The following is a 57,671-nucleotide window of genomic DNA, read 5'->3' on the forward strand; positions in this document are numbered from 1 at the left end:
CGATACGCTCGTTCGTCGCACTCGACCGGCGGGGGGTCGGGGCGGGGCGAGGCGGAAAGCGGGGCCCTCGCTCGCGGTATCAGGCGGGCCCGCGCCGACTCGATACGCTCGCTCCTCGCACTCGACCGGCGGCCGGGCGGGCGGGGCCGAGGGCGGAGGCCCTCGCTCGCGTGGGCGCGCGACAGCGCGTCGCGGGGTCGGGACACACCCGCGACGCGCGTCGCATCGGCCGCCTCGCAGGCAGCCGGGTCAGGTCACCCGCAGGTCGCGGGCGCGGAGGCGATCTCCTGGGTCGTGGCGACGGGGACGCCGTCGACCTGGGCGGCCGCGGTGATCGTGACGGTCCCGGCCGGGATCGCGGCGACACGCGTCGTGAACGACGTCGACGTGCTCTTGCCCGCAGCGAGCGACGGGAAGGTCTTCGAGCCGTGCGCACCCGTCGCGGTGACCGAGAGGGCGATGTCGTCGTCGTTGCTCACCGTGAGGACCTGCACGACCTTGCCGGCCACGCAGCGAGCGCTCACGGCGGCCGAGACATCGAGCACCGGTGCGTCGCCGAGGAGCACCTCGACGGCGCCCGAGGCGGATGCCGCCAGGACGTCGAACCCGTCGAACGTGGCCGAGAGCGACACCGGCACGCCCGCGGCCTCGGTCGCGGGCACGATCGCCTCGGCGATGTAGCCGCCATCGCGCTCCTCGACCGCGGCCTCGACCTCGATGTCGCCCAGCTGGAAGCGCACCGCACCGGCGACCGCACCGCTGTCGGCGGCCGTCACTCGGGCGGTCAGCACGTCTCCGGCGCGAACGGTCTGTCCGGCCGACGCCCCCTCGATCGCCGTGGTCGTGGTGATCCTGGTGAGCGCGGCGCCCTTGGCCGCCTCCCACTGGTTCAGCGTCACGGGCAGCACACTGCCGTGCCTCGATTTCGGGAGTGCTCCGGTGACCGTCTGCCACTGCGGCGCGGCGAGCGATTCCGTGAACAGGGGCAGGTACCCCGCACCGGTGAAGTCGTCGACGAACAGGTAGAACCCGCCGTCGGCATCCGCGGGCACAGAGGTGTCGCCCTCGTTCGCCCGGAAGATCGTCGGGCCCTCGGTCGTGCGGGTCGTGCCCCGGGCGGTCTTCGAGATGCAGCTGGCGTCGGTGGCCCACTCGTAGGCTCCGGGCACGGTGAGCGCTCGCAGATCGGTGGAGGACTCCTGCAGGATGTCGGTGCAGCCGGTCACCTCCTTGGTGAACCGGTAGAACGTGCCGTCATCCTCGATCACCGTGGAGTCGATGCGATCGCCCGCGTCCTGCCAGACCTTCGCGTCGGAGAACGACGTGAAATCGCGCGTGGTGGCGTACATGACCTTGGAGTAGGTCGAGTTCGGAGTGCCCGCCTTGTCGTACGGGCGCGTGCCGTCGAGATAGACCCGCGACGACCAGTAGACGACGAACTCACCGGCCTCGGCATCCCAGTACGCCTCGGGCGCCCACGTCATCGACGCGTTCGGGCCCGAGACCTTCACGTGGCGTTGCGCGCTCCAGGTGCGCAGGTCGGTCGACTCCCAGATCTCCAGGTAGGCGCTGCCGGCGTCCAAGGCGCGGTCCCAGCTGCTGTTGCGGCCGATCGACAGGTCGGTCGCGATGAGGAAGAACCGATCCCCTTCGGGTGCCCGCAGGATGAACGGGTCGCGCAGGCCCATCTCGCCCATCGTCGAGGTGACCAGGGGTGCGCCGCCGCCGAGCACGTCCCAGCTCATGGCGCTGTTGCCCTGGGATGCTGCGAGGTGGATGTTCTCGCCCGCCACGGTGTCGGCCGTGAAGTACGCGAAGAGGTATCGGCTGTCGACGCTCTCCCGCGGCGCCGCGGCGACCGTGACGTCGAACTCCCGCGTGAGCGCCGCGGCGCCCTCGCCGATGGTCGCCGTCAGTGTGATTTCGGCGTCGGGCTCTCCCCACGCCGGACGGGTGACGACACCGGCCGCCGCCGCGCCGACGGGTGTGTCGGAGATGACCGCATCGTCGGAGGACGACCAGGTCACGGGCGAACCTGCGGCGCCGCGGCCGGGAAGAGTGACGTTGCCGCGCGCGACGTCGGGAAGCTGGATCGCGTCTCGATCGGATGCGATGTCGGCGGTCGCGAGGGCGGGCACGGTGACGGTGAACGTCCGCGGTGACGCAGCCGCCTGACCGCGCGTCACAGCCGAGGCCGTGAGTGTGACGACCGCGGCGGGCTCGCCCGGCAGCGGTCGGGTCACGACGCCGGCCGGCGAGATCACGCCCGGCTCTGACGAGGACCACGAGATGCCGTGGAGCGTGACGAGCTGCACATCGTCTGCGACCGCGGATGTGTCGCCCAGGTCGAGAGAGGCGAGCTTCGCCGCCGAGACGGCGGCGAGTTCTGTCGCGTGCGCGGCGCCGTCTGCGTCCGACAGTCCCACGACCTCAGCGCTCGAGAGAGCGCGGTCGTAGACGCGGAACGCGCCGACCGAGCCCTTGAACAGAGCGTCGGGCCAGGGCGCGCGCCCGATGGTGTTGAGCGTCTGGGTGATGTCCGCCGGCGCCAGCGTGGTCTTCACCACACCCGCCCGCTGACCGTCGGTGTAGAAGGTCAGCGTGTCGGCGTCGGCGTCGATCACCGCGGTGAGGCTGTGCCAGCGGTTGGCCGTGACGCCGTAGCCCGTGCCGTTCTTCTCCCCCGCCGCCGAGCCGGTCGTGATCGCCGACCGTGGTCCGCGCACGTTGGCGAACCAGTACTGCTGGGTCGCGTCGTTGCCGATGTTCCACAGGAAGTGGTTCGTGGTCAGCATCGTCGGGTCGGCCTTGACGTCGATCGACACGGTCGCCGAGCCCGCCCCCGCGAGGATGTCATCGGGAAGCTCGACCCAATTGCCCGTCGAGGTCTTGGCCCCACCCGTGAACTGCAGGGTCCCCGCCTCGGCACGCTGCGTCGCGACGTAGTTGCGCACCGTCGCATCGAACGGGTCGCCGGCCTCGGCCGACCCGTCGGCGGTGTTGCGCACCGCGTCTCCGGACGTCTCGTCGAACAGGTACCGGGCCACGAGACCCTCGTCCAACGGGTCGGCGGCCGTCGCCGCCGAAAGCGCCGCGCCGGGCACGATCACCCCGGCCAGCCCCACTGCGGCCGCGGCGGCGAGCGCCACCCCGCGCCGGGCGGCACCTCGCGCCGGCCGAGGAGCCGTGGCATTGCGTCTCTTGCGTTCCATCTCAACTTCTCTCGTAGGGATCGGCCGTGCGCACACGGTTCAGAGGCGGGCGGGGCCGGACGGCGCGATGCACCGCCCAGCCCCGGCGTCTCAGCCGCAGTTCGCGGTCGGGTACACGGCTTCGGCCGTGACCGTCACCGGCGCTCCTCCGATGTGCGCAGTAGCGGTGAGCGTCATGACGCCACTCGGGATCGAGGCCTCGCGCGTCGTGAACGACGTCGACGAGCTCTTGCCCGCGGCGATCGACGCGAACGCCTTCGAGCCGTACGGCCCACTCACCGAGACCGCCACCGGGATGCCTTCCGCGTTCGTCACCGACAGCACCTGGAGTACCTTCCCCGCCACGCATCGGGCGGTGACGGACCCGGTGACATCCAGCGCGGGCGCGGTGACGGTCACCGTGGTGGAGACCGTGCGATTCGCCGGAGCGAGCCACTCGGCATCCGTCATGTCGAGAACAGGACTGTCGTCCTGGCGGAAGTACACCATCCGGATGCCCGCATCGCGGGTGCCGTTCTGCGTGGCTTTCGCGTGGAAGACGTTCAGCAGGTTGCCGTCGTCGTCGTACGTGTACGAGTTGTGACCGGGACCCCAGTTGTCGGCGAACGGCCCCTCATAACTCCAGACGGGATAGCTGCGGGTGTTCCATGCGGATGCCTCGAGCAGATCGGCACCGGACGCCGCGGTGGTGAGACCCACCGCATAGGTCCAGTCGATGTTCGAGCCCGAGAACGTGATCATCACCTTGCCGTCGCGCTGGATGACGAACGGCCCCTCGGCGACTGCGGATGTGTTGTCCGACCATCCGGCGTCGGGGTAGACGATCGTCGATCGTCGGCTCGACAACTGCCAGGCGCCGGTCGCCGACGGGGTGACCTCGGCGATCTTCAGTACTGCCGGTCCGGTGGACGGCGAGATGACCCGCTCCGACCAGACCACGTAGTCGGTGCCGTTGTCCTCGAAGTGCGTCATGTCCAAGGTGATGCCCGTGCCGTAGGTCGTCAACGGCTGCCCGTCGGCGTCGACGACGCGCTGCGGTGCCGCCCAGTCGGCGCGCACGAGCGGATTGCCGCCCGGCGTGAGTCGCATCGAGTAGGACTGCACCCCCGTCCACGAGTTGGCGCTGTTCGCGTTGGCCGCGAACAGGATGTACAGGTCGCCGTCGACGACGTGCAGTTCAGGCGCCCACAGCTGCGAGTTCACCGAGGTGCCCGAGAGTCCGTATCCGAGGATGCGGTTGTCGGGAGCGCTCGCGAGGCCCGCGATGGTGTCGGCCTGTCGGATGAAGAACTCGTCCTGGCCGTTGTCATCGGTCGAGATGAACAGCCACGTCTTGTCGCCGTTCGGCAAGGTGTACCGCAGGACGTGCGGATCGGCGCGGTTCGCGATCAGCGGGAAGATGGTGTCGGAGCGCTGAAGCGTGCCGTTCACGGTGTACTCGCCCGGCGTCGAGGTGTCGACGGCCGAGGCGTCCCAGTTCACCCGGAACTCATGTGTGCCGCCGTCGGAGTAGTCCGCCGTCACCTTCTCGGGCAGTTCCAGCGTTCCGCCCGCGGGGATCGTCACGTCCTCCGGGGCCTGCAGGCCCGTGTTGCGAACTCGCCCGAGCAACTGGTCGGCAGAGCTCGCCTCGGCCGCGGTGAGCGGGATGATCGATGCCGTCTCGGCGTACGTCACGTTGATGCCGCCGGTGCGTCCCGTGGGCTGCTGGCCGGTCTTGACCGCCTCCACCGAGCCGAAGTCGACGGTGGTCCCGGTCAGCGACGAGCCCGCGGCGGCGGTCCACGCGACGCGATACGCGCTCACGCGGGAATCCCACTCCGCCGAGACCGCACCGGTCGCGCCCTGGCCCGGGAGCGCGAGGAAGGCGACCTCGGTCCAGTCCGCCAGATCGGGTGACGTGAAGACGAGCGCGCCGGCCGCGTCAGCCGCGCCCGTGTCGTTCGTGCGGCGCGCGATGAGGCCGAAGCCCTGGTCGTCGGCGAGCCGGAACAGGTAGGGCTGAGCGAGGTAGCGCTTCGTGCCGTTGTTCGTCTCCGTCATGTCGCTGACGGTCGGGAAGACCACGCCTGCGCCCGAGTTCAACGCCGTGTAGGTCGTGCCGTCGGCGCTCAGCGCGAGGTGGCCCGAGCGGGTGACCTCGGGGTCGTCGCCGCCGCGGGTGTTCTTCGATGTGGTGTAGGCCGCCAGGCGCGAGGCGCCGTTCTCGGCGATGCGCACGTCGATCTGCGTCGTGGCGGCATCCGTGCCGGTGCCCACGACGGCTTGCAGCTTCGCCTCGCCCAGCCCCGTGGCCGGTGCCGTGGCGATGGCTCCGCCGGCGACCGAACCCGCACCGGAGACGTGCGACCAGATCACCGGCAGGCCGAGCGCGGTGGCCGGCAGGACATACCCCTTCTCGAGCACGGAGGGCAGCAGCAGCGTCTCAGCGGCGCGTGCCGACTGCTCGGCGGCCGTCGGTGCCTTCAGCACCGTGACCGGGAAGCTCTTGGTCGCGGTCTGTCCGCGCACCGTTGCGGTCGCCGTCAAGGTGACGCCCGTGTCGGCGGCCGGCCGGGTGACCTGACCGTTCGCGGCCACGATCCCCGAGGGGGAAGAGGTCCATGCGATCCCGCCGGTCGTGGGCAGCACCAGGTCGGACTCGACCTGCGCGAGGTCCTGCGCGTTCGCGGCGGCGAGGTCGATCGCATTCGCGGTCTCGGCGGCCGATGCCGTGGCATCCGTCGCCGATGCGGTCGCGATGTCTGCTGCGGACAGCGCCTCGTTGTACACGCGGAACGCCGAGACGCCGCCCTGGTAGCGCGAGTCGCCCGCATAGGCGCTCCTGCCGATGAAGTTCATCGTGTGGGTCGTGAGGTCGCTCAGATTGACCGTCGAATCGGTCTTCTGGGCGACCTGCACGCCATCGATGTACAGCCGCAGCGTCGAGGTCGTGCCGCCGGTGTTCTTGGCGATCGTGGCTGCCACCGACTGCCATCTTCCTTCGGCCAGCCTGGTCGCCGAAGTGACCGACTGCTCGCCCGACCAGTTCCCCTTCGAGATCGCCACGCGCGGCGCGACCGGCTGGACGAAGAACTGGCCCGTCACCGCGTCGCCCGACCCGCCGATGTTCCAGAGGAACTTCGATCCCGTCAGCGCGGTGGGGCTGGTCTCGATGACGATCGTCGCCGCACTCTGCCCGGAGAGCAGGTTGTCCGGCAGCTGGACGTGGTTCGCGCCGTTGAACTGCATGTAGCCGCCGCGCCATGCCGCACCCCCGACGACGGTGCCGTCGCGACCCGCGCCCGAGATGTCGTGCAGCACGGTGCCACTCGTCTCGGAGAAGTCGTACGACGCCAGGAGCGATGCCGGCTCGGCGGCGGTGGCCGCCACCGGGCCGGTCATGCCGACGGTGCTGGCCACCAGGGCGATCCCCAGTGCGCCGGTGAGCAGCTTCGCCCTCCGTCGCTTGCGCGCGTCCTGCGAAATCCGCATGCCCGCGTTCTCTCCTCGATTCACTGCGACTTCCTTCTTGATCCTCGACGAGACGGGAGGCGTCTCACGTTGCATGGGAATGATCAGCCGCAGGTCGCGGCCGGGTATGCGGCATCCGTCTCGATCGTGACGGGTTGTCCGCCGACGATCGCGGATGCCGTCACCGACACCGTGCCGGCCGGGATGGCCGCCAGACGCGTGCTGAACGTCGTGGACGAGCTCTTGCCCGCCGCGACGGACGCGAACGTCTTCGAGCCGTACGCGCCGGTCGCCGTCGCCGTGACCGGCGCGTCCTCGGCGTTCGTCACGGTCAGCGTCTGCACGACCTTGCCCGCGACGCATCGCATGCCGGCGACCGCCGTCACATCCAGCTCCGGCTCGGGCTCGCCTTCGACCGTCACGGTCACGGTCACCGAGCGGTTGGCCGGCGCGACCTCCTCGTCGGCTTCCATGTCGAAGACCGGGAGGCCGTCGGCCGCCCAGTGCACGCGACGCACGAACGTGTCGCGACCGGACTTGCCGTTGTCGTCGGTGCGGGCGTGGAAGACGTACAGCAGGTTGTCGTCCTCGTCGTGCGACCACATGCCGTGACCCGTTCCCAGCTGCCACTCGCCGTTGAACAGGCCCGACTTCTGGATCGGGTAGTTCAGCCTCGTCCACGAGGCGGGGTCGGTGAGATCCACGCCGTGACCCGCGGGTGCCGTCACCAGCCCCGTCGTGTAGGTGTCGCCCACCGTCGAGCCCGAGTAGATGAGGTTGAGCACCCCGTCGTGGGCGTACACGTTGGGGCCTTCGGCGATGGTGTTGTCCCACGCGTACTCGGGTGCGAGGATCCGCACCGGCGCCGAGGTGAGACGGGTGGGGTCGGCGGGGTCCATCTTCGCGATGAAGATCGAGCCGAGCATCTGCCACGAGTAGTACGACTGGCCCGAGTCGGTGAAGTACGTCATGTCGAGCGAGATGCTCTGCACCGGGTTCAGGATCGACCCGTCGGCGCGCACGACCTTCTGCGCCTTGGTCCAGTTCGCCGGAACCGCCGGGTCGAGGTCGTTGCCCTGGGCGTCCTGCTTCAGCTGGATGATGCTCGCGCGCCCCGTCCACATGTCGGGCCGTGCGTTCGAGCCGTTGTAGCAGGGCATGAACAGGATCGACAGACGGTCGGCGATGACGTGGAATTCCGGAGCCCAGAAGCATCCCGTCATGGCGGCGCCGTCGGCATCCGTGTCGCCTGCGCGCAGCAGGTCGACCTCGACGTTGTCGCCGCGCTCGATCGCGTCGTCCGAGAGGTCCTCGATGCGATCGGCCACGCGCAGCGGCATGTGCGCGCCGTTCGCCGGGTCGATCGGGTTGAGGTTGAGGTCCTCCGTCGCGATCATCAGGAACTTCTCCTGGCCGTTCCAGTCGAAGCGGAAGATCGACGGATCGGCGCGCTCGTCGGCGAACGGCGTCGGGTACTCGGCCTGCGCGATGCTGCCCGTCACCTCGTAGGTGCCGGGGGTGGCCGTGTCGACGGCGTCGACGGATTCCTGGTCCCACGTGATCGCGCGGCTGGACGACGAACCGTCGTCGTAGGCGAGTTCGGCACGGGCGGGCAGCGCCGCGGTGTCGAGCTCGTCGCCGGTGGCGACCGTCACGCCGTCGAGGGCGGCGACATCGGTGTTGACGACTCGGCCGAAGCGCACCTCGAGCTTCTCGGCGACGTCGCCCGCGATGGGCAGCGCGTTGCCGGTCGCGTAGTTCGGGATGCCGGAGCCGAGGTCTCCCGCGGTGGTCCCGACGGTGCCGCGCAACACGGGGCCCCGCGTGGCGACATCGGTGAGGTCGTCGAAGGTCGTGTACATCGCGGCGCCGGCGTCGGAGGTCCACGTGACGACGTAGCGATCGGACGCGGTGTCGAAGACCACCGCCGGGCCGTTCACGCCGCTCGTGACGCCGACGTCGACGAGTCCGACCTCGTCGAAGCTGCGCAGGTCCGCGCTCCGCGCGAAGAGCAGTCGAGAGGACTGGGTGCCGTCGGTTGCCCCGCCGCGCGCCGTGCGGGTCGCGACGACGCCGAAGCCGCCGTCGGCGAGGTAGAACGCGTGGGGATCGCGCAGGCTCCGGATGATGCCCTCGGTCGTGCCGCTGGCCGGGGGTGCGGTCGAGGTGCGGGCGAACCAGATGCCGTAGTTCTCGTTGAGCGGGGTCCAGGCGTCGCCGTCCTCGATCGCGAGGTGCATGCTGAGGGCGACGTCGGCGTTGTTCGCCTCGCCGACGGTCGTGGGCGTGCGGCTGTAGGCCAGCAGGCGCGAGGTCGATGCGGCCGGCAGCACGCGGACGGCGAAGACGCGAGAAGCGGATGCCCCGCTCGCCGTGTCGGTGACAGCCACGGTGATCTCGGCATCGGCCTGCTCGTCGGATTCCGACACGATCGTGTCTGCGACCTCGACATCGCCCGCAACCGCGGTCACCTCGACGGTCGTGCCTTCGGGAGCCGCGGGAAGGGCCGTGCCGGATTCGACGACGGAGGGGATCACGAAACGGCCGGCGAGACGCTCGGCGCGCGCCGCTGCGGTCTCGGTGGAAGGCAGCACGGTGACAGTGATCGTGGTGCTCGCCGAGATGCCCCGCACGGACGCGGTCGCGGTGAGCTCCACCTCGGCTGCGGCCTCGCCGGCGAGGGGCGGATTCACGGTGCCGTCCGCCGCGACGACGGACGGATCGGCCGAGCTCCACGTCACCCGGCCGTTCGCGGTGGGCAGATCGAGGTCGGTGCTCGTCTCGCGATCCGCGAGCGCGAGGGCGTCGAGGATGGCCTGCGCCTGGGCCTGCAGCTCGGTCGCGTGCACCTGCGCGTCGGCCGACGAGACCTCTGCCACTTCGCCTGCCGACAGCGCGCGGTCGTACACGCGGAACGTCGAGAGCGCGCCTTGGAAGAGCGGATCGGGCCACGGCGCGCGGCCGATCGTGTTGAGCGACTGGTCGACGACATCCGCCGGGGTCGCGCCGACGGCGCCGTGAGCGACGCGGACGCCGTCGATGTAGAGCGACGCGGTGCCCGCGCCGCCGTCGACGACCGAGGCCACGTTCACCCACTGGTTGGCGGTGACACCGCACGAGGACGACTGCACGAGCTGCTCGACGCCGCCCGTCTTGAGCCCGACGAGCGGCGAGCGCCCCGAACCGCAGTTGAGCGATGCGAAGAAGTATTCGGTCGCCGACGACTCGTTGCCGATGTTCCACAGGAAGTGGAAGCCGGCGAGCGTGGCCGCGGAGGCCTTGACCTCGGCGACGACGGTGGCCGACTCCTGTCCGGCGACGATCGCGTCGGGAAGCTCGACCCAGTTGCCGGTGGAGGTCTTGGCGCCGCCCCGCATCGTGAGCGAGGATCCGGTCCAGTCGGACGCCTGCACATTGCGTACCGTCGCTGCGCCCAGCACGGCATCCGGGGCGGTGTTCGGCACGGATGAACCCGAGGCGAGATCGAACACGTACTCGGCGATGAGCCCGTCGTCCGGCACATCTGCGGCGGCGCTGGTCACCCCCAGCCCGAGCACCATCGCGCCGACCGCGGCGAGCGCGGTCATGGTCTTCCGACTGCGGGAGGACACTGTCATTCCACTCTCCATCAAGTGAGGCCGGCCATCGTCGGAGCGGCTGTTATCGCTCACGTTAGCGGTAACCAAACGGATTTCGCCACTGTTCGTGACGGAAACCACCAACCGCGACAATTCCCGCCCGGAAATCCGCATCTAGGAATGTGAGCGCTAACGCGGTAATCTGACCGACGGCGCCCGCGAACAATCGCAGGCGACAGGCCGCGATGGAGAGGTTTGAGATGGCGATGAAGTCATGGCGGAGGGTCGGTGTTGCCGGTGCTGCGATCGCAGCGCTGGCAGTCGGCGTTCTGGCACCCCCGGCTGCACACGCAGATCCGGTTCCCGACGACCCGAATGTCGTCCTTCACTACGACTTCAGCACCCCGGGGGCGGTGACGGATGTCTCGGGCCACGGCAACAACGGCACGATCCTCGGAACCGGTGCCACCGTCGCGAACGGCGTGCTGACCCTGCCCGGAGGGGCGTCCAACAGCGGTGCCGGCTACGTGCGCCTGCCCGCAGGAATCTTCGACGGCAAGGACACGCTCACCATCTCGACGTGGCTGAAGAACGAGAACGTCGCAGGCAACTACGCCGCGATGTTCTTCGGGTCGGGCACCGGGACCTATCCCGCGCAGTACTGGCTCCTCAACCCGCGCAACCCGTCCGGCCGCTTCAAGACGGTCGTCACCAACGGCAACGTCCCCACGGCGCCGTGGGGCACCGAGTACGGCATCTCCCCCACGACGGCGTCGCAGGGCATCAACGGCCCCACCACCACGACCGACTGGGCGATGTTCACCACCGTCATCACGCCGACCTCGATCTCGGGGTTCTACAACGGCGCCTTCGTCGGCACCGTCCCCACGAGCCGCACCGTGACGCAGTTCGGAACCGGACTCGTCGGATACATCGGCCGCTCGACCTACGCCGACATCTTCTACAAGGGCGGCGTCGACGACGTGCTCGTCTCGACGTCGGCGTACACGCCGGCCCAGGTGGCTGAGCTCTACCACCTGAGCGATCGGACGACCGCCGATCAGACCCAGGCCGCCCTCGCCGCGGATGCCGACGCCGTCGATCTTCCCGCCGAGACCATCAGCGACCTCGTCCTGCCCGCCTCGGGCGCGAACCAGTCCCGCATCACGTGGGAGTCGTCCGCACCCGGTGTCATCGGCGCCGACGGCACCGTGACGCGCCCCGCGGAGGGTCAGGACGACGCCGTGGTCACGCTCACGGCCACCTTCACCCTCGGTGGAGCATCGATCACGCGCCCGTACGAGGTCACCGTCGCCGCGGTCGATCCGCAGCGCGACCTCGAACGCACCGCCGACACGTTCGACCTCGGCATCGAGGTCGTCACCGACGACATCGTGCTGACGGACGCCGTCGACGACATCGCCGTCTCGTGGGCCTCGTCCCACCCCGGCGTCGTGGCCGCCGACGGATCGGTCACGCGGCCCGCGGCCGACACCGAGGTCGAGCTCACCGCGACGTTCAGCCGCTCCGGGATCACCGCCGCGCGCTCGTACGCCGTGACCGTCCGGGCACAGAACGCCGGCCAGGCCGTCGCCTACGTGCGCACCGGCGACACCGCCAAGACCGAGGTGCTCCACCTCGCCGCCGCCGCGACGGGCGACTCGCTCGTCGCACTCAACAACAACAAGGGCGTGCTGTACCCGCAGTACGGCACCGGCACGTCGCGCTTCGCGAACCCGACCTTGTTCCGCAGCCCCGACGGCTCGTACGGACTGGTGGCGAGCGACAACGCATCCAACGGACGGATCTTCGTCTACCGCTCCACCGACCTCGTGACCTTCACCGACCAGAAGTGGGTGCAGACCAACACGGAGGGCATCACCGTGTCGCGGGCGGACGTGACGTACGACAACGGCATCCGCGCCTACCGGGTCGTGCTGCGCACGCCGGCCGGGGCCGCGTACGAGGTCACGACCGCGGACTTCGCCACGTTCACCGCTCCGGTGTCGATCACGGCCCCCTCGGTCTCCGCGCCGAGCGGGCTGCCGACGGGCGCGATCGAGGCATCCGCCCTCCCCGTGACGGCCGCGGAACTCGCGTTCCTGCAGAAGTCGCTCGGCCGGATCGTGAACACCACGGTCGACGCCGGAGACGACGTCGAGGTCGAGGCGGGCGGCGAGCTCGCCCTGCCCGAGAAGGTCGACCTGGGCTACTCGGACGGATCGAGCAAGCAGCTCGGCGTGGACTGGGACACCAGCACCGTCGACCTCGAGACCCCGGGCGAGTACACCGTGACCGGCACGGTCAACCAGCCGGTGTACGGCGACAGCAAGGGCATTCTCGTGCCCGAGCGGGCGGACCCGTGGGTCTTCCGCGACGACGAGCGCACCGGCGAGGCGGAGTACTACCTGACCGGTTCGTACCCGACGACGCAGACCAACGCCGGCGTGGGCTACGACCGCATCGTGCTGCGTCGCGCCGACTCGATCAACGGGCTGTCGACAGCGCAGGAGCAGGTGCTCATGTGGTCGCGCAATGCGGCCTCGCCCGACACCTCGAACGGCTCGAAGATCGCCACCGGCGCCTACCGGTACTTCTGGGCTCCGGAGCTGCACAAGATCGACGGTGACTGGTACATCTTCTTCACCTCGAGCCGCAGCACCGACGTGTGGAACATCCGCCCCGCGATCATGCGCGCACCCGGCGACAGCGACCCGATGGTCGCCTCGAACTGGGAGGAGCTCGGCTACATCAAGGCCGCGCCCGGCGACACCGCCGCCTTCGCGAACTTCTCGCTCGACATGACGCACTTCGAGGCGAACGGCAAGGACTACCTCGTGTGGGCCGAGAAGCCGGGCACCTCCGACCTGCGCATGGCCGAGATCGATCCCGCGAATCCGGCGCAGCTGACGTCGACCTCGATCCTGCTGTCGACTCCGAACTACGCGTGGGAGCGCGACGGGGGCAACGTCATCAACGAGGGCCCGGCGGTCATCAAGAGCGACGACGAGGTGTTCGTCTTCTTCTCGGCATCCGCGGTCAACGAGACGTACGCGATCGGGATGCTGCGCGCCCCGCTCTCGGGGAACCTCATGGATCCCGCCACCTGGTCGAAGACCGGCTACCCGCTGCTCACCTCCGACGACTTCGGCGGCCAGCAGAACGGCCCGGGCCACAACTCGTTCACACTGGACGAGAACGGCAACCCGGTAATCGTCTATCACGCACGGCCCCCCATCGCGGAGTGGATCCCGGGCGCCGACGGCGGGCTCAACGACCCCAGCCGCCACGCGCGCGTGAAGACGGTTCACTTCGCAGCCGACGGGTCGGCGGTGCTGAACCAGACCCGCGAGGAGGAGCTCGCCCCCGCCAATCGCGAGGTGTCGCTGACGGTCACGGTCGTGGGCGATCCCGAGCCGGAACTGGATGTGACGGCTGTCCTGGGCACGCGCTGCGTGGCCGGGAAGGTCGTCCAGACGCTGAGCGTCGCCAACGGCGAGGATGTCTCGGTGTCGGTCACGGCGACCGGACCGTACGGCACCAAGTCGTTCGCGTCGATCGCCGCCGGCAAGACGTCGTCCACCACGACGTTCACGACCCGCCTCGGTGCGATCCCCGCCGGAACGATCGCCCTCACGGCGACCGCGACGGTCGGCGGCTCGCCCGTCACGGCGGAGACGGATGTCGCCTATCCCGCCGCGACATGCGGCTGACCTGACCTGACCGCAACCCGCGAAGGCCCGTCCGATCCGGACGGGCCTTCGTCGTTCCCGCGGCCGTTCGGCTCGAGAGTGCACGAATCACCGGTCCACCTGCCGCTCCGTTGCCGTTCGTGCACTCTCGGCTTCCGGCGCGGAGCGCCTACCCCGGGGACGCGGAACGGCCCGCGGTCCGAAGACCGCGGGCCGTCCGTCTCACGTGGCTCAGCCGCAGCTGTACGCGGGGTACGACACCGTCCCCTCGTATTCGTCACCGGCGGCGGTGGATCCCGTCACTGTGACCTCGCCCGCGGCGACGCCGGCCACTCGCGAGGCGAAGGTCGACGACACGGTGCCGCCCGCCTTGACCGCCGTGAGGGTCTTCTGCCCGAAGGCGGTCTCGACGGTCACGCCGGCCGCCGCATCTGCGCCGTTCTTCACCGAGACGACGAGGGTGACCTTTCCCGCCACGCAGCGATACGACACGCTCGGCTCCAAGTCGAGCGTGTCGCCGACGAGCGTCGGCAGCTCGACCGTGACGTGCGTCTCGACATTGCCCGCGGCATCCTGCGCCTGCACGTGCACGTAGCGGGGCTCCTCGGTGAGCTGCACCGAGAACGGCTCCTCGTACGTGGCGTACATGTTGTTCGTCTCACCCGTCGGCGATTCGTCGGGCCCATCGGACCACACGGTGCGCGTGACCCCCGAACCCGGCTCCGCGTCGGTCGGCGCCAGCGTCACGAGTGCGGAGGTGCCGTCCACGACGATCCAGTCGATCCCGGTGGTCGGGGCGATCGTGTCGACCTTGATCGACTCGGATGCCTCACCCACCGCCTCGTCGTCGCTCGTCGCTCGGGCGCTGACCGTGACATCGCCCTGCGCCGAGACCGCGAACGGCTCGGTGTACGGGTTCCAGGTCTCGCCGTCGAGGCTGTACTCGATGCTCGCGATCGGGCTCGCGGTCTCTTCGGCGGTCACCGTCACCGTCGGTGCGGTGGTGTACCAGCCCGACCCCTGCGGCGCGGTGTCGAACTCGATCGACACGATGGGCTCGGCCTGGCTGAGCGGCTCGACCACGAACACCGTCGCGACCGCGCCCGGACCATAGCCGTCCACGGCCCCCGCGACGTCGAAGATCGCGTCGGCCTCGGCGTACGCCGTGGGATCGATCGCCTCCCAGTCGACGGCGACCGCGCTGCTGGCGGTGCCGTCGTCGTACGTCGCTCGCACGGTGTCGGGGAGCACCGGCTCGACGCCGGGTGTCGTGATCGTCGCGGTGTAGTCGATGCTCTCGATCGCGTCCGACAGCTCGTCGGCCACGAAGACGGATGCCGCGACCGACTGCCCGTCGTAGCCGGCGGGGTCGCCCACCACCTCGAACTCACCCGGCGCGGCGTAGCTCGCGGCGGGGATCGGCGCCCATTCGACGTCGACATAGCTGAGCGGACCGTCCTCGCCGATCACCCACACCCGATCGGGAAGGTCGGGCGCGGTGCCGGTGACGGTGCGCGCGGCGACCGGCTCGGACTCGAGGAACGCGTCCGGATCCTCGGGCTCGGGTTCGACGACTGCGGCGTTCACGCCCCAGACCTCCCACTCGATGACGCTCGTGGCCTTGCGCTGGCTCGAGAAGACGACACGGTCGAGCACGAGGCGCACGGCCGTCGTGGTCACCGCGTCGAAGTTCGCCTGCACGACGGGCTGCGACGCGACGGGAGCCGCCTCGTTGAGCACCGGAACCGGGTAGGCGAGGCTCGCTCCGGTGACCGGTGCCCATTCCCCGACGCCGGTGCGGTACTCCAGCTTCCATGCCGACGGGAGCATGACGCCCGAGTCGCCGTTGGGCGTCAGGTGGTTCTGCCACAGGAAGAGCTTCGACGAGCTCACCGTAACCGGGTTCTCCCACGTGTAGGTGGCGGTGTCCTGTGTGGGATTGCCCGGTGCGCCCCAGGTGCCCCACATCGCCGAGAGCGTGTTGGTCGCGCCTGCCGCGCCGTTGTTGAGCGCCGCGGACGAGTTCCACGACGGCACGTAGCTCACCTCTACTGTGGGCGCGTTCTCACCCGACGCGAGGGCGACGTTGAACGGCTCGTCGGCCGCCGACGCCGGCATCGCGGTGGCCGCGGCTCCCGCGATCGCGAGCGCGACCGCCACGAGGGCCGCGATCCTCCTCTTCGCACCGGCGCTGCCGGATCGAGGCGTGTGCATGGGTTTCCTCTCCATCGTCTTCGTCATCGTCAGCTCGCCCCGTCGATCGGGGCGCGGCCCGCGGCGAGCAGGACCTTCTGCCGGTTGCGGGCGGTGAGCAGGCCGGCGGCGACGTAGGCCGCGGTGACCTCTCCGACCGTGCTCAGGAACGCGGAGCGGCTCGCGAACGGGGCCTGATCCCAGACCTCGTCCAGCAGCGTCCGGCCCGAACGGCGCGGATTCGCAACGCCCGAGTCGTGACCCGCGAAGGTCACCGTCGGCTCGTTGCGCTGGAAGTACATGTGATACGCCACATCCCGCCCGTTGTAGGCCGGCTCGTAGCTGAGGCTGCCGATCGTGAACACGTTCGCCGCCGTCTTCGAGATGCCGCGGCTGACATTGCCCGTCAGGTCGAGGCGGTCCGCGAGCGACACCTTCAGATAGCTCGACGACGAGCTCGTGGCAGTGAGCACCACGGGGCCGTACATCAGCGTCTGGATGTCGGCGCGGTCGTACGACGGCTCGACGCGCACGGCGAGCGGGATCCGCACGGTCACCGTGTCGCCGACGGCCCATGTCCTCTCGAGGGTGGCGTAGGTGCCCGGCTCGGCCGCTACGCCCGCGGACTCGCCGTTGACCTCGATCTGGACGCCCGACGACCAGGCGGGCACGCGCAGATGCACGGTCAGCGGACCCGACGGCGCCGACTTCACCGTCAGCGTCGAGGTCTCCGCCTCGGGGTACGACGACACCTGTTCCAGTTCGAGTCCGGTCTCGTCCCACGTGAGCGTCGACGCGATGTAGAGGTTCACGTACAGCTCGGTCTGATCGGCCGAGCGGAAGTAGATCCCCTCCTGATACTTCACGTGGCTCTCGAGGCCCGTGCCTCCGCAGCACGTGCCGATGTTGCCGTTGCCGTACTCCTTGCGGGCACCCGGATGCACCGGGAACATGTACAGGTTCTCGGGTCCCGACGTGGACTCCTGGTTGCGACGTCCGCCCAGGATGTGGTTGAGGACGGTGCGCTCGTAGTAGTCCATGTACTTCGGGTCCTGCTCGTTGAAGAACAGGTAGCTGGCGACCTTGAGCATGTTGTATGCAGCGCACGACTCGGCGTTGCGCGGACCGATGTCGCCGGCCACGGCTCCGGCCGGGCCCCACAGCTCGCCCTCCCCCGTGCCGCCGTGGGCGTACGAGCGGCCCGGCACCACCATGTCGTAGAAGCCCTTGGTCGCGTCGAGGTAGTGCTCGTCCCCGGTCTCTGCGGCGAGCTTGATGTAGCCGGGGAACTGCGGGATGTGCTGGTTCGCGTGCTTCCCGTTGAGCGTGTCGGTGCCCGCCGCGCACGCATCGACAAGGGTGTGCAGCGTGAACAGCTTCGCCGCGTCGAGGAACTCGCTCTTCTGCGGATCGGCCGAGCGCCAGTAGAGCTCGACGAGCACCTCGTTCATGCCGCCGTACTCGCCGGCGATGTACGAGCCCCACATGCGGGCGAGCTGCGCGGGAGTGCAGGCCGACAGCCGGCTGAAGACCCAGTGGCCGATCCCCTCGGCGAGTGCGAGCGCCTGGTCGCTGCCTGCCAGGGCGTGCGCGTCGAGGAGTCCCGCGAGGATCTTGTGCAGCGTGTAGTACGGCGCCCAGATCTCGCCGTAGGGGGCGAACTCCTCGAGCGCCGAGAACTGCCACTCGCCGTACGCCGACAGGAAGCCGGGGTGCGAATAGCGCGCAGCGCCCGCCACCTGCTGCGCGGCGAGGGCCGCGCGGCACTCCTCGAGTCCCGTGACGATCGCGTTCACCTTGTTGAGCAGGGCGATCTCGCCGGTCGCCGCGTAGGCCATGGCGATGCCGCTGAGGAAGTGCCCTCCGTAGTGGCCGCGCAGGCATCCTCCGGCCCCCGCGGTGTTCTGACCGCGCGTGTACTCCGCCGGACCCCAGCGCTGGGCGTCGGGGTTGGGACCGTACTCCTCCCACCCGCCGGGCGGGGTCGCACCCTTGGTGTCGAGGCCGGCGTTGCGGCGGAAGACGGCCAGGATCTTGTCGACCGAGTAGGCGCGGTAGAGCACGAGATGCTGGTTCAGCGCACGCGTGAAGACGCTCTGGCCGAGCGACACCGAGGTGAGCGGGAACGGTCGCACGCTCCAGGCGTCGGGGTACACCAGTGTCTGGCCGGCGCGCACCACCTGCGCGGAGCGGGCGATGCCCGCGGCGCGGAAGGCGGACGCATCGCGCGCTGCCGCAGGGGCGGTGGCGCGGGCTGCGGCGGGGTCCAGGAGTGCGACCGCGGCGGCCATGCCGGCCAGTGCGATCCCTCCTCCGACGACGACGCTGCGTCGTGAGACCCCGGATTCGAATGCGGGTTTCATCGTGATTCCTTTCTCTGTCACGGCAGGGACGGATGCCGCGCGCCCGGGCACGCGGAAGAGACCCGCGCAGCGCGCGGGCGGGTGGGTTCGGAGGCGGATGCCTGGGCGAAAGAGCGACGGCGCCGCTCGGGCGGCGTCGGGTGCGGGACGGAACGGTCAGCCGGCGGGTGCGGGGTTCTCGCCAGCGCTCGAGCGATGTCGGCTCGTCAAGATCGTGACCTCCTCGTGCACGATGTGGGCGCGGCCGACGAAAGGGGTTTCGGCGTCGCGTTCTTAACGGTAGCGCTAACAGTTACCGGAAACAATGATCACTTTCCGAAACGGTTTTCCGCCCTCGCGGACTCCTCCCGTGGCACGCTGGACCAATGCGCATCGCTCTCACCGGCTCCACCGGAAAGCTCGGAACCGTCGTCGCCCGCGAACTCCGGGAGGCCGGGTACGACGTCGTCGGCATGGACCTCGTCGGCACCCGCGGCCCATCCTTCGTCCAGGTCGACCTCACCGACTACGGCCAGGTGATCGACGCCTTCGGCGGCGTCGGCGACCGCCACGACGGCATCGACGCGGTCGTGCATCTCGGCGCGATCCCCGCCCCCGGCATCCGGAGCGACATCGCCACGTTCCACAACAACATGGCTGCGACGTTCAACGTCTTCTGGGCCGCGGTGCGACTCGGCATCCGCCGGATCGTCTACGCATCCAGCGAGACCGTGCAGGGCCTGCCGTTCGACGCGCCCCCGCCCTACATCCCCGTCGACGAGGCGTACCCGCCGCGACCCGAGTCGGTGTACTCGCTCGTCAAGACGCTCGAGGAGCAGCTCGCCGTCGAACTCGTGCGGTGGCATCCCGACCTGTCGATCACGGCGCTGCGGTTCTCGAACGTCATGGTGCCCGAGGACTACGCGCAGTTCCCGTCCTTCGACGACGACGCGCGGCTGCGCAAATGGAACCTCTGGGGCTACATCGATGCCCGCGACGGCGCGCAGGCCGTGCAGCGCGCGCTCGAGGTCGCACCGGCGGGCTTCGACCAGTTCCTCATCGCCGCCGCCGACACCGTCATGACACGGCCGAACGCGGAGCTCATCGCCGAGGTCTTCCCGACCGTGCCGGTGACCGCCGACGCGGGTGAGCACGGGACGCTCCTGTCGATCGACAAGGCCAGAAGGCTGCTCGGCTACGAGCCCCGCCACTCGTGGCGCGATCACGTGGGCTGAGCCCGACCCGCACGCGACACACTCCCCGCGTGATCAGCGGCGGGGGATCGTCGATCCGCGGATGACGAGACGGACCGGGGAGTGGTGCTCGCCGCTTCCGATGTCGACGCCGTCGATCGCGTCGAAGACGCGCTGGGCGGCGAGCCTGCCCAGCATCTGCAGGTTCGCGTCGATGCTCGTGAGCTCCGGCCGCGAGTTCGTCGCGAGGACCTCCCAGTTGTCGTACCCGATCACCGCCAGGTCGTCGGGAACGCGGCGGCCGAGATCCCGGGCCGTGTCGAGCACGCCGCGGGCGATCTGGTCGGAGCCGCAGAAGATCGCATCGACATCGGGGTGCTGCCCCAGCAGCATGGCCGCGGCATCCCGCCCCCAGTGCTCGCTCCATTCCGAGAACATCGGCTCGCCGACCAGCGACAGCCCGGCCCCCTCGAGGCCGGCGCGGGCGCCGGCCAGACGGTCCTGCGCCGCGGCATAGGAAGGATCGCCGGTGATGTGGGCGATGCGCGTCCGGCCGCAGGCGAGCAGGTGCTCGACCGCCAGCCGGCCGCCGGAGTAGTTGTCGGGCGTGAGCGACAGATCGCGGGGGTCGTCGGACGGCGCGTAGGCGTAGACGACGGGCACCGGCAGGCTCTGACCCAGTGACGGCCGGGGGTCGGTGGCGCGGCCGACGACGATGATCCCGTCGACGCGGCGACTGAGCAGCGCCTTGAGGTGATGCTGTTCGCGGATGGCGTCGCCGCGGGCGTCGCAGAGGAAGACGTTGATCTGCCCGGCACCGAAAGCATCTTCTGCCCCCATGAGGATCGGGATCATGAAACGGCCCTCGAGATCGCTCGTCAGCAGCCCCACTGTTCCGGTGCGCCCGGCCAGCAGCCCCTTCGCCATCGCGTTCGGCGTGAACGAGAGCTCGTCCGCCGCCTGCACGACGCGCTGACGCGTCGCCACGGCGACATCGTCGCGGTTGTTGAGCGCCTTGGACGCTGTCGCAATGGACACACCCGCACGTTTCGCCACGTCGCTCAACGTCGCGGCCCGCGACCCGCTCTCGTTCGATGTCACATCGCCCCCTGGTTGCGGAAAGGTTATCGGACTGGCCACTTGACCACCCAGCGGAACACACGATACCTTGCCGAAAGGGATTTCGTAGATTTCGAATCTCACGACCCACCAGGACAGCGGTGCCGGCCCCGGAGCCGGCGTCATCCGCTCGATGAAGAGCTAGAGGAGACAGTTGCATGTTCACTACCCGACGTCGTGCCGCACTGCGTGCAGCCACGGCTTTCGTGGCCGCGGGGGCGCTCATCGGCGGTCTCACCGCCTGCGCCGGCGGCAGCGATACGCCGACCCCCGCCGAGTCGATCCCCGCCGACGGCGTCGATGACGGATCGACCCTGACTCTCTGGACGCGCGCACCCATGGAGCGCCAGGCCAACCTCCTCGTGGACGCCTACAACGCCTCCCACGAGAATCAGGTCGAACTCACGGTCGTTCCCAACGACGACTACGTGGCGAAGGTCGGCGCAGCCGCCGGCTCGGACGGGCTTCCCGATCTGTTCGCCGCCGACATCGTGTACGTCCCGAACTGGGTCGAGCAGGGCCTGTTCCAGGACATCACTTCGCAGATCGACGGCCTCGACTACAAGGACTCCATCAACGCGGGCCACCTCTCGGCAGGCACCTACGAGGGCCAGGAGCACATCCTCCCGTTCGTGCTGGACCTCTCGATGCTCTTCTGGAACAAGGAGCTCTTCGCCGAGGCGGGCCTGGACCCCGAGGCTGCCCCCGCGACGCTCGCGGAGTTCGCCGACGCCGCCAAGGCGGTGCAGGCGCTGAACAAGCCCGACACCTACGGCACCGCGGCCGGCCTCAACTGCGGCGGATGCCTCGTCTTCACGTGGTTCCCCTCGATCTGGGCCTCGGGCGACCAGGTCATGAACGAGGCGGGCACCGAGTCTCTTCTCGCCAGCGACACCGCCAAAGAGGTCTACTCGACGTGGAAGGACCTCGTCGACGAGGGCGCCGTGCTGCCGGGTTCGGCCGAAGAGACCGGCCCGACCTGGACCGCGGCCTTCAGCGAGGGCAAGGTCGGCGTGATGCCGTTCCCGGCAACGCTGCTCTCCTCGCTCGAGTTCGACGCGGGCGTCGCGGGTCTGCCCGGTGTCGATGCCGGCGCCTCGACGTTCGTCGGCGGCGACGGCATCGGCATCTCGAAGGACTCGGAGCTCTCACCCCAGGCCTGGAACTTCCTGCAGTGGATGATGTCGGAGGAGGCACAGGTCGGCGTGCTGGCCAAGGACGACAACGCCGTATCGCGCTCCGACCTCGCCGACAACGAGTACGCCGCACAGGACCCGCGTCTCGTGACGATCAACGAGGTCGCCGGCATGGGCGACACCCCCGTCGCGCTCCAGTTCCAGCAGGCGTTCAACGCGCCGGGGAGCCCGTGGATGACGCTCGTGCGAAACGCGGTGCTCGGCAGCGACGACTCCGTCGACGCCGACAACGACGAGATCACCGCGGTCCTCAGCCAGTAGGACCGGACCCACAGCGGGGCGGTCGCCCGTCGGCGACCGCCCCGTCTCGTCTCCGAAACTTCTCAGAAAGGCAGCGAAATGGCCGTCAGCGCTCTCGCGAACACCCGCGTGCGAAACAGACGCCCGCGCAGCCGCTCCGCCCTCGGCGGTCCGGTGCAGGGCTGGCTCTACGCCGCCCCCACCGCGATCTTCGTGATCCTTCTCTTCCTGGTGCCACTGGGCCTGGTCTTCCAGATGTCGGCGAGCGACTGGCCCCTGATGACCGGCAACCAGGGCCCCAACCTGCCCGAGAACTACGTGGACGCCGTCAATCTGCGTCTGTTCTGGGAGTCGATCCGCTTCACGCTGCTGTACACCGCCCTCACCACCGTCATCCTCATCGGGCTCGGGCTGGGCCTCGCGCTCCTCGTGCAGGAGTCGACCCGGTGGAAGGGTTTCCTCCGCACCGCCTTCCTCGTGCCCAGCGCGCTGGGCCTGGCTTCGGCATCCCTCCTCTTCTACGTGCTCTACTCGCCGATCGCCGGCCCCTTCGCGGATCTCATGGCGTCGTGGGGCATCACGTTCCTGGGCACGCCCGAGGGCGCGCTGTGGTCGACCATCTTCCTCATCGTGTGGCGCTACGCCGGCTTCTACATGCTGCTCATGCTCGTGGGGCTGCAAGGCATCCCCGACGACGTCTACGAGGCCGCGCGCATCGACGGCGCCTCGCGCTGGCAGACGTTCCGCGACATCACCGTTCCGCTGCTGCGACCCACCTTCGCGCTCACCACGATCATGTGCGTCACCGGGTCGCTGCTCGCGTTCGAGCAGTTCTACATCCTCACCAAGGGCGGCCCCGACAACAGCACGATGACCGTCGTGCAGCTGATCTACAACGTCGCCTTCCAGGGCCAGAACAACCTGGGCATCGCCGCGGCGCTGTCCGTGCTGGTGCTCCTGGCCCTCATCATCATCAACGTCTTCCAACTGCGCGCGTTCCGCCGCCCGGACGAGAGCTGACGCCATGACCGAGACACTGACCCGAAACATCGTGGCCCCCAAGGCGCGCCACACCAGACCCCGCCACGGCCGGAGCACTGCCGCGCGCATCGCGTACGGCATCCCCTACTGGGTCTTCACCGCGGCGCTCGCGGTCATCTTCCTCTATCCGCTGATCTGGACAGGGGTCTCCTCCTTCCAGCCGCTCGCGGGCACGAGCCAGACCGACGGCTGGGGCTTCGGCAACTATCTGGCCCTCGCCGACTATCAGGCCGGCATCTGGGTGTATCTCGGCAACTCGCTCATCGTGTCGGGACTCACCGTCGCGCTGACCCTGTTCATCTCGCTGCTGGGCGGCTACGCGTTCGCACGCTTCTCGTTCCCGGGAAAGAACGTGCTGTTCCTGGTCACCCTCGCGATCCTGATGGTGCCGTACGCGACACTGCTGATCCCGCTGTACGTCATCCTCAACGAAGTCGGACTGCAGAACTCCCTGGTCGGCGTGGCCCTGGTGATCACGATGTTCCAGCTGCCGTTCTCGATGTTCATGATGCGCATCTCGTTCGAGTCGATCCCCCGCGAGATGGACGAAGCCGCCCTGGTGGACGGGTGCTCGAGCTTCGGAGCGCTGTGGCGCGTGCTGCTGCCGGCGGTCAAGCCCGGGCTCGTCACGGTCGGGCTCTTCGCCTTCCTGACCGCCTGGAACGACTTCATGGCACCGCTCATCCTGATCAGCGACACGAACCGGATGACGCTGCCGCTCGCTGTCGCCAACCTTCGTGGCCAGGTGCAGGGCGTCGTGGACTACGGCGCGACGGAGGCGGGCGTCGTCGTGCTCGCCCTCCCGTGCATCGTGCTGTTCCTCATCCTCCAGAGGCACTACGTCCGCGGATTCATGTCGGGAGCGTTCAAGGGATGACAATGCACACCATCACCCCCGCGCCGCAGGCGCCTGTGGTTCCCACCCATGGCCGGCTCAGGCCCCTGGGCCTCGGCGACGTCCGCATCACCGGCGGATTCTGGGGCGAGCGCCAGAGCGTCAACGGCCGCGAGACGCTCGACCACGTCGGCTCGCGCCTCGAGTCCGAAGGCTGGCTGCCGAATTTCGACCTCGCCGTCAGCGGCGGTCTGCCCAGTGGGCGCCGGGGACGCGAGTTCTCGGACTCCGAGGTCTACAAGTACCTCGAGGCCCTCGCCTGGGAGATCGGACGCACCGACGACGGCGCACTCGAGCAGCGCTTCCTCGACGTGGCCGCGCGAGTGTCGGCCGTTCAAGAGGAGGACGGGTACCTCAACACGAGGTTCGGACGGCCCGGACAGGATCCGCGATGGTCCGATCTCGAATGGGGCCACGAGCTGTACTGCCTCGGGCATCTGTTCCAGGCGGCGGTCGCGCGCGAGCGCACCCGGCCCGGCTCCCCGGACGGCCTGCTCGGTGTCGCACGCCGCGCCGCAGACCTGGTGTGCGCCGAGTTCGGCGCCGACGGCAGGGTCGCGATCTGCGGGCACGCCGAGATCGAGGTCGGCCTGGCCGAGCTGTCGCGAGTGACGGGCGAGCGTCGCTACCTCATTCAGGCGCGTCTGTTCGTCGAGCGTCACGGGAGGGGAACCCTTCGCGACATCGAGTGGGGCCGCAAGTACTTCCAGGACGACGTGCCCGTGCGAGAGGCGAAGGTTCTGCGGGGTCACGCCGTGCGCGCGAACTATCTCGCGGCGGGCGCCGTGGATGTCGCGGTGGACGCCGGCGACAGCGAGCTGCTGAACGCTCTGCGCCGCCAGTGGGACCGCACCATCGCCCGGCGCACCTACGTCACCGGCGGTCAAGGGTCGCATCATCAGGACGAGGCGTTCGGCGACGACTGGGAGCTGCCGCCGGACCGGGCGTACTCCGAGACGTGCGCGGGCATCGGGTCGATCATGTTCTCGTGGCGACTCCTGCTCGCCGGCGCCGACCCGCGTCACGCCGATCTGATCGAGCGCACGCTGTACAACGTGCTCGCCACCTCGCCGGCGCCGGATGGACGCTCGTTCTACTATGCGAACACCCTGCATCAGCGTGTGCCGGGCATCCCCGCGGATCCTGCCGGCACCTCGCCACGCGCGTCATCGTCGTTGCGCGCTCCGTGGTTCGACGTCTCGTGCTGTCCGCCCAACGTGGCCCGCACTCTCGCGAGCCTGGACGCCTACATCGCGACCGCCGACTCCGACGGCGTACAGCTGCATCAGTACGCACCGGCCACCGTGCGCACGACGCTCGACGACGGGCGTCGGGTCGAATTCGACGTGGACACGGCCTACCCGGCGGACGGCCGCGTGATCGTGACGCACACCACGGATGCCGCAGCGCCATGGACCCTCACGCTCCGCGTGCCGTCGTGGGCGACCGGCGCGACCCTGCGCATCGTCACGGCCGACTTCGTCCAGCAGCGACCGGTGGAGCCCGGCGTGGTGGAGATCCGCCACTCGTTCCGCGTCGGCGATGTCGTGCAGCTCGATCTGCCGATGGCTCCGCGCGTGTCGACCCCCGACGATCGGATCGACGCCGTGCGCGGCTGCGTCGCCATCGAGCGCGGCCCCGAGGTGCTCGCGCTCGAGTCGGTCGATCTCGCTGCGGCGGGGATCGACGACGTCGGACAGGTCGCGATCGTCGCCGGCACCGAGCCCGTCGAGCGCGACGGACGCGTCTGGGTGACCTTGGCGCGTCTGCCGCTCGAGGACCGACGCTGGCCGTACGGCGCACCGGCACCCGAGACCGGCGCCGCACTCGCAGAAGTGGCCCTCGTTCCGTACCACGAGTGGGCCGAGCGGGGTCCGTCGACGATGCGCGTGTGGATCCCCGAGACGCCCTGACGCGCACCCACTCGAAGGACATGGCCTCCCGGCATCCCCGGGAGGCCATCCTCGTCTCCGGCCCGTTCGCCTCCCCGTTCGCCGACCCCGTCCCCCTCCCGATCCGCGTGCGGCTCGGGAGGGCGCGAACGCGTTCGTGCCCGGGGCGATCCTCCGCCCCGGGCACGAACGCCTTGCAGGTCAGCAGGTGAGCGCGTCGTACTCGACGCTGTCCTCCTGCGTCACGGTCTGCCCATCGACGACGCCGGTCACCACGGCACCCACCTCGCCGGGTGGCACCGTCGCCTGGCGCGTCGAGAAGGCCTGGCTGCTGCGCTTGCCGGGCGCGAGGTCCGCGACCGTCTTCGCGCCGTACGGCGACTGCAGCACGACGGTCACGGGGACGTCGCTGCCGTTGGCCGCCACCACCACGAGCGTCGCCTTGCCCGCCACGCATCGGCCGGCGACCGTGACGTCGACGTCCAGCGTCGGCGCGGCCGCCTCGGCGGCCCACGCCTCGAACTCCAGGATGCCGCTCGATCCACCACCGCTCGCCGCGCCCCACGCCTGCATGACCGCGCGCAGCTTCGTGGTGGTGACCGCAGCGAACCCGACCTCGTTGATGGCGGTCGATGACCGCCCGTAGGCGCCGGCGGCCGCGACATCCAGCCACTGCCCGTCGGCCAGGTTCATGTACTGCAGCTTCCACTCCCGCGGCGGGATCATTCCCGCATTCGATGCGTCGGTCGAGTCGCGGAAGAACAGCACGCCGGCGCGGTCGATCGTGACCACCCGGTCCCATTCCAGCTGCACCCACTGCTCGCCGATGTTGGGCCAGGTGCCCCACGAGGCCCCGGTGAGAGCCCCGTCGTTCACCGCCGTCACCGAGTTCCACCCCGACGTGTACGACGCGGTGGGTGTCGCGATCGGGGCGATGTTGCCCTCGAGCGGCGCGTCCGGCGACAGCGGAACGGTCACGGTCGACAGCGCCGAGACGTTGCCCGCGGCATCCTTCGACCGCAGGTATACGACGTGACGCTGATCGTCGACGCCGAACGCCGCGCTGTAGGCCTGCCACCCCGTCGGCGCATCGATCGCGTACTCGATGCCCGCGACGCCCGATCCCGCATCCGCGGCCGTCGCGCTCACGGTGCGCGACGCGATGTCGAGAGTCCCCGTGACGCTGGGCCTCGTCGCGTCGATGCGGACGGCGAGCGATGCCTCCTCCGACGTGTTGCCGCCGGCGTCGGTCGCCCGTGCCTTCACTGTGTGCTGGCCGTCTCCCGAGACGGTGGCGTCGGCCGAACGGACGTTCTCCGCGACCTGCCACGCTCCCCCGTCCACCGCGAGCTCGATACGGGTGCGCACGTCGCGGTCATCGGTCGCCGTCGCCCGCACGGTCACCGTCGAGAGGTGCCAGCCGTTGGCGCCTTCGACACCCGTGGCCGCGAGCGACACTTCGGGCGCCGCGGCGTCGAGCGTCTCGCCGAAGACCTCGAGCTCGCCGAGACCGACACCCGCGTGGCCGTCGCCGTCGGACTGCGCGGTCAGCACCACACGGATCCCCGTGGTCGTCACCGGATCGAAGGTCGCCGCATTCGGAGTGCCGGAGTCGGTCGGGTAGCCGTCCGCACCCGTCACATCCCGCCACTCGTCATCGACGAGGACCTGAACGCTCCACGCCTGCGCAACCGCGACACCGTCGCCGGCATCCGGCCCGGATCCGTCGCTCCAGAAGTGCGCGGTGACGCCGTCTACGCGAACGGGTTCGGCCCACGTGTAGCCCGCCCAGCGGGCCGCGGCGTCGCCGCCCGCAGTCGTCCACACCGGATGCTCGGCACCCGTGTAGGCGATCACGGTGTCATTTAGCGCGTCGACCGTCGAGCCGCCCGCGGTCGCCTCGGCGGCCGGGGCGCCGGTGGGTGCGAGGTTCGTCCGCCAGGGCGACTGACCGAGGACAGCGACGGTCGCCGTCACACGTCCCGCGGCATAGCCTTCGACGAAGCCGCCGACGGTGAACTCGCCGGCGGCGGCGAGATCGGCCGGATCGACCGCATCCCACCGGACCGGTGCCGCGACGGCGTCGGCGCCGTACTGCAGCGACACCGTCTCGGGGAGTTCGGGGGGTGTGCCGACGACCGTCTGGACGGCGACGGGCTCGACGCTGTCGGGCTGCGCGGCGTGCACCTCCCACTCCTCGACGGCGAGCGCCGAGTACTGCGGCGGGGTGGCCGAGTTGGGCGCAGCGTTGAGCACGGCGCGCAGGCGCGAGGTCGTGACCGCGCCGAACGTCACCTGGTGCACGGCGGTGGTGGTCGTCGGGTAGCCGCTCGGGTTCGGGACGTCCTTCCACTCACCGGCGTCCCAGAACTGCAGCACCCACGACGACGGGTCCGAGACGCCGTTGCCGGTGCCGGGAGCGGCGTCGCGCCAGAACTTGATGCGGGCGCGATCCACGCGCACCGGGGCATCCCAGTCGTACTGGATCCACTGCTGCGCGGGCCGCGTGCCGGTCCAGCTGCCCCACATGTCCGGCGGCAGCGGGTTGGGCCGGATGAGCTCGTCGTTGAGGGATCTGATCCAGTACTGCGTCGGGATCGGCTCGTTCGAAGCGGATGCCGTGGCCCACGGGGCGACGTTGGACCGAGGCGTCAGATCCACGCTGCGCTCCGGCGTCGTCACGACGGGCAGGATGCGCGCGGGGGTCTGGGCGTCGTCCCACTCGACCTTGTCGATGGCGACCGAGCGGCGGAAGTGGTTGCCGCCCACCGCGTCAGCGGTGTGATAGGCCATGTACCACTCGCCCTGGAACTCCGCGATCGCCGGGTGGCTCGTCGTCGACGACACCGGGGCGAGGATGCGCCCGCGATACGTCCACGGCCCGAGCGGGCTCGTCGCCGTCGAGTACGCGATGCACGCGTGGTAATTCGCAGGGGTGCAGGTGCTCGTCGGCCCCGCATTGTTCGCGGCGTACGCGAGGTAGTAGGTGTCGTTGCGCTCGAACAGCCACGCGGCCTCGAAGAAGCCCGTCACGCCGCCGGAGACGCTGGTCGGCGAACCGATCCGGGTCTTCATGTCGGTCTGGAGCTCGGTAGCCATGAGACGGCCGAAACTGCCCCAGTACATCCACACGCGGCCGTCGTCGACGAGCACCGTCGGGTCGATGTTGTGGGCGTCGTTGCCGAGGATCGTCTGCGAGACGATCGGTCCGCCGGCGTGATCCGTCCAGGGTCCCAGCGGAGTGTCGGAGACCGCGACGCCGATGCCGAACTTGTCGGGAGCGGTGCTCGCCGCCTCGTTCACCGGCACGTACCAGTAGAAGCGCCCGTCGATGCCCTTCACGACCTGACCCGCATAGGCGCGCCCCGGGGTCGCCCAGTCGAACACGGTCTCGGGCCGCATGAGAGAGGGGTGGTGCTGCCACGCGCCGCCGTCGGCATCCGTCGTCGAGAAGGCCTGCCACTCGTTCATGATGAAGTCGTTCGTGGTGGTGCCGGCCTCATCGCGCCCGGCATGGATGTACAGCGTTTCGCCGTCGGCCAGCAGCGACGGGTCGGCGGAGTACACACTGCCGTCGCCGATGATGGGGTTCTCGGTCGCCGCCATCGCGGGCGCCTGCGCCAGCGAGGCGAGCAGAATGCCCACCGCGGCAGCGGCGATGCCGGATCTCAGGGTGCTCGGTTTCCAGACCACGTTGTCTCCTCATCGGGGGTGCCGCCTCGACGGGCGGCAGGATCGGTGGATCGGGTGCGGAGGCGGCGACGGATGACCGTCGCCGCCTCCGGCCTGCGGATCAGCCGCAGGACTTCGCCGCGTAGGACGCGTCCACCGTCTTGGTGGAGCCGTCCGCGGCGGTGGCGGTCACCGACACGTCGCCGGCTACGACCGACGTGGCGCGGACCGCGAAGGCCTGGCTCGTCGACTTGCCTGCTTCGACGCCCGTGACCTGCTTCGTGCCGTATTCCGATGCCAGCGCGAGCGTGACAGGACCGTCGTGCTCGTTGGTCGCCTTCACGACCAGCTGGATCTTGCCGGCGACGCAGCGCGTGTCGACCGTCGCCGAGACGTTCGGCCCCGGCGCGACCCCGTCGCCGACCGTCAGTGTCAGCGTCGTCGACGTGGTGCCGGCGGTGCTGACGTACGACGGAAGCACGAGGTTCCCGGTGATCGTGTACACGCCGGGCACGTCGACGATCGATTCGTCGAAGTCCCACTCGACGCCGATCGCGCGGTTGTCCCGCGAACCGTCGTTGTACGACACCGCGACCCGCTCCGGCAGCCACGGCAGCTCGCCGACCTCGACGGCCTGCTCGAACTGCTGCGCTCCCTGGATCGAGATCCCGCCCTGCGAGTTCTCGGGCCGGACGTAGATCTGCGCCTCGGCGATGAGACCGTACGCGGTGTTCGTGCCATAGACGACGAACGGCTCCACGTTGGTCTCAGCCACCTGTTCGGCCGTGATCTCCTGCCAGACGAACGGCACGCTGCCTCGTGAGCCGCTCGCGAACACGACGTCCAGCTCGGCCGGCAGCTCCGGGATCTCGCCGACGACGGTCCGGATGACCACGGGGGCATCGAGCCCCTCGACCGTCTCGCCGTTCACACGCCACCGGAGAACTCCGGTTCCGGCGCCGCTTCCCTGCACACCGGTGATGCGGATGCGCAGCTGGCTGGCTTCGACCGGCTCGAACTCGAGGCGGTTGTACGCGTTGCGGGTGAGCGCCGCCGCATACGTCGAGCCGTTCGTGAGGGTGACCGGCGTCCAGGTGGTGCCATCGTTGGAGTACTCGATGACATAGGTGTCGGCGCGCGGAGCCCGCGTGCCGCCGTTGTCGTCGTACCAGTAGATCTCCGTCGATCCCACGCGCACCGGCGACTGCCAGGTGTAGCGCAGCCACGCGGCGCTGGCCGGCGAGGTGCCGCTGGCCGCCTGACCCCACGTCCCCCAGCCGTTGCCCGAGCCAGGCGCGGAACTGGCCGGCGTGGTCGCCTCGTTGACGCGGTTCTGGTTCTCCCAGGACGCGCTGCCGCTCGAGGTGATGGCCGCCACGGCGCCGTACTCCTCGGACGTGGCCTTCTCGGTCAGATCGACCTGCACATCGCGCTGCGACGTGAGCTCGCCGTCACTCGCCTCGAGACGGAAGACGTACGCTCCCGCCACGGTGCCCGTCACGGCGGTGCGCAGCGCCTCGTCGTCGGCGAAGATGACGCCGGCGCCCTCGGGTGCCGACACCGTCGACCAGCGGTGACTCAGCGACCCCGTCTCCGGGATGCCGTCGTCGCTCACGGTGCCCACGAGCGTCGTCGACAGGTTGCCGTCGCTGCTGCGGTCGGCCGTGGCGGTGACGATCGGCGCGTCGTTCACGACCGCCGGCACCTCGCGACCCGAGTCGAAGACCTGGATCTCGGAGATGGCCGTGTAGTACGACGGTGTGTTCGTGAACGCCACGCGGACCTTGCTCGCGGTGACGGGCTCGAACAGCGCCTCGTTGAACTTCGGGCCGGGGATCTTCGGAGCCTTGAACGCATCGGGCATGCTGACCCACTCGCCGGCGCCGTTCTGCACCTGGATCGAATAGCCCTGCGGCTCGCGGTATCCACCCGCCTGCCGGTCGCTGACGAACCACAGCTTGACGTTGTCGAACCGCCGCGGCGTGCCGAAGTCGATGTCGATGTAGCCGTTCGCCTCGGTCGTGCCGTAGTTGCCCCAGTAGGGCTCGTTCACGGTGGTCCCGTCGGTCACCGCATTCAGCGAGACCGGACGCTCGGTCTCCTTGATGGCACCCGGCGTGTAGTTCATCGAGCCGGTCCCCCAGCCGGGGGTGTGGAAGTTGCGCCACGGCGTCGGACGCACACCCTGCTGCGTGTACGACGACGCGAGCGCGGCGTCGGCCGCCAGGTTGCCGGCATCCTCCTCGAGGTCGATGCCCGCCGTCTTCAGGTACGACACGACGCGAGCATCGTCGATCGGAGTGTCGACGGCGCTGGGCACGTCGGCACCCTCCTCCGACACGACATCCACGTTCAGGCCCTCGTCCGACTCCACGACCTCGTTGGCGGCGGGGTCGTAGACGAACCGGCCGAGAGCGTCGGCGGTCGCCTTGCGCTCACCGTCGATGAACAGGCTGTACCCGGCGCCCAGACCGTACTCCGAGCCGTCCTCGTCCCAGACGATCGTGAGGTCCTTGCCGTGATAGCGGAGGTTGTTGACCATGAAGTTCTCGTAGCCGAGGTCGATCGGCCACAGCTCGATCTTGTCGTCCGCGCGAGGACGGATGCCGCCCATGTCCTCCACGTAGATGTAGTTCATGTTGCCGAGCATCACGTGGTTGGGGTTGTTGCGGTTGTAGGTCTTGGCCGCCTGGTTCCAGTTCGAGTAGTACTCGGCCTGGTTGGCCACGCGCGCGTCACCGTTCGGGTAGATGCTCCACGCCATCCAGTCCAGAAGCCGCGCCGCGTACTCGGGAGTGATGTACTTCTGCTCCGGGTCGTAGTCGCGAAGCGCTGCCCGCACCGCGCGGTACTGGACGGTGAAGTTGATGTTCGAGAAGTTGTTGGACCCTCCGATTCCGAACTTCGCCCGGTCGTACTGGTTGGCGGTGTAGAACGGGAAGATCGGGAAGTTGTCGCCGTACCGCAGGAACCGGTAGCCGTCGACATACGTCTCGGCGTCCTCCTTCGGGATGAGACCCTCCGCGTAGATGTCGTAGAGGTTGGACTCCTTCGCGGGGATGAGGTCCCGCTCGGCCGCGCTCAGCGGGTTGGTGCCGGTACCCGAGGAGGGCGCCGACTGAGCCCCGTGCGACGTCCCGGCGAGGAACATCCGCGTCTCGCCGCTCCAGAGCCGGTCCAGGACCGCGGTCTGGATCTGGTCGGCGGTGGTGGCCATCTCGTCCACCTTCGCCTCGTCGGCCCCGGCCTGCGCGTAGAGCTGGCGGGCGGCGTCGAAGGCGCCCCACACGTACGCCGACTCGGGACGCTCGATCGTGCGTGCACCGGGAGCCGATGCGTTCGAGCGCGGATAGCCGAAGGTGATCGCGTCCGAGTCGTTGCCCGGCATGTAGTTGGTGTCGTACGCGATCAGCATGTCGTCGTTGCCGTCGTAGTGCTCGAGCTGACCCTTGCCGTCGCCCTCGAAGTAGGTGGCGAACCGCTCGGCGATCTCGGGTCCGCCGCCGTAGACGTTGTAGGCCTCCAGGCCCGCGGTCCCCATGTACTGCGAGTAGTGGTTGTTCCAGCTCGTGTGTCCGGGGCTGTCGAGGAACGCCGACGATCCCGACAACTCTCCGACGTTGAGGATCTGCCCGTATGCGAGATAGGGATTGCGGATCCACTTGGTGTCCTGCAGATGCATCGGCTGCGTCAGCACGACCGAGTTCTGGTAGAGGTTCACCCCCTCGATCGTGGTGGGGTACTGGTACACGTAGCCCGACTCGTTGGTGTCGAGCGAGTTGTAGCGCTCTCCCCACCAGCGGTAGACGAGCGCCTTCTCGATCGCGGCATCCGGCACGTCGATGTAGGGGATGTCCTGCGCCCAGCGCTGGTTGAACTCGGTGACGCCTTCGCGGAAGGCATCGGCCGGCGTCCGCGCGGCATAGGCGCGGGCCTGCTCGAGACCGGCGGGCATGTCGTCGCTGTAGAGCGCTCCGATGACCGAGAGCTCGACGGTGCCCCCGGCGGCAACGGTGATCTCTCGATCGAGGTTCGAGCCGGATCGCACGAATCCGGGCGCCTTCAGCGCGATGTCGACCTCTGCCCAGGGCGTGTCGTTGAGACCGTTGTTGGAGCCGCTCGTGATCGTGCGCGTGCCGATGAGCTCATCGCCCTCGTCACCGGCGCCCGTGGCGAGCGGCGACGAGGTGCGCACGGTGAACGTCTGCGCGGTGGCACCGGGGTTCTCGAACGCGACCGTGGTCACGGCGACGTTGTCGTAGGTGATGAACTTGCGCATGTCGGCGACGACGCCGGTGGTGCCGATCGTGTAGCGCGACGAGGCATGGCTGGGCGCGTTGAAGCGCTCGGCACCCACTTCGGCGATGGTCTGGCCGGGCACGAACACCGAGTAGAGCGATCCGAGGTTGTTCGGGCCGCCGGTGAAGGCGGACCCCGCGAAACCCATGACGTTCCACGAGCTCCCCCCGCGCAGGTACAGCGAGCGACCGCGCGTCTGCAGGACGGTGTTGTTGGCGGTTCCCGCCACCCCGAGGATGCGGTCGAGGTAGTAGTCCGTCCCGCCCGCGGCAAGATCCTTCTGGAAGATCGCGTCGTGCATGCTGTCGGCGGTCCAGTCGACACCGGGCAGGAGCTTCTGCTCCACCTCCGCCAGGTTCGTGTACGTCGGGTCGCCGATGTCCATCGAGTCGGTCTCGCCGTTCGTATAGACGCCGACGTCCGATTCGTTGCCGGGCACGGGAGCCCCGAACGCGCTCGTCGGCACGAACGCGAGCGTGGCCGCGGTCAGTGCGCATGCGGTCGCCGCAGCGACCGCCCTTTTCCTTCTCATAGGCGACATCGCCCATCCTCTCCATCGAGAAACGGATGACTCGGCGGCGCCGCTCACGGAGGGTCGGGGCGAGGCGAGTCGGCGCCAGTAAATCAGCGGACGACTCGGAACGCAATGGTTTTCGAAGTTTTCGTGATACCGGTAACGCTCCGCGACGGCGGGGCGCGCTCCCCCAAGGGCAACGGCGGGTCAGGGATTCGGGTTCGTCGCCTTGCCGTCGAGCCAGAGCATGTTCGACGAATCCGCGTGCGTCGTTCCCGTGCCGACGTGCTTGTCGCTGATCTGCGGCCCCTTCGTGATCACATGGACCATCGCCATGGCGTGGCCCCGCCCGAGTCCGTAGTCGGCAGCGAGCCATTCGACGATGGGTGCGGCCTTGGTCTGCTCGTCGAAACCCTTCTCGTGGGCGAGGTCGACGATCTGGCGCGGCGTGAGGCCGGTCTTGGTCTCGACGGCGTCGAGGTATGCCTGGAACGACATGTGATGCTCCTTGCGCGATTCGTGTGTCTGCCCGATGCCCGGGGTTCGTTCAGGCACCGGCGGTAGACTAACGGGGCCCATCCTCGATGTGTATCTACCTGGCCGTGCGCGGACCAAGGCGACACGACCCGCCGCGATCCGCGGCTGACGCCAGGAGACATACATGCACACGACGATCGCCGATACGCGGCGCACCAGAGCGCCCAGCCTCATCCGCGAAGCAGGCCTCGGCTACTTCCCGATCGCGCTCGTCGCCCGTCTTCCCTTCGCGATGATGGTGGTCGGCATCCTGACCCTCGTCGTCTCGGCGCGCGGATCCCTCGCCCTCGCCGGCGTGACCTCGGCGATGACCGGCCTCGGCACGGCCCTCATCGGCCCCCTTCTCGGGGCCGCCGCCGACCGCTTCGGGCAGCGGCGCGTGCTGCTCGTCTCGGGCACGGTGAACAGCCTCATGCTGCTGGCGATCGCGTGGCTCGCGTTCGCGACGGTTCCGGATGCCGCACTGCTCGTCGTCGCGTTCCTCATCGGCGCGTCGATGCCGCAGGTGTCGCCGCTGTCGCGCAGCCGGCTCGTGGGCATCATCGGCCGCACCTACCCGGCCGACCGCCGCACCACCACGGTGAACGGGACGATGGCGTACGAGTCCGCGGCGGACGAGATCGTCTTCGTCTTCGGTCCGGTGATCGTGGGGCTGCTCGCGACCACCCTGAGTCCGGCGGCGCCGGTCATCGGCGCAGCCGTGCTCGCCCTGGTGTTCGTGAGCGCATTCGCGCTGCATCCGACCGCATCCGCCCCCGCCGCATCGTCCGCGTCGCCTGCGTCTCAGGCTCCTGCGCGCGAGCTCTTCCGGGCTCGGGTGATCGCACCGGTCGCGGGCGCCCTGGGCATGGGTCTGTTCTTCGGATCCATGCTCACCTCGCTCACCGCGTTCATGGCCGAGCGGGGCATTCCCGAGCAGGCGGGCCTGGTCTACGGTGCGATGGGCCTCGGTTCAGCGGCGCTGGCGCTCGGCGTCGCGCTCTTCCCCGCCCGCTTCACCCTCACCGCGCGCTGGCTGACGTTCGCGGCGGTGCTGGTCGGCGGCACGCTCGCGCTGCCGTTCGTCGACTCGGTCGGCGCGATCGCCGTGTGCCTGCTCGTCATCGGAGTCGGCATCGGCCCGACGCTCGTCTCTCAGTACAGCCTCGCGGCCGCGTTCAGCCCGAAGGGCCGCTCTGCGACGGTGATGACGATGCTGGGCTCGGCCGTCGTCGTCGGCCAGTCCGCGGCATCCGCCGTCACCGGTCTGGTCGCCGAATCCTCGGGAGCCGCGGCCGCGCTCATCGCGCCGGCCGTCGCGGCGTCCGTCGTGCTGGCTGCGGGAATCGCGAACGCGATCGCCTCGCGCCGCTGATCCGCCCGGTCTGCCCGCGCGTACGTGTCAGAGAGCAGCGATGCGCGTGGTGAGCTGTGCGACCGTGTCGGGCGGCAGCTGACCGGCCGCGAGCTTCAGCACCGCAGCGGCAGGCATGCCCTTCGCGAATCCGATCATCGGGTGATCCGGCAGTTCGGGGACGAGTTCGACGATGATGGCGCGCGCATCAGGGTCATCGAGCAGCCGGCCGAGCGTCGTGGTCTCGAGGTCGTACCTGCCGGCCATGGTGTCTCCTCCTGCACCGGCCCCGTCGACCGCGCTGGGGTCAAGGATGACAGACCTCACTGCGGTGCGCGACACTCCTCGGCGGCGCGGATCGCCGCAGGCGAGCAGCCGATCGGTGTCGCCGAGCACCCCGAGTCCGGTGCACTCCGCGACTCCTTCGAGCCGGTCAGGGCGAGACGCCCGCGACGAGGCGCCGGATCTCGGCCAGCGTCGTCTCGGACTGTGTGAGCAGAGCCTGCAGGTGCGCGTCGCGATCCGCGTCCGCGTCCGCTGCGGCGGGAGCGTCGGCGTCTGTGGTGGCGGGTGCGGCGGCAGGAGTGGTCCGGACGCCGGCCGAGCCGCCCTTCGCCGCCTGGCCCGAGGCGGCTGCCGCCGCGACCCCCTTGGCCACGGCCCCGGAGGCGGCTCCCGCCGCCACCCCCTTGGCGGCGGCATGCGACACGGCCGATGTGGTCGAGTCGCTCGCAGCGGGCGCGGCGACGGCGGTCGCGGCATCCGTCTCTTCGTCGGGTGCGTCGATCTTCTTGCCGGGACCGAGGAACAGGTTCGCGAGGTAGCCGGTGAACGTGCCGAAGATGCCGACGCCGACGATGATGATCATCGCGCCGACGAGCCGGCCGGCGTTGGTCACGGGGAACTGATCGCCGTAGCCGACGGTCGAGATCGTGACGATGGTGTACCAGAGCGCGTCGGAGGCGGACGTGATGTTCGCGCCTTCGGCATTCTCCTCGATCGCGAGGATCGTGATGCTGCCGTACTGGAGGACGAGCACGCCCATCAGAAGCAGCGTCATCAGCGCGCTGTTCGCGCGATCGTGGACGAGGGTCGTCCAGATCGTGCGCGGTCCGAGGTCGCGCATCAGCCGGTACACGCGCAGCAGCCGGAACAGGCGCAGGATCTTCAGCTGCGGGAATGGCAGGCTGGCCAGCAGATCCGCCCATCCGTAGCCGAGGAGGAAGTATCGCCATGCCGATGGCGCGGTGGAGATGCGGTAGATGAAATCGCCCAGGAAGATGAGGCTGAACAGGCCGTTCATCACCGACAGGATCATCTGCAGGGAGGGGTCGTCGACGAACGCGTAGACCATCACGAGGTTGGCGATCGACATGATCGACAGGATGCCGATGAAGATCTCGTAGGCGGTGTTCTTCAACTCCGCCCGGGCTGCCGCCCGTTCGCGTGCTCTGGCCATGGACGACTCCTCGGACTCGGGCCGCTGACGAGCGGCCGCGGCACCATTGTGGAGCCTTTCCGGGTAACGGCGGTACCTGCCTCACGCACCGGGATCGGCGTAGCGTCGATCCCGTGGACCACGACAGCACCCCGAACCCGCCGGCGGCGGCGGCTGATCCGCGCGCCGAGGTGCGAGAGTTCCTCACGAGCCGGCGAGCGCGCCTGACCCCCGATCGCGCCGGACTTCCGGCCTACGGTGGCAATCGCCGCGTCGCGGGGCTCCGCCGCGAGGAGGTCGCAATGCTGTCGGGCATGAGCGTCGACTACTACACGCGTCTGGAGCGCGGCAACCTGGCCGGGGCATCGGACGCCGTACTCGATGCGCTCGCCCGTGCCCTCCAGCTCGACGAGGCCGAGACCGCGCACCTGTTCGACCTCGCCCGCGCCGCGAACACCGGACCCGTGCCCCGTCGAGCACCGCGGCGGACGACGACTCTGCGCCCGAGCATCCAACGACTCCTGGACGCCATCACCGAGGCGCCCGCGATCGTACGGACCGACCACTTCGACTTCATCGCCGCGAACCGCCTCGGACGCGCACTCTATGCACCGCTGTTCGCGAGCGCGTCGCCCAACAGCGCCCGCTTCGTGTTCCTCGACCCCGCGTCGCAGGAGTTCTACCCCGACTGGGATCGCGTCTCGCGCGAGATGGTCGCCGCGATGCGCGGGGAAGCCGGGCGCCATCCGTTCGACAGGCGGCTCACCGACCTCGTAGGTGAGCTGTCGACGCGGTCCGAGAGGTTCCGCACGCTCTGGGCCACCCACAACGTGCGCTACCACCGCACCGGCGACAAGCGCATCCACCATCCCGTCGTGGGCGATCTCGAGCTCGTGTACGAGGCGTTCGACCTGCCCGCCGACCCGGGCCTGTCGATGTCGACCTACACCGCCGAGCCCGGCACCGCGTCGGCGGATGCGTTGAAGGTGCTCGCGAGCTGGGCCGCGACATCCGACTCCGCCGACCTGCGCCCCCGGACGCGCGTGACCGACGAGTGAGCGTGGAGGCCGGCGGCCTCGCGTGATACATTGCACCTCTAGGTACATTGTGGATCTATGTATATGGATCCTCTACGTATGGAGGACGCGTGAAGATCGGCAAAGACCTCGTGGCCGCCGCGGCGACGCCCATGGTGCTCGGCATCCTCGCCGAAGGCGAGTCCTACGGCTACGCGATCCTGCAGCGGGTGAGCGAGCTGTCCCACGGCGAGCTCGAGTGGAGCGACGGCATGCTGTACCCGCTGCTGCACCGGCTCGAGCGCCTCGGGCACGTCGAAGCGGCGTGGGGTGCGTCGCCGACCGGGCGCCCGCGCAAGCACTACCGGCTGAGCGCCACCGGCCGCGCTGCATTCGCCGAGCAGCGCCGCCAGTGGACGGTCGTGAGTCAGGCGCTGCAGCAGGTGTGGGCCGACCGCGACGGCGGCAGCCAGTTCGCCCTCGGGGGTGCGTGAGATGGCCGACGGCACCGATCCCGCCCCCGCACCGTCCGCCGACAAGCGGGTCGAAGAGCAGATCGCAGCCTGGCGCGAGTACGTGTCGCGGCGCGAGGCGATCGCGTCACGCGACGTCGACGAGCTGGAAGACCACCTGCGCGGCGAGATCGACCGGCTCGAGGCATCCGGTCTCGCCGCCGACGAGGCGTTTCTCGTCGCCGTGAAGCGGCTGGGTGCCCTCGACTCCCTCTCGCGGGAGTTCGCCCGCGAGCACTCCGACCGGCTGTGGAAGCAGCTCATGTTCGCCGACGCCCCCCGCGAGTCGCGCACCAACGCCCTCGCTCTGGCGGTAGGGCTCGCGGTCGGGTCGGCGCTCGCGGTGAAGGTGCCGGCGCTGTTCGGCATCGGATTCGGCGAGGACGGCGACTTCTACGGCCGCTACTTCGCCCTGCTCGTGCTGCCGTTCCTGGCCGCGTACTTCCTCGTGCGCCGTCGTTCCGCGCTCACCACGATCGGCGTGGTCGCGGCGCCCTTCGCTCTCGCGACGCTGGTGCTGACGCTCTATCCGTTCGCTCCGGATGCCGCGACGCTCGTCCTCGCGGCGATCCACACCGTCGTAGCCCTGTGGCTCGTGACGGGAATCGCGTATGCGAACGGAGCGGTGCGCTCACCGCGCGCGCGCATGGACTTCATCCGGTTCACCGGCGAGTGGTTCGTGTACTTCGTGCTCATCGCCCTCGGCGGCGGAGTCCTCATCGCCCTCACGATGGGGGTGTTCGGCGCGATCGGCCTGGACGTTTCATGGTTCGTCTCGGAGTGGCTCGTGCCGTGCGGCATCGCGGGGGCGGTCGTCATCGCGGCATGGCTGGTCGAAGCGAAGCAGGCCGTCATCGAGAACATCGCGCCCGTCCTGACGAAGCTGTTCACCCCGCTGTTCACCCTGCTGCTGCTCGCCTTCATCGTGGCCGGATTCGTGCAGGGAAACCTCGTCGACCCAGGCGACGGGCCCGAGGTGTTCGGCCAGCGGGACCTGCTGATCATCTTCGACGTCGTGCTCGTGGTGGTGCTCGCACTGCTGCTGTATGCACTGTCGGCCCGCGACCCGATGGCGCCGGCGACCTGGTTCGACCGCATCCAGCTGGTGATGGTGCTCGCGGCGCTCGTCGTCGATGTCATGGTGCTCGTGGCGATGATCGGCCGCATCGCGGAGTGGGGGGCAAGTCCCAACAAGCTCGCGTCGCTGGGGCTCAACCTCATCCTGCTCGTCAACCTCGCCGGGGCCGCGTGGCTGCAGCTGCGCTTCTCGCTCGGCAGGACGCCGTTCGGGCGTCTCGAGCGCTGGCAGACCGGCTACGTGCCGGTCTACCTGGCGTGGTCCGCGGTCGTGGTGATCGTGTTCCCGCCGCTCTTCGCCTACGCGTGAGCCGTGAACGCGGTCATCCCGCCGCGCGCACCGCGGCGTCGAACCACGACGTGATCGTGGCGGGGTGGGTGATGGCGGTGCCGACGCAGACGGCGAAGGCGCCCGCGGCGCGGGCGGCGGCGGCGTGCGCGGGGGTGTGGATGCGCCCTTCCGCGACGATCGGACGCGTGCAGGCCGCGGCGATCTGAGCGATGAGCTCGAGGTCCGGCCCGGTGCTCTTCGGCCGCTCGGACGTGTAGCCCGACAGCGTCGTGCCCAGGATGTCGGCGCCGGCGGCTTCTGCGGCGATCGCGTCGTCGAGCGACCCGCAGTCCGCCATGACCAGCACGTCGTGCGTCTCGCGCAGGCCCGCGATCGTCTCGGCGAGGGTGAGGCCGTCCGGGCGCGCTCGGCGCGTGCCGTCGAGCGCGACGATGTCGGCGCCGGCATCGGCGACGGCGCGGGCGTGCTCGAGCGTCGGCGTGATGAACACGTCGCCGCCGCCGTCCTTCCACAGGCCCACCACCGGCACGTCGAGGTCGGCGACCGCACGGATGTCGGCGATGCCCTGCAGCCGTACGCCCGCCGCCCCGCCGACGACGGCCGCATGCGCCACCTGCGCCATCGTGCGCGGGTCGCGCATCGCCTCGCCGGGGTACGCCTGACACGACACGACCAGGCCGCCCGCGAGGCGGCCGAGGATCTTCTCGAAGTCTGCAGCTGTCATCGGATCTCTCCCACCAGTTCCCACGCGGATGCCGCCGCGCCGATCAGCGGAGCCCGCCCGCCGAGTACGCCGGGCACGATCGGCACGTCATCGAGCGCGTCGATCACCTCGGCCCGGAAGGTGCGCTCCATCGGCTGCCACCAGACGTCGCCGATCTGGGCCACTCCCCCGGTGACGACCACGCGCTCCGGGTCGATGAGGGTGACGGCGGCGGCCAGCGCCCGCCCGACCGCGGCGGCGGAGTCCTCGAGCGCCCGTCCGGCGATCGGATCGCCGTCCAGAGCGAGAGCAGCGATGCCGCGGGCGTCCGCGACGGCCGGCGAGCCTCCGAGCGACAGGTAGTGGCGGTGCATGCCGATGCCCGAGCCGAGTGCCTCGAGGTGCCCGGCCCTCCCGCAGGGGCAGCGGAGGTGCTCGGCGCCGGGGGTGGGGATGTGGGCGATCTCTCCCGCCACATGCCGGGCTCCGCGCAGTGGCGCCCCGCCGAGGATGATGCCGGCGCCGACGCCGGTGCCCACGGCGACCACGAGGGCGCTGCGCGCGCCGACAGCCGCGCCGCGGCGCAGCTCGCCGAGCGCGTGCGCGTCGACGTCGTTCTGCACGTGCACGAGCCCGTTCACGCCGATCACGCCTGCCAGCTCTTCGCGCAGGCGTGCGGCGAGGGGCGTTCCCGCCCAGTTCGCCAGGGTGTCGGTCGCCGAGACGATCGCTCCGCACCCGACGTCCACGACGCCCGCGGTGCCGACGCCGAGAGCGCGGATGTCGTCATCCGACCGCCCCGCGAGCGCCGAGACGAGTCCGACGACCGTGCCGATGATCGCGTCGGGACCGTCGGGCCCCGGCGTCGGCGCGACGAGGGTGTCGATGATCCGCTCGTCGCGGTCGATCACCGCCACCGCCGTCTTGGTGCCGCCGATGTCGACGGCGATCACGGCGTCGGTCATCACGCCTGCGACTCGGAAGCCGCCTTCGGCAGCAGGTCGAGGTCGGCGAGGATCGCGCGGATGCGTGCCACGGCCTCGTCCCCGATGGGCTGGACGGTCGATGCCATCGTGTCGTGATCGATGATCCCGCGCGCCTTCATGGCGGCCTTGAACGCACCGACGCCCGTCGCGTCGCCCGAGAGTCCCCGCGGCTGGAAGACGATCTCGAACAGACGGTTGAGCCGCTCCTGCTCGGCGCGGGCGGTGTCCCAGTCGCCGCGGGTCGCGGCATCCCACAGGCGCACGTAGCCGGCGGCCTCGACATTCGCGAGCCCGGGGACCACGCCGTCGGCGCCGGCGAGCGCGATGGCGTCCACGACGACCTCGTGGCCGGTGAGCAGCTGCAGCGGACGCCCGGCGGCGTCGTTCGCTGCGACCAGGCGGCGGAACCCGACGTCGTCGCCCGAGGAGTCCTTGACGCCGTGGATCACGCCGTCGCGGCCGAGCTCGATGAGCAGATCGAGCGAGAGCTTCGAGTGCACGCGCACGGGCACGTCATACGCCCACAGCGGTGCGTCGATGCCGGCGGCGATCGCGCGGAAGTGCGCCGCGACCTCGGTGGGCGAGTTGAGCGTGTACAGGGGCGCGGTCGTCACGATCGCATCCACACCGGTCGCGGTCAGGCGCTGCGCCGTCTCGATGACGCGTCGCGAGGTGAGTTCGATCGCCCCGGCGATAACCGGCACGCGGCCGGCCGAGGCGCCGACGATGGTGCGCGCGATATCGACGCGCTGGCCGTCGGTGAAGTAGGCGGTCTCACCGGTCGACCCCAGCGCGAACAGTCCCGACACCCCCTCGTTCACGAGGTGGTCGACGAGGCGCTCGAGACCGGCGAAGTCGATCTCGCCGTCGGGCAGGAGGGGCGTGGCGACAGGCGGCACGACGCCGGCGAATCGGACGGTGGCGGGCAGCGGGGCCTGGGAGGCAGTGAGCATGGTGGTGTCCTGTGTGAGGTGGTTCAAGCGTGGTTGTGGGGTTCGAGCAGCGAGGGCGCGGCGCCCAGCAGCGTGCGGGTGTACTCGTCGGTGGGGTGATCGAAGATCTGGGCGGCGTCGCCGTACTCGACGATGCGCCCCTTGTTCATGACGGCGATCTCGTCGGACAGGTAGCGAACGGTCTGGATGTCGTGCGAGATGAAGACCATGCCGAGGCCCAGCTCGTTCTTCAGATCGGTCAGCAGATTGAGGATCTGCGCGCGGACCGAGACATCCAGCGCCGACGTGGGCTCGTCGGCCACGATCACCTGCGGGTCCAGGGCCAGGGCGCGCGCGATCGCGACACGTTGACGCTGGCCGCCCGAGAGCTGGCCGGGCAGCGCGTCGAGCGCCGACTGCGGGAGACCGACGAGGCCGATGAGCTCGCGCACGCGCCGGTCGCGCGAGGCGGCGGACCCGATGCGATGGACCTGCATCGGATCCATCAGAGCGTCGCGGATCGTCATGCGCGAGTTCAGGGCCGTGGCCGGATCCTGGAACACGACGGACAGGATCCGCCCCAGCCGGTTGCGCACGGCGCCGGTGAACGTGGTCACCGTCTCGCCGGCGATCACCACCTCGCCCGAGGTGGGCTGCTCCAGTCCGACGAGCACCTTCGCAGCCGTGGATTTTCCCGAGCCCGACTCTCCGACGATCCCCAGCGTCCGGCCGCGCTCGACCGTGAACGAGACCCCCGCGAGCGCGTCGACGTAGGACTTCTGGAACAGTCCGGACGTGCGCGTCTTGAATCGGACGTGGACATCCCTCAGCTCGATGATCGGCTCGGTCATCGTGCACCCCCGATCGGCTGGACGGGCGCATCCTCGGGATGCGCGTTGTAGTAGTGCTCGGTCCCCTCGATCCGGCGACGGACCGGGACGACGCCCGCGTTGCGCTGCGGATTCGAGGATCTCGGCGCGAAGCGGTCTCCCGACGGGAAGTCCTTGGGCGACGGCACGGTGCCGGGAACCTGGTGGAGGCGATCGGATCCGGACTCGATCGACAGCACCGCGCCCAGCAGGCCCCGCGTGTACTCGTGCAGCGGCTGGGTGAGCAGCTCGCGCGTGGTGCCCTGTTCGACGACCTGGCCGGCGTACATGACCGTGATGCGGTGGGCGAGCTCGGCGACCAGGGCGAGATCGTGCGAGACGAAGAGCATGGCGAAGCCGAGCTCTTCGCGCAGCGAGTTCAGCAGGTCGATCACCTGCGCCTGCACCGTCACGTCCAGCGCGGTCGTGGGCTCGTCGGCGATCACCAGCCGCGGATTGCGGGTGAGGGCCATCGCGATGAGGACGCGCTGCCGCTGGCCGCCGGACAGCTCGTGCGGGTACGCGCTGAGCGTGCGCTGCGGGTCGAGGCCGACGAGGGTCAGCAGGTCCTCGGCGGTGCGGGTGCCGCCGCGCGAGGTGAGCTGCTTCATCTGGGCGCGGATCGGCATCGCCGGATTCAGCGAGCTGAGCGCATCCTGGTAGATCATCGCGATGTCGTTGCCGCGCAGGCCGTTGCGCTCGGACTGCGGCATCTGCAGCAGATCCTTGCCGTCGAACATGATCCTGCCGCTGATCTTCGCGCTCGGATCGAGCAGTCCCATCACTGCGAGCGAGGTGATCGACTTGCCGCAGCCGGACTCGCCGACCAGAGCCATGGTCTCGCCCGGGCGCACCGTGAAATTGACGCCGTCGACGACGGCGACGTCGCCGTGGCGCGGGAACGAGATCGACAGGTCCTGCACCTCCAGCAGGGGTGCGGCGTCGCCCGTGTACACGAGGCGATCCGTCCGGCGGAGCTCGACCTCGCGCAGCGTCGCGAGACGCTCCTCGAGGGGAACGACCGCGGTCGTCGCCTCGATGATGGCGCTGGCCTCGGTGACGATGGGCACCTCGGCGCGGTCGAACGCGCGGCCGTCGGCGATCTCGGCCGCGGAGATGTCGTCGCCGGTGGGCGCCTGCGCCTCTTCGAGGACAGCGGTCGCCTCCTCCATCGACGCGGCATCCGTGGTCACCTTGCGCGCCCGGGGGGCGACAATGGCGTCGGTCATGCTGTCGGAGAGGATGTTCAGGCACAGCACCGTGACCATGATCAGCAGACCCGGGAAGAACGTCGCCCACCAGGCGCCGCTCATCAGCAGGTTGCGACCGGCGGCGATCACATTGCCCCAGGACGGTTCGGGGTCCGGCACCCCTGCCTGCAGGAATGACAGCGATGCCTCGAAGATGATCGCGTCGGCGACCAGCACCGTCGCGAAGACGAGCACGGGCGCCATGGTGTTGCGTGCGACGTGCTTGACGATGATCCGGAACGTGGAGGCGCCCATGACGCGCACGGCCGACACGTAGTCCTCGCCGTATTGATCGAGGATGTTCGCACGGACGATGCGGGTCAGCTGCGGCACGTAGAGGAAGGCGATGGTGAGGATGAGCACCGGCAGGGACTTGCCGAACACCGCGACGAACACGGCGGCCAACGCGATGCCGGGGAACGACATGATGACGTCCATGATGCGCATCAGCGTCTCGGAGATCCACTTCGGCGCGGTCGCCGCGATCGTGCCGAGCGCGGCGGCGGCGAGGAGCGCGATGATCGTCGCGCCGAGGCCGATCGAGAGCGAGTAGCGGCCGCCGTAGACCAGGCGCGAGAAGATGTCACGCCCCTGACGGTCGGTGCCGAACCAGTGCTCGGGGCTGGGCGGCTGCACCGGGGGTCCGGAGGCCAGCGGGCTGTAGGGAGCCACGAAGGGCGCGAAGATCGCGGCCAGCGTGATGATGGCGAGGATCGTCAGGCAGATGATCGATCCGAGAGACAGTCCTCCCAGCCGCAGGCCGGGGACGGAGAGTCGTTCAGTCAGTTTGCGTCGCATGGTGTCACACCGCCCGGATTCGGGGATTGATGAGCACGTACAGGAGATCGACGATGATGTTGATCACGACGAACGCCAGTGAGACCACCAGCGTCACGCCCTGCACGAGGTTGGGTTCGTTGTTGGTCACGCCGTTGAGGATCAGGGTTCCCATGCCGGGGATCGCGAAGATGACCTCGATCACCACCGCTCCGCCGAGCAGGTAGCCGATGCGCAGTCCGAGGACGGTGACCGGGGTGATGAGCGCGTTGCGGAGCACGTTGCGGGCGACCACCACGACACGGGGGACGCCGCCGCCCAGTGCCGTGCGCACGAAGTCGCGATCCAGCTCCTCGACCATCGAGGAGCGGACGACGCGCGACAGCTGTCCGATGACAGGGATGGCGAGCGCCAAGGCGGGCAGGGTCATGCGGGCGAGCCACCCGGCGGGATCCTCGGAGAACGGCGGCAGCGGGCCGGAGGCGGGAAGCAGTCCCAGCTGCAGGGTGAAGAGCTGGATCAGCAGGATCGCGAGCCAGAACGACGGCGTCGACAGCGACGCGACGCCCAGGATGCGGATGGCCTTGTCGGGCCAGCGGTCGCGGTAGACCGCAGCGAGCACTCCCAGGATGAAGGCGAAGAAGACGGCGATCAGCAAGCCGAGGAATGTCAGGGAGAGCGTGATCGGGAAGGCGCGGGCCACCTCGTCTGCGACCGGAAGGCTGCGAGCGGAGTAGGTTCCGAGGTCGCCCTGGAACAACCCGGCGAGGAAGTCGAGGTAGCGCACGATCAAGGGGCTGTTCAGCCCGTTCGCCTCACGGTAGGCCTCGAGCGCCTCGGGCGATGCGGTCTCGCCGAGCGCGGTGCGCGCCGGGTCGACCGGTGAGAAGGACATCACGAAGAACACGAGGAACGTGATGCCCAGGATCATCAGCGGCAGCTGAAGCAGCCGTCGGCCGATGAGACGGAGCGTGTTCGACACGGGCCGTTCCTTCCTGGGGATGGGTCCGGGGGGGGTGGTCCCGGGAGGTGCGCCTCAGCGCACCCCCCGGGTGCATTGCGGGTCGAGCTACTCGGCGGCGACGCCGACGTCGAGGAACGAGAGGCCCGTGGTGGGGACCGGCTCGAATCCGACGAGCTCCTGGCTGCTCCACGCGGTGGGGAGCTTGCGGTGGAACAGCGGGTAGAGGACTGCTTCATCGGAGAGCAGGTCGAATGCCTGGTTCCAGGTCTCCTGCTGCGCGTCGCCGTCCTCCTGGACTGCGGTGTCGATCAGTTCGCGCAGCTGCGCGTACTCTTCGGTGTCGGCCCAGTTCGTGCGGGTGTTCGGCCACACGTTGTCGCCGTACCACCAGTTCATCAGCAGGTCGGGGTCGGTTCCGAAGACCGACGGGTCACCGGGAGCGACCATGACGGTGTAGTCGCCGGAGTCGACCTTCGCGTACTGCGCCGCGGACTGGGCGACGTCGAGCGTCACGTCCACACCGATGGCATCCAGCGACTCCTTGATGAGCGGAGCGACTTCCTTCACCCAACCGGTGTCGGTGGTCAGCAGCGTGATCGACAGGTCCGAGACGCCGGCCTCGTCGAGCAGCTCCTCGGCCTTGTCGGGGTCGTACGTGTAGACGGTGGACGCCTCGTTGTAGTTCGGGTAGGTCTCCGGCAGGAACGAGGTCGCCGCGGTCGCATTGCCGAGCATGCCCGTCTCGATGATCTTGTCCATGTCGAGCGCGTAGAAGAACGCCTGACGCACACGGGCGTCGTCGAACGGCGCGGCATCCGTGTTGAACATCATGAACAGCAGGCCGAACGACTGCACGCTCTCGACGTCGACGGTCGACGCGAGCGTGTCGACGTCGATGTACGGGACATCCTCCATTGCCTGGATCGTGCCGGACGACATCGCCGTGACGCGCGCGGCCGAGTCGGCGAGCAGGTTCCAGTTCATGCCGGCCGCCTGCGCGGGGCGCGGGCCGTTGTAGTCCGCGTACGCCTCGAAGACGAGCTTGTCCTCGGGGACGGCCGAGACGAGCGAGTACGGTCCCGACCCGATCGGGTTGGCACCGAAGGCTTCGGCATCGGCCTCGACGACCGACTGCGGAACGATCTTGACGACCCCGAGACGCTCGTCGAGCAGCGAGAAGGGGTAGTCCGTCGTGATCTGCACCGTGTCGTCGTCGACCGCGGTGACGGTGTCGATGAAGCTGATGTAGGGGGTGAACAGCGAGCCGCTGGCCGGGTCCAGCACACGCTCGTAGCTGAACACGATGTCCTCGGCGGTGACCGGATCGCCGTTCTGGAAGGTCGCGCCCTCGCGGATGTCGATCTCGTACGTGGTGTCGTCGATCTGCGTCGGCATGTCGGCCGCAAGCGCCGCGTACGGCTCCTTCGTAACCGGGTCGAGGTCTACGAGACCCTCGAAGATGTGCCAGTTCGCAGAGACGGTGACCGCGCCCGATGCGATCATCGGGTCGAAGCTGCCGCTCAGGGCGTAGGAGATACCGGCTTCGATGATGCCGTCGGGGTCGACTGCGGCTGCCGGCGCGCTGTCTTCGGCGGTCGGCGTCGCGGACGAGCCGCAGCCCGCCAGCACGAGCGCAGTGGCCACGGTGCCCGCCGCTACGACCGCGAGACGCCCCGCGCGGCGGCGGGAAGTGGATCGGTTCATGAGTGCTCCAGATGGTGTCGGGATGACGTCTTGAAGACATCTGACGTCTGACGTACTATAAACACACGTTCCCGACCTGCACAATGGGCGAAACGAACTTGTTACTTGAGAACGGATGGGCCGTATGTCCTTGATCGACAACCGCGGATCCCGCATGCGCCGGGTCACGACAGCTGATCAGATCAAGCAGCTCATCCTCACCCGGAACCTGCGAACGGGCGACCCCCTGCCGACCGAAGCGGAGCTGTGCGAGACGCTCGACGTCTCGCGATCTTCCGTCCGCGAGGCCATCCGCACCCTCTCGACGCTCGACATCGTCGACGTCCGCCATGGGCACGGCACCTACGTCGGCGGGATGTCGCTCGACCCCATGGTGCAGGCACTGGTCTTCCGCGGCGTCCTCTCGCCCGACGGCTCGCTCGACGCCCTGCGCGAGGTCGTCGAGGTGCGCCTCGCGCTCGACCTGTCGATGGCGGACAAGGTCGTGGCCGCGATGGAGGGCACCGACGTCGAGGAGCTCACCGAGATGGTGAGCGAGATGGTCGAGAAGGCCGACCGCGGCGAAGTCTTCCTCGAGGCCGACCGCGCGTTCCACACCACGCTGTTCGCCGCGACCGGCAACCGGCTCGCGGAGCAGCTCGTAGGTGCATTCTGGGATGTCCACACCGCCGTGCTCCCACAGCTGAGCGTGGCGATGCCCGCGGACATGCAGACCACCGCCCACGCCCACGGCGACATGCTGAGCGCGGCGCGCGCCGGCGACGTCGAGGCCTATCGGCGCGCAGTGGTCGAGCACTACCTGCCGCTGCAACGCGCTCTCGGTGTCACGGTCGACCGTTAGGCAATAGCTGTACCCAGTGCAAGAATTGGCACCGAGCGTTACGCCGGTGTTTGACAGACGACCAGCCTCCTCCTTTAAGTTAGGTTAGCCAAACCTAATTGGAGGTCGCTTGATGTCTGAAATGCTGACGCGTTCCACCGCCGATCGCTATCGCCTGCTCGTCGCCGAGACCACCGCGCTGGTGGCGCACCGCCTGGCCGGCGCGACCCAGCCGTTCTCGGGCGCCTCGCGCTCCGAGCTGCAGCGGCTGGTCGACGATTCCGCGCTCGACGGACCGGGCGTCGGCACGTCGGCCGCGATCGCCGAGATCGACGACGTGTTCCTCGAGCACGCCGTCTGGTTCCACCACCCCGCCTACGCCGCGCACCTCAACTGCCCGGTCGCGCTGCCCGCGGTCGCCGCCGAGGCGGTGCTCGCGGCGGTGAACACCTCGGTCGACACCTACGATCAGTCCACCGTCGGCACGCTCATGGAGCGCAAGGTCGTCTCGTGGACCGCCGAGCGCATCGGCTTCGCCCACGGTGATGGCGTCTTCACCTCCGGAGGCACGCAGTCCAACATGCACGCGCTCTTCCTGGCGCGCGAGGCCGCGGTCGCCCGTGCCGGAGCGCCGCGCGCCGAGACGCTTCCCCGCCTCGTCGTGCTCGCGACGGCATCCAGCCACTTCAGCGTGGGCAAGTCCGCCCTCCTGCTCGGCCTCTCGGACGATGCGGTCGTGATCGTCGCAGACGACGGGGAGGGACGCATGGATCCGGATGCCCTCGACGTGGCGCTGCAGCGGGCCGCGGCATCCGGTCTCCTGCCGATGGCGGTCGTGGCCACCGGCGGCACCACCGATCGCGGCGTCATCGATCCGGTCGCCTCGCTCGCGGCCGTATGCGACGAACGCGGAGTCTGGCTGCACGTCGACGCCGCCTACGGCTGCGGGCTGCTGGTGTCGCGCCGACGCCGTCATCTGCTCGCGGGCATCGAGCGGGCGCGGTCGGTGACGGTCGACTTCCACAAGAGCTTCTTCCAGCCGGTGTCGTCGAGCGCGCTGATCGTGCGCGAGCCGCGCGATCTCGCGGCCGGAGCCTGGCACGCCGACTATCTCAACCCGCTCGAGAACGCCGAGCCCAATCAGGTCGACAAGTCGCTGCAGACCACGCGGCGCTTCGACGCGCTGAAGCTGTGGGTGACCCTGCGCGCGCTCGGCCCCGACCGGATCGGCGAGATGTTCGACACCGTCGTGGATCTTGCGGCGGACGTCGCCGATGCTGTCGATGCGGATCCCGACCTGGAGCTGGTCGGCCGGTCGCAGCTGAGCACCGTGCTCTTCCGCGTGCGCCCCGACGGCACCGACGACGCGGACCAGGACGCCCTGGTCGCGGGCGTGCGCCGCGTGCTGTTCGAATCGGGTCGCGCCCTGGTGGCGAAGACCGTCATCGACGGCCGGCCGTGCCTGAAGCTCACGCTCCTCAACCCCGAGACGACGCTCGACGACGTCCGAGCCGTGCTCTCGATGGTGAAGGATGCCGCGACCGCCCTCGCCGGGATCGCGCCGGATCTCGATTCCGAGCTGGCATCCGAACTCGTCGCCGGGCTCGTGGGCGCGGAGGTCTCGGCGTGAGCGGGCACGTGCACGACCTGGTCGGCGTCGGCGTCGGCCCGTTCAATCTGGGGCTTGCGTGCCTGGCCGAGCCGCTCGGGCTCGATGCGGTGTTCCTGGATCGCGCCGACGGGTTCCGCTGGCACCACGGCATGATGATCGAGGGCGCCACCATCCAGGTCCCCTTCCTCGCCGACCTCGTCACGATGGCCGACCCGACGAGCGAGTTCTCGTTCCTCAACTGGCTCAAGCACACCGGCCGCCTGTACCCGTTCTACATCCGCGAGAACGTCTATCCGCTGCGCGCCGAGTACGACGCGTACTGCCGGTGGGCGGCGGCGCGGCTGACGAGCCTGCACTGGAACCACGAGGTCGTCGCCATCGAGCACGACGTCGAGGACGACGTGTACATCGTGCGCGCCATGCGCACCGACACCGGCGAGCAGCGCGAAGTGCGCGCGCGCCACGTCGTGGTCGGCGTCGGCACCCGCCCGACCATGCCCCAGTCGCTGCGGCGGCTCGGCGGTCCGGTGATCCACAGCTCGGAGTACGTGCAGAACCGCGAAGCGCTGCGCTCAGCCGGATCGGTCACCGTCGTCGGCAGCGGGCAATCGGCCGCCGAGATCTACCGCGACCTGCTCGACGGCATCCGTGAAGGCGGGTACCGCGTGGACTGGGTGACCCGCTCGCCGCGGTTCTTCCCCATGGAGTACACCAAGCTCACCCTCGAGATGACCTCGCCCGAGTACACCGATCATTTTCACGCCTTGCCATTGGGTCTGCGACAGCACCTCGGCCGCGAGCAGCGCGGGCTCTACAAGGGCATTTCGGGCGAGCTGATCGACGACATCTACGACACGCTCTACCGGCTGAGCGTCGACGGCCCGGTACCCACGACCCTGCTCACCGACACCGAGGTCCTCGCCGCGGAGTGGAACGGCGAGCGCTATCGACTGCGGCTGCGTCACGGGCAGCTCGACCGAGAGCACGAGCGCGAGACCGAGGCGCTGGTGCTCGCCACCGGGTACGCCGCCGAGACCCCGCCGTTCCTTGCACCGATCGCCGATCTGCTCGACTGGGACGGCCTCGGCCGACTCGCCGTCGCACGCGACTACAGCGTCGACGGCGGGCGCGGGCGCGTCTTCGTGCAGAACGGCGAAGAGCACACTCACGGGCTGACCGCGCCCGATCTGGGCTTCGGCGCGTGGCGCAACTCCTCCATCCTGGCCGCGGTCACCGGTCGTGAGGTGTATCCGATCGAGCGGCGCATCGCCTTCCAGCACTTCGGCGTCCCCGACGATGCGCTCGCACCTGCCGCGATCGGAGTCGCGCGATGAGCGTCCTGGCGGGGCTCGACGTGTCGATCATCGGTGCGGATCCGCGGCGCGACGCCCCGACGCTGCAGCGATGGCTGGCCGATCCGCACGGTGCGTTCTGGGGCATGGACGGGCTCGACGTCGACGCCGTGAGCGACTATCTCACCGGCGTGGTGACGGATCCGCATCAGGATGCCTGGCTCGGACTGGTCGACGCGGTTCCGACCTTCTTCGCCGAGACGTACGACCCGGCGACCGTGCTGCTGCGAGGCATCCACGATCCTGTTCCCGGCGACCTCGGCATGCACGTGCTCATCGCTCCGCCCGGACCGCACCCGGTTCACGGCCTCACCGACGCCGTGTTCGACGCGGTCATGAGGTGGTGCTTCGACGAGTTGGGCGCGGCGCGCATCGTGGTCGAGCCGGATGCCCGCAACGACCGCATCCGCCGCAAGAACCTCCGCGCCGGCTTCACCGAGCTGCGCTACGTCGCGATCGACGACGGTGCGCACACCAAGACCGCGGTCCTGTCGGTCTGCACCCGCGACGACTTCGCCGGCTCCGAGCTGGCACGAGCCGAGCGAGATCTGCTCGCACCGGGAGGACGCGCATGATCGCGCCTGCATCGCACCTGACAGCCGAGAACCTCGAGGCGGCGCAGCGTCATCTCGTGGCCAAGGCGATCGCCGAATTCAGCCACGAGCGGCTGCTCTCGCCCGAGCCCTTCGACGACGGCTGGCGCGTCCGCGCACCGCACGCAGGAACCGAATACCGTTTCACCGCCACCAGGACCGCGCTCGAGCACTGGATCGTCGACGAGGCGGGCTTGACCCGTCTCGTCGACGGCGTCCCGGCCCCGCTCGACGCACAGGAGCTGATCCTCGAACTGCAGCCGGTGCTGGGCCTGTCGGACGCGCTCCTGCCGATCTACCTCGAGGAGATCGCCTCGACGCTCGCCGCTGCAGCGTTCAAGATCGCACAGGGCGGCCCGTCGGCCGACGAACTGACGCGCGCCGACTTCCCCACGATCGAGTCGGCCATGACCGAGGGGCACCCCGGCTTCGTCGCCAACAACGGCCGGATCGGGTTCGGGGTATCGGCCCACGCGGTCTTCGCTCCCGAGGCCGGACGGGAGTTTCGGATGGTGTGGCTCGCAGCGCGGCGATCGGCGTCGCATCTGGCACTCGGCGAAGGGCTGGACGAGGCATCCCTCCTGTCGGTCGAACTGAGTGCAGAGGAGCGCGAGCGGTTCGCGGCACGGCTGTGCGACGTCGGCGAGGACCCGCAGGCGTATCACCTGCTGCCGGTGCACCCGTGGCAATGGGACAACCGGATCGCCGTCACCTTCGCGCCCGACATCGCCCGGCGGGATCTCGTGCTGATCGGCGAGAGCGAGGACGAGTACCGCGCGCAGCAGTCGGTGCGCACGATGCTCAACGTCACGCACCCGAACCGCCACTACGTCAAGACCGCCCTGTCGGTGCAGAACATGGGCTTCCTCCGCGGACTGTCGCCGGCGTACATGCGGGTGACTCCGGCGATCAATGACTGGGTCGCCGACCTCGTCGCGAGCGATGAGACGCTGCGCGAGTCGGGGTTCCGCGTGCTGCGCGAACGCGCCTCGATCGGGTACACCGGCGACCCGTACCACCGGACGCCGTCGTCGTCGACCCATCGCAAGATGCTCGCCGCACTCTGGCGCGAGAGCCCCGTGCCGCTGGTGTCCGAGAGTGAGCGCCTCGCCACGATGGCGTCGCTGCTGCACCGCGATCCGTCGGGAGCGTCGGTGGCGACCGCCCTGATCCGCGCGTCGGGCATCCCGGCCGCCGAGTGGGTGCGCGCGTACCTGCGCGCGTACCTGCGCCCGCTCGTGCACTGCCTGCTCGCACACGACCTCGCCTTCATGCCCCACGGCGAGAACCTCATCCTCATCCTCGAGGAACACGTGCCGACGGGCGTCTTCATGAAGGACATCGGCGAGGAGGTCGCCCTCCTCGCCGAGCGCAGCGTCACCGACGACGTCCGCCGGATCATTTCGCCGGTCGATGATCAGGAGAAGGCTCTCGCGATCTTCACCGATGTCTTCGACGGCGTGCTGCGCCACCTCGCGGGCATCCTGCACGTGGACGGCACCCTGCCCGAGAGCGAGTTCTGGCGGATCGCGGCCGAGACCGTCGACGAGCACGCCGCCGAGCATCCGGATCTGGATTCCCTCGTCGATCTGCGCGCCGACACGTTCGCGCACTCGTGCCTCAACCGCCTGCAACTGCGCAACACCCTGCAGATGGTCGACCTCACCGACCAGTCCGCGTCGCTGATCTACGCCGGCACGCTCGACAACCCGATCGCGCGCGCCCGCACCCTCGCGGGCGCCGGGTCCGTGGGAGTCTGACGGGGTGGCAGAGGTCTACCGGGACGACCATGGCATCCCCCACATCCGCGCGACGGATGCCGGGGATCTCGCCGAAGCGCAGGGAGAGGTCACGGCGCGCGACCGCGGCTGGCAGATCGAGGTCGACCGCCTGCGGGCATCGGGACGCCTCGCCGAGCTCATCGGCGAGTCCGGCGTCTCCTGGGACGTGTTCGCGCGGCGCGCGCGCCTCGACGACACCGCCCGGCGCGCGTACGACACCCTCGACGCCGAGTCGCGCGAGTTCGTCCGCCGCTACACGGTGGGTGTGCGCCGAGGCATGAGCCCCGGCCGACGAGATCACGGCGAGGGTGCCGGCGATGTCGACGCGGGTGCCGACGCCGCAGAGTTTCACGAGCTGGACCGGGTCTTCGGCGATCCGCGTGCGCTCACGCCGTGGAACGACCACGATCCGCTCGGTGTGCTGCACGTCGCCCACGCCCTGTTCTCGACATTCCCGCTGCTGCTGTGGCGCGAGCACGTGCGCGTGACGCTCGGCAACGAATGGGTCGACGTCTTCGCCGGGTACGGCGACGAGACGCTGCCCACGTCGGGCAGCAACGGGTGGGCGCTGCACGGCTCGCGGACCGGCAGCGGGATGCCGCTGCTCGCCGGCGACCCGCACCGCATGTTCGAGCTGCCCGGGGTGTACCAGCAGGTGCGACTGGCGTGTGACGAGTTCGACGTGGTCGGCCTCGCCTTTCCCGGCGCGCCGGGTGTGCCGCACTTCGGGCACACGGGCGAGGCGGCCTGGGGCGTCACGAACGCGATCGCGCACAGCGTGGACGTGTTCCGTGAACGGCTGCGTGCCACGGCCGACGGCTACGACGCCCTCGGGCCCGACGGCTGGCGGCCGGTGGATCTCGAGCGGTCGGTCGTGCAGGTGCGCGGCGGCACCGATGTCGAGGTCGAGGCGCTCGAGACCGAGCGCGGCACGATCGTCACCGATCTTCACGACGGCGGGGAGCAGCACGGCGGCGAGCGCGGCGAGTTCGTCGCCTGGAGCATCCGGATGCCGGCCCGTGCGAACTCCGATCTCGGCGGGGCGGCCCTCCTCCCCCTTCTGCGCGCACGCACCGCCGGCGATGTCGTCGCTGCATTCTCGTCATGGGTCGATCCGGTGAACCGCGTGCTCGCCGCCGACCGCGAGGGAACCGTGCTGTCTGCGACCGTCGGAGTCACGCCCGACCGCGCACGCGACGAGCGGCGCCTGCCGCTGGCCGCCGAGACCGCGCACCCCGCTGCGGATCGCGGCGTCGTCGACGCGATCTCCGTCACGACGGTCGCCGTCGACGCGAACGAGCGTCCGCCGGAGCGCGCCGGCATCGACCTCGGCTGGGCATACCCCTCGTCGCATCGCGCCGAGCGCATCGGCGAGCTGCTCGAGTCGCTCGGGCCTCGCACCGCCGCCCAGTTCGCGCCCATCTGGGCAGACACCGCCAGCGGTCAGGCAGCGGCGCTGCGCGGGCTGCTTCCGGCAGACGAGCTCGCACCGGCAGCGTCGAGGGTGCGCGACGCACTCGTCGCGTGGGACGGACGAATGGATGCCTCGTCCGCCGCAGCCGGGCGGTTCGCCGCCTGGCGCGGCGCGCTCGTGCGGCGCGTCGCCGCGCATCCCGCGCTGACGCCACTGCACCGTCCCCACGGATTCGGCCCCGTGTTCGACCCGTGGCTCGGCGCGACCGCCCAGGTCGCCGCCGCGCTCGTGCACCTGGTCGTGCACCCCGCGCTGCGTGACGAGATGCCCGCGATCGTCGCGGCCGCCCTGGAGGATGCGTCCGACGCGCCCCCATGGGGCGCGACGCATCGCCTGCTGCCCCTCCACGTCCTCGCGGGAGTGGACGGAAGCGAGAACCCGGGCGCCACCCTCGATGTCGACGTCTCGGGCGACGGCGACACCGTGCGCTGCACCGGTTCGACGCCGGGGCTCACCGACCGGGCGTGGCGCGGCTCGGTCGCACGCTGGGCGTGGGATCTCGCCGATCGCGAGGCGAGCCTGTGGAGCGTGCCGTTCGGCGCGTCCGGCGATCCGACGTCCCCGCATTTCGCCGATCAGCTCCCGGCGTGGGCCGACGCCCGCCCGACGCGCATAACGACCGACTGGGCGCTGCTGCGCCCCGACACATCCACGGGAGCCGCATGACTGCGACACGCACCGCACGGCTGATCAGCGGACGGGCCGGCGCACTCGTGCACACCGCCGACGATCCCGTCCTCGGGCGGATCGAGGTCGTCGTCCTCGACCCCGATGCCGACCTCGACGTGATCCACCGCTGGGTCACTGCCCCCGGCGCTGCATTCTGGGGACTCGCCGGGCACTCGCGCGAAGAGCTCCGCGACCTCTACGCCTACGTGGACGAGCTGCCCAGCCACCACGCGTTCCTCATCCGCCGCGAGAGCGAGCCGGTGGTGCTCCTGCAGACATACGAGCCCGAGAACGACCCTCTCGGCGACGCGTACGACACGCTGCCCGGCGATGTCGGCATCCACTTCCTGCTCGGCGCGCGGGGCGCACCCGTCGCGGGTTTCACGACCCGGATCGGCCACGTGATCGCGAGCTTCGTGTTCTCGCGGCCCGAGGTCGACCGGATCGTG

General features: G+C 69.6%; 35 protein-coding genes (1 of these 35 running past the window's edge). 17 read left to right on the forward strand and 18 right to left on the reverse strand.

Annotated elements, in window-relative coordinates:
• Positions 1-254: 254 nt before the first annotated feature.
• From KEC57_RS04650 to KEC57_RS04660, 3 genes are all read right to left on the reverse strand, one after another.
• A complete protein-coding gene (locus KEC57_RS04650) occupies positions 255-3,212 on the reverse strand; it encodes an immunoglobulin-like domain-containing protein (protein WP_229383348.1) in 2,958 nt (985 codons plus the stop codon).
• A gap of 90 nt (positions 3,213-3,302) precedes the next feature.
• Positions 3,303-6,686 (reverse strand): family 43 glycosylhydrolase, encoded by a 3,384-nt coding sequence (locus tag KEC57_RS04655; protein WP_229383349.1) that lies wholly within the window; start codon positions 6,684-6,686, stop codon positions 3,303-3,305.
• An 83-nt stretch (positions 6,687-6,769) separates the two neighbouring features.
• Positions 6,770-10,282, reverse strand: coding sequence for a family 43 glycosylhydrolase (locus tag KEC57_RS04660; RefSeq protein WP_229383350.1), 3,513 nt, complete (start codon positions 10,280-10,282; stop codon positions 6,770-6,772).
• 221 nt (positions 10,283-10,503) lie between these two features.
• Here KEC57_RS04660 and KEC57_RS04665 point away from each other — a divergent pair, with 221 nt between their 5' ends.
• A complete protein-coding gene (locus KEC57_RS04665) occupies positions 10,504-13,956 on the forward strand; it encodes a family 43 glycosylhydrolase (RefSeq protein WP_229383351.1) in 3,453 nt (1,150 codons plus the stop codon).
• A gap of 210 nt (positions 13,957-14,166) precedes the next feature.
• Here KEC57_RS04665 and KEC57_RS04670 read toward each other — a convergent pair whose 3' ends face one another.
• Positions 14,167-16,149 (reverse strand): OmpL47-type beta-barrel domain-containing protein, encoded by a 1,983-nt coding sequence (locus KEC57_RS04670; protein ID WP_229383352.1) that lies wholly within the window; start codon positions 16,147-16,149, stop codon positions 14,167-14,169.
• Between the two features lie 29 nt (positions 16,150-16,178).
• The gene (locus tag KEC57_RS04675; protein WP_229383353.1) at positions 16,179-18,491 is read right to left on the reverse strand and encodes a glycoside hydrolase family 127 protein; all 2,313 of its coding nucleotides are present in this window, start codon (positions 18,489-18,491) and stop codon (positions 16,179-16,181) included.
• Positions 18,492-18,856: 365 nt separating this feature from the next.
• Between KEC57_RS04675 and KEC57_RS04680 the strand changes: the two genes are divergently transcribed.
• Positions 18,857-19,705 carry an NAD-dependent epimerase/dehydratase family protein gene (locus KEC57_RS04680; protein ID WP_229383354.1) on the forward strand — a complete coding sequence of 283 codons (849 nt, stop codon included), beginning with the start codon at positions 18,857-18,859 and terminating at the stop codon, positions 19,703-19,705.
• 33 nt (positions 19,706-19,738) lie between these two features.
• Here the strand turns inward: KEC57_RS04680 and KEC57_RS04685 are convergent, their stop codons facing one another.
• Complete coding sequence (locus KEC57_RS04685) at positions 19,739-20,764, reverse strand: LacI family DNA-binding transcriptional regulator (RefSeq protein WP_229383355.1); 1,026 nt, start codon at positions 20,762-20,764, stop codon at positions 19,739-19,741.
• Between the two features lie 176 nt (positions 20,765-20,940).
• Between KEC57_RS04685 and KEC57_RS04690 the strand changes: the two genes are divergently transcribed.
• From KEC57_RS04690 to KEC57_RS04705, 4 genes are all read left to right on the forward strand, one after another.
• On the forward strand, positions 20,941-22,239 hold the full coding sequence (locus tag KEC57_RS04690; RefSeq protein ID WP_229383356.1) for an ABC transporter substrate-binding protein: 1,299 nt from the start codon (positions 20,941-20,943) through the stop codon (positions 22,237-22,239).
• 78 nt (positions 22,240-22,317) lie between these two features.
• Positions 22,318-23,238 carry a carbohydrate ABC transporter permease gene (locus tag KEC57_RS04695; protein ID WP_229383357.1) on the forward strand — a complete coding sequence of 307 codons (921 nt, stop codon included), beginning with the start codon at positions 22,318-22,320 and terminating at the stop codon, positions 23,236-23,238.
• A gap of 4 nt (positions 23,239-23,242) precedes the next feature.
• Positions 23,243-24,136, forward strand: a complete 894-nt coding sequence (locus KEC57_RS04700) for a carbohydrate ABC transporter permease (protein ID WP_229383358.1) — start codon at positions 23,243-23,245, stop codon at positions 24,134-24,136.
• Entirely contained in the window at positions 24,133-26,067 is a 1,935-nt protein-coding gene (locus KEC57_RS04705) for a glycoside hydrolase family 127 protein (RefSeq protein WP_229383359.1), read from the forward strand. Before KEC57_RS04700 ends, KEC57_RS04705 begins: the two co-directional genes overlap by 4 nt.
• Positions 26,068-26,247: 180 nt before the next feature.
• Here the strand turns inward: KEC57_RS04705 and KEC57_RS04710 are convergent, their stop codons facing one another.
• The 3 genes from KEC57_RS04710 to KEC57_RS04720 form a co-directional block, all read right to left on the reverse strand.
• Positions 26,248-29,739: a family 43 glycosylhydrolase gene (locus tag KEC57_RS04710; RefSeq protein WP_229383360.1), complete on the reverse strand. Its 3,492-nt coding sequence runs from the start codon at positions 29,737-29,739 to the stop codon at positions 26,248-26,250.
• A 100-nt stretch (positions 29,740-29,839) separates the two neighbouring features.
• Entirely contained in the window at positions 29,840-34,558 is a 4,719-nt protein-coding gene (locus tag KEC57_RS04715; RefSeq protein ID WP_229383361.1) for a discoidin domain-containing protein, read from the reverse strand.
• 180 nt (positions 34,559-34,738) lie between these two features.
• Positions 34,739-35,029, reverse strand: coding sequence for a DUF4287 domain-containing protein (locus KEC57_RS04720; RefSeq protein ID WP_229383362.1), 291 nt, complete (start codon positions 35,027-35,029; stop codon positions 34,739-34,741).
• Positions 35,030-35,192: 163 nt separating this feature from the next.
• Between KEC57_RS04720 and KEC57_RS04725 the strand changes: the two genes are divergently transcribed.
• Positions 35,193-36,422, forward strand: a complete 1,230-nt coding sequence (locus tag KEC57_RS04725) for an MFS transporter (protein ID WP_229383363.1) — start codon at positions 35,193-35,195, stop codon at positions 36,420-36,422.
• Between the two features lie 27 nt (positions 36,423-36,449).
• Here the strand turns inward: KEC57_RS04725 and KEC57_RS04730 are convergent, their stop codons facing one another.
• Positions 36,450-36,668: a hypothetical protein gene (locus tag KEC57_RS04730; protein WP_229383364.1), complete on the reverse strand. Its 219-nt coding sequence runs from the start codon at positions 36,666-36,668 to the stop codon at positions 36,450-36,452.
• A gap of 166 nt (positions 36,669-36,834) precedes the next feature.
• Positions 36,835-37,860: an ion transporter gene (locus KEC57_RS04735; RefSeq protein ID WP_229383365.1), complete on the reverse strand. Its 1,026-nt coding sequence runs from the start codon at positions 37,858-37,860 to the stop codon at positions 36,835-36,837.
• 113 nt (positions 37,861-37,973) lie between these two features.
• Between KEC57_RS04735 and KEC57_RS04740 the strand changes: the two genes are divergently transcribed.
• The 3 genes from KEC57_RS04740 to KEC57_RS04750 all read left to right on the forward strand — a co-directional run bounded on the left by KEC57_RS04740 (position 37,974) and on the right by KEC57_RS04750 (position 40,754).
• Complete coding sequence (locus tag KEC57_RS04740; RefSeq protein WP_229383366.1) at positions 37,974-38,897, forward strand: helix-turn-helix transcriptional regulator; 924 nt, start codon at positions 37,974-37,976, stop codon at positions 38,895-38,897.
• 89 nt (positions 38,898-38,986) lie between these two features.
• Positions 38,987-39,349, forward strand: coding sequence for a PadR family transcriptional regulator (locus KEC57_RS04745; protein ID WP_229383367.1), 363 nt, complete (start codon positions 38,987-38,989; stop codon positions 39,347-39,349).
• Position 39,350: 1 nt separating this feature from the next.
• On the forward strand, positions 39,351-40,754 hold the full coding sequence (locus KEC57_RS04750) for a permease prefix domain 1-containing protein (protein ID WP_229383368.1): 1,404 nt from the start codon (positions 39,351-39,353) through the stop codon (positions 40,752-40,754).
• A gap of 13 nt (positions 40,755-40,767) precedes the next feature.
• On the opposite strand, the gene KEC57_RS04755 is transcribed toward KEC57_RS04750, so the two are convergent.
• From KEC57_RS04755 to KEC57_RS04785, 7 genes are all read right to left on the reverse strand, one after another.
• Positions 40,768-41,460 carry an N-acetylmannosamine-6-phosphate 2-epimerase gene (locus KEC57_RS04755; protein WP_229383369.1) on the reverse strand — a complete coding sequence of 231 codons (693 nt, stop codon included), beginning with the start codon at positions 41,458-41,460 and terminating at the stop codon, positions 40,768-40,770.
• The gene (locus KEC57_RS04760) at positions 41,457-42,404 is read right to left on the reverse strand and encodes an ROK family protein (RefSeq protein ID WP_229383370.1); all 948 of its coding nucleotides are present in this window, start codon (positions 42,402-42,404) and stop codon (positions 41,457-41,459) included. The genes KEC57_RS04755 and KEC57_RS04760 overlap by 4 nt, the downstream gene beginning before the upstream one ends.
• Positions 42,404-43,378, reverse strand: coding sequence for a dihydrodipicolinate synthase family protein (locus KEC57_RS04765; RefSeq protein WP_229383371.1), 975 nt, complete (start codon positions 43,376-43,378; stop codon positions 42,404-42,406). Before KEC57_RS04765 ends, KEC57_RS04760 begins: the two co-directional genes overlap by 1 nt.
• Before the next feature lie 23 nt (positions 43,379-43,401).
• Complete coding sequence (locus KEC57_RS04770) at positions 43,402-44,208, reverse strand: ABC transporter ATP-binding protein (protein WP_229383372.1); 807 nt, start codon at positions 44,206-44,208, stop codon at positions 43,402-43,404.
• Positions 44,205-46,274, reverse strand: coding sequence for a dipeptide/oligopeptide/nickel ABC transporter permease/ATP-binding protein (locus KEC57_RS04775; RefSeq protein ID WP_229383373.1), 2,070 nt, complete (start codon positions 46,272-46,274; stop codon positions 44,205-44,207). The genes KEC57_RS04770 and KEC57_RS04775 overlap by 4 nt, the downstream gene beginning before the upstream one ends.
• Positions 46,275-46,278: 4 nt before the next feature.
• On the reverse strand, positions 46,279-47,235 hold the full coding sequence (locus KEC57_RS04780; protein ID WP_229383374.1) for an ABC transporter permease: 957 nt from the start codon (positions 47,233-47,235) through the stop codon (positions 46,279-46,281).
• 87 nt (positions 47,236-47,322) lie between these two features.
• A complete protein-coding gene (locus KEC57_RS04785) occupies positions 47,323-48,921 on the reverse strand; it encodes an ABC transporter substrate-binding protein (protein WP_229383375.1) in 1,599 nt (532 codons plus the stop codon).
• Positions 48,922-49,045: 124 nt separating this feature from the next.
• Between KEC57_RS04785 and KEC57_RS04790 the strand changes: the two genes are divergently transcribed.
• The 7 genes from KEC57_RS04790 to KEC57_RS04820 form a co-directional block, all read left to right on the forward strand.
• Positions 49,046-49,762, forward strand: a complete 717-nt coding sequence (locus KEC57_RS04790; protein ID WP_229383376.1) for a FadR/GntR family transcriptional regulator — start codon at positions 49,046-49,048, stop codon at positions 49,760-49,762.
• Between the two features lie 112 nt (positions 49,763-49,874).
• A complete protein-coding gene (locus KEC57_RS04795) occupies positions 49,875-51,371 on the forward strand; it encodes a pyridoxal phosphate-dependent decarboxylase family protein (protein WP_276573320.1) in 1,497 nt (498 codons plus the stop codon).
• A complete protein-coding gene (locus KEC57_RS04800) occupies positions 51,368-52,687 on the forward strand; it encodes a lysine N(6)-hydroxylase/L-ornithine N(5)-oxygenase family protein (protein ID WP_229383378.1) in 1,320 nt (439 codons plus the stop codon). Before KEC57_RS04795 ends, KEC57_RS04800 begins: the two co-directional genes overlap by 4 nt.
• Complete coding sequence (locus KEC57_RS04805; RefSeq protein WP_229383379.1) at positions 52,684-53,280, forward strand: GNAT family N-acetyltransferase; 597 nt, start codon at positions 52,684-52,686, stop codon at positions 53,278-53,280. Before KEC57_RS04800 ends, KEC57_RS04805 begins: the two co-directional genes overlap by 4 nt.
• A complete protein-coding gene (locus KEC57_RS04810) occupies positions 53,277-55,058 on the forward strand; it encodes an IucA/IucC family protein (RefSeq protein ID WP_229383380.1) in 1,782 nt (593 codons plus the stop codon). The genes KEC57_RS04805 and KEC57_RS04810 overlap by 4 nt, the downstream gene beginning before the upstream one ends.
• Before the next feature lie 4 nt (positions 55,059-55,062).
• The gene (locus tag KEC57_RS04815) at positions 55,063-57,219 is read left to right on the forward strand and encodes a penicillin acylase family protein (protein WP_229383381.1); all 2,157 of its coding nucleotides are present in this window, start codon (positions 55,063-55,065) and stop codon (positions 57,217-57,219) included.
• Positions 57,216-57,671 carry the 5' portion of a GNAT family N-acetyltransferase gene (locus KEC57_RS04820; protein ID WP_229383382.1) on the forward strand. It continues 153 nt past the right edge of the window, so the window shows 456 of its 609 coding nt (coding positions 1-456); it begins with the start codon at positions 57,216-57,218; the stop codon falls past the right edge of the window. Before KEC57_RS04815 ends, KEC57_RS04820 begins: the two co-directional genes overlap by 4 nt.

This window comes from Microbacterium allomyrinae, assembly GCF_020682705.1.
Lineage (GTDB): Bacteria > Actinomycetota > Actinomycetes > Actinomycetales > Microbacteriaceae > Microbacterium > Microbacterium allomyrinae.

Excerpts from the sequence above, each read along its gene's own strand:
- KEC57_RS04670 (WP_229383352.1), bottom strand. The coding sequence starts at position 16,149 with ATGCACACGCCTCGATCCGGCAGCGCCGGTGCGAAGAGGAGGATCGCG.
- KEC57_RS04730 (WP_229383364.1), bottom strand. The coding sequence starts at position 36,668 with ATGGCCGGCAGGTACGACCTCGAGACCACGACGCTCGGCCGGCTGCTC.
- KEC57_RS04735 (WP_229383365.1), bottom strand. The coding sequence starts at position 37,860 with ATGGCCAGAGCACGCGAACGGGCGGCAGCCCGGGCGGAGTTGAAGAAC.
- KEC57_RS04790 (WP_229383376.1), top strand. The coding sequence starts at position 49,046 with ATGTCCTTGATCGACAACCGCGGATCCCGCATGCGCCGGGTCACGACA.
- KEC57_RS04805 (WP_229383379.1), top strand. The coding sequence starts at position 52,684 with ATGAGCGTCCTGGCGGGGCTCGACGTGTCGATCATCGGTGCGGATCCG.
- KEC57_RS04705 (WP_229383359.1), top strand. The coding sequence starts at position 24,133 with ATGACAATGCACACCATCACCCCCGCGCCGCAGGCGCCTGTGGTTCCC.
- KEC57_RS04755 (WP_229383369.1), bottom strand. The coding sequence starts at position 41,460 with ATGACAGCTGCAGACTTCGAGAAGATCCTCGGCCGCCTCGCGGGCGGC.
- KEC57_RS04765 (WP_229383371.1), bottom strand. The coding sequence starts at position 43,378 with ATGCTCACTGCCTCCCAGGCCCCGCTGCCCGCCACCGTCCGATTCGCC.
- KEC57_RS04655 (WP_229383349.1), bottom strand. The coding sequence starts at position 6,686 with ATGCGGATTTCGCAGGACGCGCGCAAGCGACGGAGGGCGAAGCTGCTC.
- KEC57_RS04700 (WP_229383358.1), top strand. The coding sequence starts at position 23,243 with ATGACCGAGACACTGACCCGAAACATCGTGGCCCCCAAGGCGCGCCAC.
- KEC57_RS04660 (WP_229383350.1), bottom strand. The coding sequence starts at position 10,282 with ATGACAGTGTCCTCCCGCAGTCGGAAGACCATGACCGCGCTCGCCGCG.
- KEC57_RS04650 (WP_229383348.1), bottom strand. The coding sequence starts at position 3,212 with ATGGAACGCAAGAGACGCAATGCCACGGCTCCTCGGCCGGCGCGAGGT.
- KEC57_RS04770 (WP_229383372.1), bottom strand. The coding sequence starts at position 44,208 with ATGACCGAGCCGATCATCGAGCTGAGGGATGTCCACGTCCGATTCAAG.
- KEC57_RS04690 (WP_229383356.1), top strand. The coding sequence starts at position 20,941 with ATGTTCACTACCCGACGTCGTGCCGCACTGCGTGCAGCCACGGCTTTC.
- KEC57_RS04775 (WP_229383373.1), bottom strand. The coding sequence starts at position 46,274 with ATGCGACGCAAACTGACTGAACGACTCTCCGTCCCCGGCCTGCGGCTG.
- KEC57_RS04680 (WP_229383354.1), top strand. The coding sequence starts at position 18,857 with ATGCGCATCGCTCTCACCGGCTCCACCGGAAAGCTCGGAACCGTCGTC.
- KEC57_RS04795 (WP_276573320.1), top strand. The coding sequence starts at position 49,875 with ATGTCTGAAATGCTGACGCGTTCCACCGCCGATCGCTATCGCCTGCTC.
- KEC57_RS04785 (WP_229383375.1), bottom strand. The coding sequence starts at position 48,921 with ATGAACCGATCCACTTCCCGCCGCCGCGCGGGGCGTCTCGCGGTCGTA.
- KEC57_RS04695 (WP_229383357.1), top strand. The coding sequence starts at position 22,318 with ATGGCCGTCAGCGCTCTCGCGAACACCCGCGTGCGAAACAGACGCCCG.
- KEC57_RS04720 (WP_229383362.1), bottom strand. The coding sequence starts at position 35,029 with ATGTCGTTCCAGGCATACCTCGACGCCGTCGAGACCAAGACCGGCCTC.
- KEC57_RS04675 (WP_229383353.1), bottom strand. The coding sequence starts at position 18,491 with ATGAAACCCGCATTCGAATCCGGGGTCTCACGACGCAGCGTCGTCGTC.
- KEC57_RS04810 (WP_229383380.1), top strand. The coding sequence starts at position 53,277 with ATGATCGCGCCTGCATCGCACCTGACAGCCGAGAACCTCGAGGCGGCG.
- KEC57_RS04665 (WP_229383351.1), top strand. The coding sequence starts at position 10,504 with ATGGCGATGAAGTCATGGCGGAGGGTCGGTGTTGCCGGTGCTGCGATC.
- KEC57_RS04760 (WP_229383370.1), bottom strand. The coding sequence starts at position 42,404 with ATGACCGACGCCGTGATCGCCGTCGACATCGGCGGCACCAAGACGGCG.
- KEC57_RS04715 (WP_229383361.1), bottom strand. The coding sequence starts at position 34,558 with ATGTCGCCTATGAGAAGGAAAAGGGCGGTCGCTGCGGCGACCGCATGC.
- KEC57_RS04725 (WP_229383363.1), top strand. The coding sequence starts at position 35,193 with ATGCACACGACGATCGCCGATACGCGGCGCACCAGAGCGCCCAGCCTC.
- KEC57_RS04750 (WP_229383368.1), top strand. The coding sequence starts at position 39,351 with ATGGCCGACGGCACCGATCCCGCCCCCGCACCGTCCGCCGACAAGCGG.